The sequence below is a fragment of the Micromonospora sp. IBSANI012 genome, from assembly GCF_052814045.1.
Genome location: NZ_CP199933.1, coordinates 2,152,094 through 2,208,130 on the forward strand (window position 1 = coordinate 2,152,094; position 56,037 = coordinate 2,208,130).

53 protein-coding genes (2 of these 53 only partly in view) are annotated in these 56,037 nt (G+C 73.2%); 30 read left to right on the plus strand and 23 right to left on the minus strand.

The genetic code is table 11. From position 1 onward, the window contains the following. From ACTWM8_RS10105 to pdxY, 6 genes are all read left to right on the plus strand, one after another. A protein-coding gene (locus ACTWM8_RS10105) for a MaoC family dehydratase (RefSeq protein ID WP_358007233.1) crosses the window boundary here: on the plus strand, positions 1-64 show its end. It extends 389 nt beyond the left edge of the window; 64 of the gene's 453 nt are visible here — the last part of the coding sequence; its start codon lies beyond the left edge, outside the window; the stop codon is at positions 62-64. Beyond that, positions 61-1,089, plus strand: a complete 1,029-nt coding sequence (locus ACTWM8_RS10110; RefSeq protein WP_446213573.1) for a phosphotransferase family protein — start codon at positions 61-63, stop codon at positions 1,087-1,089. Before ACTWM8_RS10105 ends, ACTWM8_RS10110 begins: the two co-directional genes overlap by 4 nt. Next, positions 1,089-2,321, plus strand: a complete 1,233-nt coding sequence (locus ACTWM8_RS10115) for an acyl-CoA dehydrogenase family protein (protein WP_446213574.1) — start codon at positions 1,089-1,091, stop codon at positions 2,319-2,321. Before ACTWM8_RS10110 ends, ACTWM8_RS10115 begins: the two co-directional genes overlap by 1 nt. Before the next feature lie 169 nt (positions 2,322-2,490). After that, positions 2,491-3,768 (plus strand): multidrug effflux MFS transporter, encoded by a 1,278-nt coding sequence (locus ACTWM8_RS10120; protein ID WP_446213575.1) that lies wholly within the window; start codon positions 2,491-2,493, stop codon positions 3,766-3,768. 118 nt (positions 3,769-3,886) lie between these two features. Further along, positions 3,887-4,177 carry a GNAT family N-acetyltransferase gene (locus ACTWM8_RS10125; protein WP_446213576.1) on the plus strand — a complete coding sequence of 97 codons (291 nt, stop codon included), beginning with the start codon at positions 3,887-3,889 and terminating at the stop codon, positions 4,175-4,177. 149 nt (positions 4,178-4,326) lie between these two features. Beyond that, positions 4,327-5,178 (plus strand): pyridoxal kinase PdxY, encoded by an 852-nt coding sequence (gene pdxY / locus ACTWM8_RS10130; RefSeq protein ID WP_446213577.1) that lies wholly within the window; start codon positions 4,327-4,329, stop codon positions 5,176-5,178. A gap of 47 nt (positions 5,179-5,225) precedes the next feature. On the opposite strand, the gene ACTWM8_RS10135 is transcribed toward pdxY, so the two are convergent. Continuing rightward, entirely contained in the window at positions 5,226-5,885 is a 660-nt protein-coding gene (locus ACTWM8_RS10135) for a TOPRIM nucleotidyl transferase/hydrolase domain-containing protein (RefSeq protein WP_446213578.1), read from the minus strand. Between the two features lie 185 nt (positions 5,886-6,070). On the opposite strand from ACTWM8_RS10135, the gene ACTWM8_RS10140 reads away from it, so the two are divergent. The 4 genes from ACTWM8_RS10140 to ACTWM8_RS10155 all read left to right on the plus strand — a co-directional run bounded on the left by ACTWM8_RS10140 (position 6,071) and on the right by ACTWM8_RS10155 (position 10,893). Next, positions 6,071-7,699: a family 10 glycosylhydrolase gene (locus tag ACTWM8_RS10140; protein WP_446213579.1), complete on the plus strand. Its 1,629-nt coding sequence runs from the start codon at positions 6,071-6,073 to the stop codon at positions 7,697-7,699. A gap of 189 nt (positions 7,700-7,888) precedes the next feature. Then, complete coding sequence (locus ACTWM8_RS10145) at positions 7,889-9,217, plus strand: PP2C family protein-serine/threonine phosphatase (protein WP_446213580.1); 1,329 nt, start codon at positions 7,889-7,891, stop codon at positions 9,215-9,217. Between the two features lie 116 nt (positions 9,218-9,333). After that, on the plus strand, positions 9,334-10,275 hold the full coding sequence (locus ACTWM8_RS10150; RefSeq protein WP_446213581.1) for an anti-sigma factor RsbA family regulatory protein: 942 nt from the start codon (positions 9,334-9,336) through the stop codon (positions 10,273-10,275). Between the two features lie 147 nt (positions 10,276-10,422). Beyond that, positions 10,423-10,893 (plus strand): phage holin family protein, encoded by a 471-nt coding sequence (locus tag ACTWM8_RS10155; RefSeq protein WP_446213582.1) that lies wholly within the window; start codon positions 10,423-10,425, stop codon positions 10,891-10,893. Between the two features lie 45 nt (positions 10,894-10,938). Here ACTWM8_RS10155 and ACTWM8_RS10160 read toward each other — a convergent pair whose 3' ends face one another. The 4 genes from ACTWM8_RS10160 to ACTWM8_RS10175 all read right to left on the minus strand — a co-directional run bounded on the left by ACTWM8_RS10160 (position 10,939) and on the right by ACTWM8_RS10175 (position 14,903). After that, positions 10,939-12,282, minus strand: a complete 1,344-nt coding sequence (locus ACTWM8_RS10160; protein ID WP_446213583.1) for a glycoside hydrolase family 18 protein — start codon at positions 12,280-12,282, stop codon at positions 10,939-10,941. Between the two features lie 203 nt (positions 12,283-12,485). Next, positions 12,486-13,859 carry a permease prefix domain 1-containing protein gene (locus ACTWM8_RS10165; RefSeq protein ID WP_446213584.1) on the minus strand — a complete coding sequence of 458 codons (1,374 nt, stop codon included), beginning with the start codon at positions 13,857-13,859 and terminating at the stop codon, positions 12,486-12,488. Next, positions 13,856-14,230, minus strand: a complete 375-nt coding sequence (locus ACTWM8_RS10170; RefSeq protein WP_446213585.1) for a PadR family transcriptional regulator — start codon at positions 14,228-14,230, stop codon at positions 13,856-13,858. The genes ACTWM8_RS10165 and ACTWM8_RS10170 overlap by 4 nt, the downstream gene beginning before the upstream one ends. 121 nt (positions 14,231-14,351) lie before the next feature. Then, positions 14,352-14,903 (minus strand): DUF5872 domain-containing protein, encoded by a 552-nt coding sequence (locus tag ACTWM8_RS10175; protein WP_446213586.1) that lies wholly within the window; start codon positions 14,901-14,903, stop codon positions 14,352-14,354. A gap of 201 nt (positions 14,904-15,104) precedes the next feature. Between ACTWM8_RS10175 and ACTWM8_RS10180 the strand changes: the two genes are divergently transcribed. Then, positions 15,105-16,295: an MFS transporter gene (locus tag ACTWM8_RS10180; protein ID WP_446213587.1), complete on the plus strand. Its 1,191-nt coding sequence runs from the start codon at positions 15,105-15,107 to the stop codon at positions 16,293-16,295. Between the two features lie 50 nt (positions 16,296-16,345). Here ACTWM8_RS10180 and ACTWM8_RS10185 read toward each other — a convergent pair whose 3' ends face one another. The 3 genes from ACTWM8_RS10185 to ACTWM8_RS10195 all read right to left on the minus strand — a co-directional run bounded on the left by ACTWM8_RS10185 (position 16,346) and on the right by ACTWM8_RS10195 (position 21,620). Next, positions 16,346-17,119 (minus strand): DUF1223 domain-containing protein, encoded by a 774-nt coding sequence (locus tag ACTWM8_RS10185; protein ID WP_446213588.1) that lies wholly within the window; start codon positions 17,117-17,119, stop codon positions 16,346-16,348. A gap of 331 nt (positions 17,120-17,450) precedes the next feature. Continuing rightward, complete coding sequence (locus tag ACTWM8_RS10190; RefSeq protein WP_446213589.1) at positions 17,451-20,978, minus strand: glycosyltransferase; 3,528 nt, start codon at positions 20,976-20,978, stop codon at positions 17,451-17,453. Positions 20,979-21,155: 177 nt separating this feature from the next. Beyond that, positions 21,156-21,620 (minus strand): MarR family winged helix-turn-helix transcriptional regulator, encoded by a 465-nt coding sequence (locus ACTWM8_RS10195; protein ID WP_446213590.1) that lies wholly within the window; start codon positions 21,618-21,620, stop codon positions 21,156-21,158. A gap of 139 nt (positions 21,621-21,759) precedes the next feature. Here ACTWM8_RS10195 and ACTWM8_RS10200 point away from each other — a divergent pair, with 139 nt between their 5' ends. After that, positions 21,760-22,320, plus strand: coding sequence for an NADPH-dependent FMN reductase (locus ACTWM8_RS10200; RefSeq protein ID WP_446213591.1), 561 nt, complete (start codon positions 21,760-21,762; stop codon positions 22,318-22,320). A gap of 249 nt (positions 22,321-22,569) precedes the next feature. Continuing rightward, positions 22,570-23,496: an MBL fold metallo-hydrolase gene (locus ACTWM8_RS10205; RefSeq protein WP_446213592.1), complete on the plus strand. Its 927-nt coding sequence runs from the start codon at positions 22,570-22,572 to the stop codon at positions 23,494-23,496. Positions 23,497-23,662: 166 nt separating this feature from the next. Here ACTWM8_RS10205 and ACTWM8_RS10210 read toward each other — a convergent pair whose 3' ends face one another. Then, complete coding sequence (locus ACTWM8_RS10210; RefSeq protein ID WP_446214516.1) at positions 23,663-24,661, minus strand: hypothetical protein; 999 nt, start codon at positions 24,659-24,661, stop codon at positions 23,663-23,665. A gap of 183 nt (positions 24,662-24,844) precedes the next feature. Next, on the minus strand, positions 24,845-26,692 hold the full coding sequence (locus ACTWM8_RS10215) for a thiamine pyrophosphate-requiring protein (protein WP_446213593.1): 1,848 nt from the start codon (positions 26,690-26,692) through the stop codon (positions 24,845-24,847). Between the two features lie 243 nt (positions 26,693-26,935). Between ACTWM8_RS10215 and ACTWM8_RS10220 the strand changes: the two genes are divergently transcribed. Beyond that, the gene (locus ACTWM8_RS10220; protein WP_446213594.1) at positions 26,936-27,697 is read left to right on the plus strand and encodes an MBL fold metallo-hydrolase; all 762 of its coding nucleotides are present in this window, start codon (positions 26,936-26,938) and stop codon (positions 27,695-27,697) included. Continuing rightward, positions 27,694-28,275 (plus strand): DedA family protein, encoded by a 582-nt coding sequence (locus tag ACTWM8_RS10225; protein WP_346535322.1) that lies wholly within the window; start codon positions 27,694-27,696, stop codon positions 28,273-28,275. The genes ACTWM8_RS10220 and ACTWM8_RS10225 overlap by 4 nt, the downstream gene beginning before the upstream one ends. Before the next feature lie 16 nt (positions 28,276-28,291). On the opposite strand, the gene ACTWM8_RS10230 is transcribed toward ACTWM8_RS10225, so the two are convergent. The 4 genes from ACTWM8_RS10230 to ACTWM8_RS10245 form a co-directional block, all read right to left on the minus strand. After that, positions 28,292-30,562, minus strand: a complete 2,271-nt coding sequence (locus ACTWM8_RS10230; RefSeq protein WP_446213595.1) for an alkaline phosphatase family protein — start codon at positions 30,560-30,562, stop codon at positions 28,292-28,294. Between the two features lie 114 nt (positions 30,563-30,676). Further along, on the minus strand, positions 30,677-31,291 hold the full coding sequence (locus ACTWM8_RS10235) for a maleylpyruvate isomerase N-terminal domain-containing protein (RefSeq protein ID WP_446213596.1): 615 nt from the start codon (positions 31,289-31,291) through the stop codon (positions 30,677-30,679). 103 nt (positions 31,292-31,394) lie between these two features. Next, positions 31,395-31,817: an acyl-CoA thioesterase gene (locus tag ACTWM8_RS10240; RefSeq protein ID WP_446213597.1), complete on the minus strand. Its 423-nt coding sequence runs from the start codon at positions 31,815-31,817 to the stop codon at positions 31,395-31,397. Positions 31,818-31,862: 45 nt separating this feature from the next. Continuing rightward, on the minus strand, positions 31,863-33,674 hold the full coding sequence (locus ACTWM8_RS10245; RefSeq protein WP_446213598.1) for an FG-GAP and VCBS repeat-containing protein: 1,812 nt from the start codon (positions 33,672-33,674) through the stop codon (positions 31,863-31,865). Positions 33,675-33,905: 231 nt separating this feature from the next. Between ACTWM8_RS10245 and ACTWM8_RS10250 the strand changes: the two genes are divergently transcribed. The 6 genes from ACTWM8_RS10250 (at position 33,906) to ACTWM8_RS10275 (ending at position 39,508) form a co-directional block, all read left to right on the plus strand. Then, positions 33,906-34,406, plus strand: a complete 501-nt coding sequence (locus ACTWM8_RS10250; protein WP_446213599.1) for a hypothetical protein — start codon at positions 33,906-33,908, stop codon at positions 34,404-34,406. 183 nt (positions 34,407-34,589) lie between these two features. Further along, entirely contained in the window at positions 34,590-36,956 is a 2,367-nt protein-coding gene (locus ACTWM8_RS10255; protein ID WP_446213600.1) for a NucA/NucB deoxyribonuclease domain-containing protein, read from the plus strand. Between the two features lie 115 nt (positions 36,957-37,071). Next, a complete protein-coding gene (locus ACTWM8_RS10260) occupies positions 37,072-38,085 on the plus strand; it encodes a glycosyltransferase (RefSeq protein WP_446213601.1) in 1,014 nt (337 codons plus the stop codon). A gap of 188 nt (positions 38,086-38,273) precedes the next feature. Continuing rightward, a complete protein-coding gene (locus ACTWM8_RS10265) occupies positions 38,274-38,369 on the plus strand; it encodes a hypothetical protein (RefSeq protein WP_446213602.1) in 96 nt (31 codons plus the stop codon). Between the two features lie 104 nt (positions 38,370-38,473). Beyond that, complete coding sequence (locus ACTWM8_RS10270; protein WP_446213603.1) at positions 38,474-38,935, plus strand: deaminase; 462 nt, start codon at positions 38,474-38,476, stop codon at positions 38,933-38,935. A gap of 126 nt (positions 38,936-39,061) precedes the next feature. After that, the gene (locus ACTWM8_RS10275) at positions 39,062-39,508 is read left to right on the plus strand and encodes an SRPBCC family protein (protein WP_446213604.1); all 447 of its coding nucleotides are present in this window, start codon (positions 39,062-39,064) and stop codon (positions 39,506-39,508) included. A 3-nt stretch (positions 39,509-39,511) separates the two neighbouring features. On the opposite strand, the gene ACTWM8_RS10280 is transcribed toward ACTWM8_RS10275, so the two are convergent. Continuing rightward, positions 39,512-40,255: an N-acetyltransferase gene (locus tag ACTWM8_RS10280; protein WP_446213605.1), complete on the minus strand. Its 744-nt coding sequence runs from the start codon at positions 40,253-40,255 to the stop codon at positions 39,512-39,514. A 73-nt stretch (positions 40,256-40,328) separates the two neighbouring features. Then, positions 40,329-41,384, minus strand: coding sequence for a nitronate monooxygenase (locus ACTWM8_RS10285; RefSeq protein ID WP_446213606.1), 1,056 nt, complete (start codon positions 41,382-41,384; stop codon positions 40,329-40,331). 129 nt (positions 41,385-41,513) lie between these two features. Here ACTWM8_RS10285 and ACTWM8_RS10290 point away from each other — a divergent pair, with 129 nt between their 5' ends. Together ACTWM8_RS10290 and ACTWM8_RS10295 are read left to right on the plus strand one after the other, a co-directional pair. Then, positions 41,514-42,023, plus strand: coding sequence for a DinB family protein (locus ACTWM8_RS10290; protein ID WP_446213607.1), 510 nt, complete (start codon positions 41,514-41,516; stop codon positions 42,021-42,023). 64 nt (positions 42,024-42,087) lie between these two features. Then, positions 42,088-42,834, plus strand: coding sequence for an ABC transporter permease (locus tag ACTWM8_RS10295; protein ID WP_446213608.1), 747 nt, complete (start codon positions 42,088-42,090; stop codon positions 42,832-42,834). Between the two features lie 52 nt (positions 42,835-42,886). Here ACTWM8_RS10295 and ACTWM8_RS10300 read toward each other — a convergent pair whose 3' ends face one another. After that, positions 42,887-43,615 (minus strand): DUF4386 domain-containing protein, encoded by a 729-nt coding sequence (locus ACTWM8_RS10300; RefSeq protein WP_446213609.1) that lies wholly within the window; start codon positions 43,613-43,615, stop codon positions 42,887-42,889. A gap of 106 nt (positions 43,616-43,721) precedes the next feature. Here ACTWM8_RS10300 and ACTWM8_RS10305 point away from each other — a divergent pair, with 106 nt between their 5' ends. Together ACTWM8_RS10305 and ACTWM8_RS10310 are read left to right on the plus strand one after the other, a co-directional pair. Further along, a complete protein-coding gene (locus ACTWM8_RS10305; protein WP_446213610.1) occupies positions 43,722-44,435 on the plus strand; it encodes a TetR/AcrR family transcriptional regulator C-terminal domain-containing protein in 714 nt (237 codons plus the stop codon). Positions 44,436-44,645: 210 nt separating this feature from the next. Then, a complete protein-coding gene (locus ACTWM8_RS10310; RefSeq protein ID WP_091265774.1) occupies positions 44,646-44,768 on the plus strand; it encodes a 50S ribosomal protein L36 in 123 nt (40 codons plus the stop codon). A gap of 47 nt (positions 44,769-44,815) precedes the next feature. Here ACTWM8_RS10310 and ACTWM8_RS10315 read toward each other — a convergent pair whose 3' ends face one another. Together ACTWM8_RS10315 and ACTWM8_RS10320 are read right to left on the minus strand one after the other, a co-directional pair. Continuing rightward, on the minus strand, positions 44,816-45,916 hold the full coding sequence (locus ACTWM8_RS10315) for an L-dopachrome tautomerase-related protein (RefSeq protein WP_446213611.1): 1,101 nt from the start codon (positions 45,914-45,916) through the stop codon (positions 44,816-44,818). 212 nt (positions 45,917-46,128) lie between these two features. After that, complete coding sequence (locus ACTWM8_RS10320) at positions 46,129-46,986, minus strand: SDR family oxidoreductase (protein ID WP_446213612.1); 858 nt, start codon at positions 46,984-46,986, stop codon at positions 46,129-46,131. Positions 46,987-47,097: 111 nt separating this feature from the next. On the opposite strand from ACTWM8_RS10320, the gene ACTWM8_RS10325 reads away from it, so the two are divergent. From ACTWM8_RS10325 to ACTWM8_RS10335, 3 genes are all read left to right on the plus strand, one after another. Further along, entirely contained in the window at positions 47,098-47,532 is a 435-nt protein-coding gene (locus ACTWM8_RS10325; RefSeq protein WP_446213613.1) for a winged helix-turn-helix transcriptional regulator, read from the plus strand. Between the two features lie 249 nt (positions 47,533-47,781). Beyond that, positions 47,782-49,161, plus strand: coding sequence for an NAD(P)/FAD-dependent oxidoreductase (locus ACTWM8_RS10330; RefSeq protein WP_446213614.1), 1,380 nt, complete (start codon positions 47,782-47,784; stop codon positions 49,159-49,161). Between the two features lie 39 nt (positions 49,162-49,200). Continuing rightward, complete coding sequence (locus ACTWM8_RS10335; RefSeq protein WP_154943138.1) at positions 49,201-49,542, plus strand: MmcQ/YjbR family DNA-binding protein; 342 nt, start codon at positions 49,201-49,203, stop codon at positions 49,540-49,542. 6 nt (positions 49,543-49,548) lie between these two features. Here ACTWM8_RS10335 and ACTWM8_RS10340 read toward each other — a convergent pair whose 3' ends face one another. From ACTWM8_RS10340 to ACTWM8_RS10350, 3 genes are all read right to left on the minus strand, one after another. Continuing rightward, positions 49,549-50,460: a dienelactone hydrolase family protein gene (locus tag ACTWM8_RS10340; protein ID WP_446213615.1), complete on the minus strand. Its 912-nt coding sequence runs from the start codon at positions 50,458-50,460 to the stop codon at positions 49,549-49,551. 79 nt (positions 50,461-50,539) lie between these two features. Next, entirely contained in the window at positions 50,540-52,117 is a 1,578-nt protein-coding gene (locus ACTWM8_RS10345) for a Na+/H+ antiporter (RefSeq protein ID WP_446213616.1), read from the minus strand. A 248-nt stretch (positions 52,118-52,365) separates the two neighbouring features. After that, positions 52,366-53,169 (minus strand): hypothetical protein, encoded by an 804-nt coding sequence (locus ACTWM8_RS10350; protein ID WP_446213617.1) that lies wholly within the window; start codon positions 53,167-53,169, stop codon positions 52,366-52,368. Positions 53,170-53,438: 269 nt separating this feature from the next. Between ACTWM8_RS10350 and ACTWM8_RS10355 the strand changes: the two genes are divergently transcribed. Together ACTWM8_RS10355 and ACTWM8_RS10360 are read left to right on the plus strand one after the other, a co-directional pair. After that, positions 53,439-54,287 carry a mycofactocin-coupled SDR family oxidoreductase gene (locus ACTWM8_RS10355; protein WP_446213618.1) on the plus strand — a complete coding sequence of 283 codons (849 nt, stop codon included), beginning with the start codon at positions 53,439-53,441 and terminating at the stop codon, positions 54,285-54,287. A 154-nt stretch (positions 54,288-54,441) separates the two neighbouring features. Further along, on the plus strand, positions 54,442-55,188 hold the full coding sequence (locus ACTWM8_RS10360; protein ID WP_446213619.1) for a TylF/MycF/NovP-related O-methyltransferase: 747 nt from the start codon (positions 54,442-54,444) through the stop codon (positions 55,186-55,188). Between the two features lie 139 nt (positions 55,189-55,327). Here ACTWM8_RS10360 and ACTWM8_RS10365 read toward each other — a convergent pair whose 3' ends face one another. Continuing rightward, positions 55,328-56,037, minus strand: the 3' portion of a protein-coding gene (locus ACTWM8_RS10365; RefSeq protein WP_446213620.1) for an ABC transporter permease. The gene runs 82 nt beyond the window's last position; the window shows 710 of its 792 coding nt (coding positions 83-792); its start codon lies off the right edge, out of view; the stop codon is at positions 55,328-55,330.

A 56,037-nucleotide genomic window follows, 5' to 3' on the forward strand; every position in this document is an offset into this window, starting at 1 on the left:
CGAGCTGGCCGGCGCCGGGAAGCCGGCGTGCGTGGTCGAGACCGTCAGCATCCTGGTGCCGTGACCGCCGCCGACCGGCCCGACCCGCCGGGCCTCGACCTGGCCCGACTCTCCGACTGGTTCGCCACCTCGGTTCCCGAGGCGGCCGGGGAGCTGACCGCCCGGCTGGTCGCCGGCGGCAAGTCCAACCTCACCTACGAGGTCGGTGACGGGCGGAGGGCCTGGATCGTCCGGCGGCCGCCGCTGGGGCACGTGCTGGCCACGGCGCACGACATGAGCCGGGAGTACCGGGTCATGTCGGCGCTCTGGCCGACCGACGTGCCGGTGCCGAAGACGTACGCGCTCTGTTCCGACGCCGACGTGCTGGGCGCCCCGTTCTACGTGATGGAGCGGGTCGACGGTACGGCGTACCGGCACGCGGCCGAACTCGAGCGGCTCGGCCCGGAACGTACCCGGGTCATCTCGACCCGGCTGGTCGACACCCTGGCCGCGCTGCACGCGGTCGACCCGGTGGCCGTGGGGCTGGCCGACTTCGGCCGGCCGGAGGGCTTCCTGGCTCGGCAGGTGAGTCGCTGGAAGAAGCAGCTCGACGCGTCGTACTGCCGGGACCTGCCGGCCGCCGACGAGCTGCACGCCCGGCTGGCGTCCGGCGTGCCGAGCGAGTCCACGCCGGGCATCGTGCACGGCGACTACCGCCTCGACAACGTCCTCACCGACGACCGCGACCGCCTCGCGGCCGTCATCGACTGGGAGATGGCCACCCTCGGCGACCCGCTCACCGACCTGGCGCTGCTGGTGCTCTACCAGCGCCTCGGGCGGCTCGTCGGGGTGGCGGTCGCCGACGCCTCGTCCGCGCCCGGCTTCCTGACCGAGGACGAGATCCTCGACCGGTACGCGGCGAGCAGCACCCGCCCCCTCCCGCCCTTCGGCTTCCACCTCGGGCTGGCGGCCTTCAAGCTGGCCGCGATCCTCGAGGGCATCCACTACCGGCACCTGCGCGGCCAGACCGTCGGCTCCGGCTTCGAGCGCCTCGGCGAGGTCACCGAGCTGCTGCTCGACGCGGGCCTGACCTACCTCAAGGAGCACTGATGGACTTCGCCCTGGACCCGAGGACCGAGGGGCTGCGGGACAACCTCCTCGACTTCATGGACAGCCATGTCTACCCGGCGGAGCACGCCTTCCACGAGCAGCTCGGGCAGCTCGGCAACCGCTGGGCCTGGGACGCGGTGCCGGTGCTCGCGGAGCTGCGCGCCGCGGCGAGGAAGCGCGGGCTGTGGAACCTCTTCCTGCCGGGCACGCACGGAGCCGGCCTGACCAACCTGCAGTACGCCCCGCTGGCGGAGATCACCGGACGTAGCCACCTGGCGCCCGCCGCCCTGAACTGCGCCGCCCCGGACACCGGCAACATGGAGGTGCTGGCGATGTTCGGCACCGAGCAGCAGCGCAAGCAGTGGTTGGAGCCGCTGCTGGACGGTCGGATCCGGTCGTCGTTCGCCATGACCGAGCCAGACGTGGCGTCCTCCGATGCCACCAACATCTCGACCCGGATCGAGCGGGCCGGCGACCAGTACGTGATCAACGGCCGCAAGTGGTGGATCACCGGCGCGATGAACCCGAACGCCCGGATCCTCATTGTCATGGGCAAGACCGACCCGGACGCCGAGCGGCACCGTCAGCAGTCCATGGTGCTGGTCCCACGGGACACCCCGGGCCTGGTGATCAAGCGGGGCATGGAGGTGTTCGGGTACGACGACCACGACCACGGCGGGCACGCCGAGCTGGAGTTCCACGACGTACGCGTGCCGGTGGAGAACCTGATCGGCGGCGAAGGCGACGGCTTCGCTATCGCGCAGGCCCGGCTCGGCCCCGGCCGCATCCACCACTGCATGCGCTCCATCGGCGTCGCCGAGCAGGCCGTCGAGCTGATGTGCGCCCGCGCCGAGCAGCGGACCGCGTTCGGCAGGCCGCTGGCCGAGCAGGGGGTGATCCGCGACTGGATCGCCGAGTCCCGGGTGCGGATCGAGCAGCTGCGACTGCTGGTCCTCAAGACGGCCTGGCTGATGGACACCGTCGGCAACAAGGGCGCGCACACCGAGATCCAGGCGATCAAGATCGCCACCCCCGCGACCGTGCAGTGGATCCTGGACAAGGCGATCCAGGTGCACGGCGCCGCCGGCCTCTCCCAGGACTTCCCGCTGGCGGGCGCCTACGCCCGCATCCGCACCCTGCGCTTCGCCGACGGACCCGACGAGGTGCACAAGAACGCCCTGGCCCGCCACGAACTGCGGCGCCAGGCGGCGAGGCGGGCCAACCCCGCCTGACCCACCGGAATCCGCTGCCGGATCGCCGGCTGACCGCCGTCGCCCGGCTGTGACCTGCGTTACCTGTTCGGCGACGGGGAATCAGATCACCGGATCCGGATTTGGATTCAGGTGTGACTCCTGCCCTGCACCCGGCCCGGCTCCGTGACGGCCGATCGAAGACGACCCGATGACCGTCGACGCCCCGGAGGGGCGGGCGGTCCCGCTGACACCCGGCGACCTGATGACCCCCCGACAACGCCTGCGGCTCGTCCTGGTGCTCGGGTCGCTGATCGCGGTGGGTCCGCTGACCATCGACATGTACCTGCCCGCGCTTCCCGCCATCGTCGACGATTTCCGGACGACGCCGGCGGCGGTCCAACTGACCCTCACCGGCACGCTGGCGGGCCTCGCCGTCGGCCAGTTGCTGATCGGCCCGCTGTCCGACGCCGTCGGCCGGCGCGCGCCGCTGATCGCCGGCATCGCGCTGCACGTCGTGGCGTCGCTGCTCTGCGTGGTCGCACCGAACGTCACGGTTCTCGGCGGCCTGCGGGTGATGCAGGGCCTCGGCGTGGCGGCGGCCACGGTCGTCGCGATGGCCGTGGTCCGCGACCTGTTCGACGGCGCGGCCTTCGCCAGGCTGCTCTCCCGGCTGCTGCTGGTCATGGGGGCGGCGCCGATCCTCGCGCCGACCCTCGGTGGCGGATTGCTGCGCTGGACCGACTGGCGCGGCGTGTTCGTGGCCCTGGCCGCCTTCGGTGTGCTGCTCGTCGTGGTCGCCGCGCTCGGCCTCCGCGAGACGCTGCCGGCCGAGCGGCGCCGGCGCGGCGGGGTGGTCGCGACGGTCATCGTGTACGGCGCGCTGCTGCGGGACCGGACGTTCGTGGGCCTGGTGCTGGTCGCCGGGCTGGCCATGGCGGCGTTGTTCGCCTACGTCGCCGGGTCGTCGTTCGTCCTGCAACAGCAGTACGGGCTGGACGAGCAGCAGTTCGGGCTGGCCTTCGGCGCGGGCGCGGTCGGACTGATCGCGGCGACCCAGTTCAACGTACGGCTGCTGCGCCGCCACTCGCCGCAGCGGATCCTCGTCGTCGCCCTGGGCGTGGGAACCGTGGCCGGACTGGCCCTTCTCGCCTTCGCCGCGACCGGCCTCGGCGGGTTGCCGAGCCTGCTGGTGTCGTTGTGGGTGGTGCTCGCGGCGGCCGGTCTGGCGATGCCGAACGCGCCGGCCCTGGCCCTGTCCCGGCACGGGGAAGCGGCCGGTACGGCCTCCGCCCTGCTCGGCGCCGTGCAGTTCGGCGTCGGCGCGTTGGCCGCGCCCCTGGTGGGCGTGCTGGGCACCGGCGCGGTGGCCATGGCGCTCGTCGTCGCCGGTGGCATGGTGGCGGCGATGGCGGTGCTGCTCGTCGTGGTGCGGCCGGCCCGGCTCGCCGGCCTGGCGCCGGAAGCGGTGGTCGTGGCAGCGCACTGACGCCCGGTGAGCCGGCACCGACGACGCGGTTCGTCCGGGCCGCGGTGCCCGGGAGCGTTGCCGGCCTCACACCCGGTTCCGCAGGCGGGCGTGCTTCGATGGTGGGGTGGAGTTCACCGTGAATGACGCGCCGGAGCGGGAGCGGTTCGAGGCGCGGGACGAGTCGGGTGCGCTGGCCGGGGTGGTCACCTACCAGTTGACCGGCAACATCATCGCCTACACGCACACCGAGGTCGATCCGCAGTTCGAAGGCAGGGGCCTCGGCTCGACCCTCGCTCGCGCGGTGATGGACGACGCGCGGGCCAGGGGCCGGACGGTGGTGCCGATCTGCCCGTTCCTCGCCGAGTGGCTGGGCAAGCACCCCGGGTACGACGACATCGTGGTGCGATCCACTCGTAAGGTCCGATAGCCGCCGCCCGACCCTGGGCAGGGGTTGACGCTCGTCAGCGACGCGCCGAAGCGGGCCGGTACTCGCCGGCGAAGCGGCCGGGGTGGGCGAATCCGTGAGAAGCGGCGGGCCGTACGCGCGGCACCGGCGGGAACCGCCATGATGAGCCGGTGAAGATCCTGTCCATCCAGTCCTCGGTCGCCTACGGCCACGTCGGCAACTCCGCGGCCGCCTTCCCCCTTCAGCGCCTCGGGCACGAGGTCTGGCCGGTGGTGACGGTCCACTTCTCCAACCACACCGGGTACGGCGCGTGGCGCGGGCCGCTGCTGGCGCCGGCCGACGTGGCCGAGGTGATCGCGGGTATCGGCGACCGCGGGGTCCTTGGCAGCGCCGACGCGGTGCTGTCGGGCTACCAGGGTGACCCGGCGATGGGCGCGGTGATCCTCGACGCGGTCGACAAGGTCAAGGCCGCCAACCCGGACGCGGTGTACTGCTGCGATCCGGTGATGGGCGATGCCGGCCGCGGGATGTTCGTCCGGCCGGGCATCCCGGAGTACCTGCGGGACACCGTCGTCCCGCGCGCGGACATCATCACCCCGAACCACTTCGAGCTGGACTTCCTCGCCGGCCGGGCGACCAACTCCCTGCCCGAGCTGCTGGACGCGGTCGACGTGGTACGCGAGACGGGACCGCGGCACGTCCTGGTCACCAGCGTGCTCCACGGTGACGTGCCGGTGGGGTCGCTGGAAGTGGTGGCCGTCTCCGACGAGGGCGCCTGGGCGGTGACCACCCCGCTGCTGCCGATCAGCCCCAACGGCGGCGGCGACGTCACCGCGGCGCTGTACCTCGCGCACCTGTGGACGACGGGTTCGCCCGCCACGGCGCTGGAACGCACCATCGCCTCCGTCTTCGCCGTACTGGAGGCGACCCTCGCGGCGGGCACCCGGGAGATCCAGTTGATCGCGGCCCAGGACGCGATCGCCGCGCCGCCCGCCAGGTTCGCCGCCCGGCGGCTGCGCTGAGGGACGTCCCTCGGGGCGCTCACCGCGTGGGCGGACCGGATCGCGGGTCAGGAGTGGGACGGGAGCAGGTGAGCCAGCGGCCGGGGTACCTGGTTCGGGTCGAGGGCGTCGACGAGCGCGCGGGCGTACCGGGCCTTGCGACCGCTGGTCGTACCCATGAAGCGGCGCAGTTGCCGCTCGATCGCGCGTCCCCGCTGCGCGGGCTGGTTCTGGAAGACCCGGAAGCGGGCCAGATCCTGTTCGGCCGCCAGGACCCCCTCGACCCCGGCCGTGCCCAGCGCGCGAATCAGCTCGTCCTCGAGATCGGCGACGCACACGTAGAAGCCCAACGCCTCCATCCCGGAGCGGGTCAGGTCGCTACCGAGGCCGGCCTGCTCCAGCCCGCGCCGGAAGTAGCCCTCTTCGCCCTCGTCGCAGAGCCCCCGGATGGTCACGGCGAGCCCCTGCGCGCCGAAGAGCCGCAGGAACCGACCGACGCTCATCGCGCCGCCGATCGGCAGGACGCACACGCCCTCGCCGGCCAGATCCCGGTTGCGCCGGACGGCCAGCGCCTCCACCGCGCTCCGGTCGCTGACCCCTTCGACGAGGACGACCGTTGCCAGGCCATCCTCGGCCAGTTCGCGGGCCACCGCGGCCGCCGCCGCGGCGTCCGTGCCGCCGGCCGCCCACGTGCCGACGGCGGCGCGGAATCGGTCCGGCTCTCGCACAGATCAGAGTCTCGCAACGGCCGGTCCCGGACCGCCACCGGAATTGTGGCCGGGCAGCCGCGTGTCGAGGTGACACCGAATTCTCCGGGCCCGCCGCCTCCCGGCGGACCCACCGGCCTTAGCTGACCGTTAAGTAACCCTCCACCCGGTTCACCCGGCCGGGCAGCACTGGGCAGACTGGGGCAATGCCCGCCGCCGATCCGCCCGCTCACCGCCGTCGTACCCGCGCACTCATCGCCGTCGTCGCCGCGCTCGCCCTGGCGGTCGCGGTCGGCGCCTGGTCGGTGCGCGAGCGGGTCGTCGACGACGAACGCGGCGCCGTCGCCGCTCTCGGCCCGGCGCACGCCGCTCCCAACTGCGCCGGCCGGGCGGCGCTGGCACCCCGCGAGTTGCGCGGCATGTGGATCACGACGGTGAACAACATCGACTGGCCGAGCCGGCGCGGGTTGCCGGCCGAGACGGCGCGGGCGGAGTTCCGGGGCTGGCTCGACCTGGCCGTGCGGCGCAACCACAACGCCGTCTTCGTACACGTGCGGCCCAGCGGGGACGCCCTCTGGCCGTCAAAGTACGCGCCCTGGTCGGAGTGGCTGACCGGCCGCCGCGACGGCCGTGACCCGGGCTGGGACCCGATGGAGTTCATGATCAGCGAGGCACACGCCCGCAACCTGGAGTTCCACGCCTGGTTCAACCCGTACCGGGGCGGGCAGCCGGCCACCGTCGGGGGGCCCGGCCCCCGGCTGGACCAGCTGGCGCCGACACACCCGCTGCGGCGGCACCCCGACTGGGTGGTGACCTATCCCAGCGCCGACCGGCCCGGCAGTCGCCTCTACTTCAACCCGGGCATCCCGGAGGCGCGCGCGTTCGTCGAGGACTCGATGCTGGAGGCGGTCCAGCGCTACGACGTCGACGGCGTGCACTTCGACGACTTCTTCTACCCGTACCCCGAGGCCGGGCAGGACTTCCCGGACGACGTGGCGTTCGCCCGGTACGGCCGGCGGTTCCCGGACAAGCACGCCTGGCGCAGGGACAACGTGAACACGCTGGTCCGTGAGATGAGCGAGCGGATCAAAGCGATCAAGCCGTGGGTCAAGTTCGGCATCAGCCCGTTCGGTATCTGGCGCAACAAGCGCACCGACCCGGCCGGCTCACCGACAGCCGGTCTGCAGAGCTACGACGACATCTACGCCGACACCCGGCTCTGGGTCCGGCAGCAGTGGCTCGACTACGTGGTGCCGCAGCTCTACTGGCACATCGGATTCGACAAGGCCGACTACGCCAAGCTGCTGCCGTGGTGGGCGGCCACGGTGAAGGGCACCCGGGTGCAGCTCTACATCGGCCAGGCCGACTACCGGGTGGGGGAGCGCGGCGCCTGGCGCGACCCGGCCGAGCTGGACCGCCAGCTCGCCCTCAACCGCCGGCACGGGGTGAGCGGAAGCGTGCACTTCAGCGCCAGCCAGGTGCGCGCCGACAAGCTCGGCGCGGTCAGCCGGTACAGCGGAGCGCACTACGCCGGCCCGGCGTTGGTGCCCGCGATGGCGCAGCTACCGGCGGCGCCGCCCGCCGTACCCGCGGTCACCGGCGGGCGGCGCGACGCCGGCGGGGTGGCGCTGACCTGGCGCCCGGACGGTGCCGCGAGCTTCGCCGTCTACCGGGTGGACGGCGACGCGGCCCGGCTCGTCGGCACCGCCCGGGGTACCGGCTGGGTCGACCGCGCCGCCCCCGCCGACCGCCCGCTCTCCTACTGCGTGTCCGGCCTGGATCGCAGCGGGAACGAGGGCCGGCTCAGCGCGCCGATCTCCGTTGACGTGCGGTAGGAGCATGTTCTGCTCGGTGCGGCGGCGGAGCCGGCCCGGTCAGCCCGCACCACCTGCCGGGGGTGGACGAGCGACGGTCACCCCGATGACCGATTCGTCGGGATGAGCCACCCCGAGATCAGCAGGATGGCAGTGACGGTGGCGCTCCTGAGGGGCTGCTCCGGGCCCGGGGAGGGCTAGGCTTCTGCCGTGATTGGTGTGCAGGGTGGCGGGAGCGACGAGCGGCTCCGCCGTATCGAGGCGATCACCGATGCCGCGCTGTCCAAGCTTGACGTCGACGACCTTCTCGACGAACTCCTCGACCGGGTGCGAGAGGTGTTAGGGGTCGATACCGCCGCCGTCCTGCTGGTGGACGTGCACGCCCAGCAGTTCGTGGCCGCCGCGGCGAGAGGGTTGGCGGACGAGGTCCGGCAGGGCTCGCGGATCTCCGTCGGCCGCGGCTTCGCCGGCCGGATCGCCCGGGAGAAGCAGTCCATCGTGCTGGACGAGGTCACGGCCGCGGACGACCCGACGCTGTTCGACAGAGGGGTCTGCTCGCTGTTGGGTGTGCCCATGCTCGCCGGCGGCGAAGTGATCGGCGTACTGCACGTCGGCTGCCTCCAGCCGCACCGATTCACCGACGACGACGTGCAGGTGCTCCAACTCGCCGCCGATCGGGCGAGCCTGGCCAGCCGGAGCCGGGCCAGCAGCATCGACCGCACCGCCGCCCTCGCCCTGCAACGCAGCCTGCTGCCCACCCACCTGCCCGATGCGCCCGGCGTGGACATGGCCGCCCGCTATGTGCCCGGCCACGACGCCGGCGTGGGCGGCGACTGGTACGACGTGTTCACCCTCCCGTCCGGCTGGCTGGGCGTCGTCATCGGCGACGTGTCGGGACACGGGCTGCGCTCGGCGGTCGTGATGGGGCGCCTGCGCAGCGCGCTGCGCGCGTACGCATTGATCTGCGACGATCCGGCGAGCGCGCTGACCCTGCTGGACCGCAAGATCCACCATTTCGAGGCCGGGAACCTCGCCACGGTCCTGTACGCGATGATCTCCCCGGACCGCACCATCATCCGGATGTCCCTCGCCGGGCACCTGCCACCCGTGCTGGCCACCCCGGGACGGCCCGCCGAGACGCTGAACCTTCCAGTCGATCTTCCACTGGGTGTGCGCCCGGATCGACCGGCCCGCCGACACACCGAGGTCGCGTTCCCTGCCGAGGCGGTGCTGGTCTGCTACACCGACGGGCTCGTCGAACGCCGCGGCGAAGTGATCGACACCGGCATCGAGCGGCTCTGCGCGGCCGTCGAACCAGGTGCCGCCGAAGCGGTCTGCGCCCGCATCATGACCACGCTCGCCGGCGAACAGCCGACCGACGACATCGCCGTGCTCGCCATCCAGGCGACCGGCAAGTCGCGCGTGAGCCCGGGCGCCGACCGGCACCGCCGGGCCGCCGTCGGCGGGACTCGTCCGCTCCGGCAGCGGCGGCAGCCGGGGCCGGGCCCGCAGCGGCAGTCAGGGCCGGGTCGGGTCTGACCGGCCGTTACGTCGCCCCGCCCGTACACTTCACCTGACCGGTGCCAACCTGGTATCCGGACTGACGCTGCGATGGCCCGACGAGGCGGCTGGACCACGCACTCGGAGGCTGCCGCATGAGCATCTCGGTCGCCACCAGGACCGACGATTTCGTCCACCCCGCCCTCTTCTACGGCGACCGCGAGGAGTACCTGGCCGGCACGGTGCCGTTCATCCACGCCGGCCTCGCCGCCGACGAGCCGGTCATGGTGGCGGTACCCGGGGACAACCTCCACCAGATCCGTACCGCGCTCGGCGTCGACGCGGACCGGGTGCAGTTGCACGACATGAGCGAGGCCGGGCGCAACCCGGGGCGGATCATTCCCGGCGTCCTGCTCGCCTTCGCCGCCGCGCACCCGGGCAAGCGGGTACGCATCATCGGCGAACCCATCTGGGCCGGCCGTACCGCTGTCGAGTACCCCGCCTGCGCCCAGCACGAGGCCCTGATCAACGCGGCGTTCGCCGGCCGGCAGGCCACCATCCTCTGTCCCTACGACACCAGTCGCCTGGACCGGGACTGGCTCGACGACGCCTGCCGCACCCACCCCGTCCTGCAGAAGGACGGCGCGGAGTGGGCGAGCCCGTACTACGCGGACCCGGTCGCGGTTGCCGCCGGGTTCAACCTGCCGCTGCCGGATCCGCCTGCCCGGGCGAGCACCATCGCCATCGACGTGCACGCTCTCCCGGCCATCCGCCGGTTCGTGACCGCGCACGCCGTCGCCGCGGGGCTGCACCCGGACCGGGTCGCCGACCTGACCCTGGCGGTCAACGAACTGGCGGCGAACACGGTCAGACACACCACCGGGGGCGGTACCCTCGCGGTCTGGACCGACAGCACGCGGCTGATCTGCCAGCTCACCGACACCGGGCACATCACGAATCCGCTCGCCGGCCGGCTTCCGGTGCCGCCACGGCAGCCGGGCAGCCGAGGACTCGTCCTGGTCAACCAGCTCTGCGACCTCGTACGCGTCCACACCAGGCCCGGTGCCACCACGATCCGCCTGCACATGCACCGCTGAGCCGGATGACCGACCGCTTCCGGGCACAGCTCGACTCCCCCGGTCACCTTGTCACCTTTGTCCTAGCTTCCGCCCCGGGCGTCGGGACAGGTATGGCGGTGACGTTCATGGGTAAGCGGCTGCCCCCAACGGAGGAGGAGCGGGCCCATGAGTGACGCGGCAGCGGGACGGTCCGGCGGACTCGGACGGGCGGCCGGTCCGACCGACCGCTTGGCTGCCGAGGTGGCGGAGGTGGTGCGTGCGGAGGTCCGCGAGGTACGCACGCACGTCCTGAGGGCGGTTCGTCCGGCGGGGGTCGGTCTGGCGCTGCTCGCCACCGCCGGAGGGTGTGTGGTCCTGGGAGCCGGGGCCGCCTCGGCGACCGCGCTGCGCCTGCTGGAGACCTTCCTGCCCCGCAAACTGGCCACGGCGGGACTCACCGGGGGCTACCTCGTGGCCGCCCTGGTGCTGGGCCGGGCAGGCCTGACGCAGCTGCGGGCGGCCGGCGGTGGCCCGGCCTGGCTGGCGGACGAGATGCAGGACGCCGTCTCCGCCACCGCGAGTCAGGTGGTGCCGGCCGGTGCCGCCGCCGTTCGCGAAGAATTCGATCGGTGGGCGTCCGACCGGCAGGGCCACTGACGTCACCTCCCCATCTCCGCCACTGGCACCGGCTGCGGCGCGCGGCTACGGCGTCGCAAGCCCGAGGCCGATCGTCTTGGTCAACGTGGCGTTGTCGTCGTCGCCGTCCAACGACCAGACCATCGCTCCGGCCAGGCCGGCCCGCCGGATGTACAGCGTCTTCTGCAACACCACCGCCGGATCGTCGTACGTCCAGAAGGTCGTGCCGTCGAACAACCAGGCATGGCCGGCACGAAGGTCCCGGTGGACGGTGAAGCCGTTGCCGGCCAGGGTCTTGAGCCGCCGGTAGTCCTCGTACCCGGCCTCGAAGGTGGCCGGCGCGGGCCCGGTCGCGGGCTGGAAGAGACCGTTGCCGCTCCCGCCGACGCCGGTCCAGCCTCGGCCGTAGTAGGGGATGCCCAGGACCAGCTTCTCGCGCGGCGCACCGCGGGCGAGCCAGCCGTCGATCGCCACCTCTGCGGAGAAGTCCGGGTTGTCCGGCGCTCCCGACGGTACGCGCAGCGCCGACTGCTGGTTGGTCACCGGGTCCCACGCGCCGTGGAAGTCGTACCCCTGCACCGTGGCGAAGTCCAGGTGCCGGAAGATTTCGCGACCCTCGTATCCGGCGTCCATGGCCGCCGGGTTGGCCGGCAGGAAGGCCGTCAGCGGGTGGTGCCTGCGGGTCGTCCGGCCGTACGCGTCGAGTTGCCGGCGGAACTCGGCGAGCAGCTCGGTGAAGTTCTGCCGGTCCTCCGGGCGGACCACGTTGCCGGGCTCACCCGGCCAGTTCGGCCACTCCCAGTCGAGGTCGATGCCGTCGAAGACGCCGGCGGCGGCACCCGGGCCGCCACTGCCACCGTCGAGGACCGGGAGGTTGCCCTTGAGGTAGAGGTCGATGCAGGAGGCCACGAACGCCTTCCGGGAGGCGTCGGTGCGGGCGGCGTTCGAGAAGTACGTCGACCAGCTCCAGCCGCCCAGCGAGATCATCACCTGCAGGCCGGGATGCTTGGCCTTGAGCTTGGCCAACTGGCCGAAGTTGCCGTTGAGCGGTTCGCCCCAGGCGTCGGCGACGCCGTCGACGCTCTCCTCCGCCGGGACGGGACGCTGGTAGTCGGCCCAGGCGTCACCCTCGCCCGGCCCACCGTCCACGAAGCAGCGCCCGTCCTCGCTGACGTTGCCGAAGGCGTAGTTGACGTGGGTGAGGCGGCTTGCCGCCCCGGAGGTGTCGAGCTTCTTCACCGGGAAGGCCCGGCCGTAGATGCCCCACTGGGTGAAGTAGCCGACCCGGTGGTAACCGGCACGGCGGTTCCTGCTGTCGTCCGCGCTGGCGGCCGTCGGCGGGGCGGCGGTGACCAGCATGGTCGCCAGGGCGACGCCGGCGGTGATTCGGCGGTGACGGAATGGTCGCATCGGCACTCCCACGACGGTGGAGAGAATTAGTAAAGAGACCTTTCTGATTGATGAACCTAAGCGGATCGACATTCCGGGGTCAAGAGGGTCGCTGCGACCGACGGCCAGCTGGCTCCACCCGGCGGCCGACGCCGCGGTGTCCTGAGGGGACACCGCTCAACCCTGTCCGCTGTCCGGACAGGGTTGAGCGGGTCGGATTCGGCTCAGGCGAAGTCGAACACGAGCGGGAAGGCGAGGACGACCGTCCAGGCCCAGACCGCGTACACGATCACGTACCGGGTCTGCCACTGTTCCAAGCGGGCGAAGGGCATGCGGCCACGGACGAAGCCGAGGAACAGCCATGCCGACCACGCCAGGTTGGTGAGCAGGATGACGTTCTCGCCGAGGGCGGCGGTCTTGTTCGGACTGAAGCCCCATTCGGTGATCCGGCCGGTGATCGCCAGCAGCACCAGGGCGTCGATGATCAAGGCGCTGACGACGAGCGCGAGCTGCAGGCGGTCGAAGAGACCGGCCCGGGCCGTGAGGTCACGGGCGGAGATGGCGTACAGCAGCAGGCCCAGCACGACGACCAGCAGCAGGTCGAACAGGATGAGCGCATCCCGCTCGACGTCGATGCCGTTGTTGGTCCAGACGATCGCGACCAGGAAGGCCAGCAGGGCGGCCGCGAACAGCGGCGTGAAGACGCGGGTCAGCACGGGCGCCATGTTCTCGATGACGCTCTGCTTGGCCTCCACCAGCCAGGCCGCCACGATGACCGCGGCGGTGGCGCCGCACGGCACCAGCCACGATTGGATGAATCCCTCGGCGTCGAGGCCGATAGCGTTGAAGGTGCCCGCCGTGAAGGCGGTGAGCACGCCGCCACCGAGCGCGATGAGGGCGAAGTAGATCAGCCACTCCCCGGTGAACCGGATGAAGTCCATCCGCCGCCGGTCCGAACGCCAGTCGCCGCCCGCGTAGGCGACGCCGACCACCAGCCACAGCGCGAGCGGCAGGTGGATCGCCGTCAGCACCAGGGTCTGCGAGTCGTCCGCCAGCGGGTACGCGTTCGCGGCGACCGCGCCGAGTACGAACAGCGCCGCGAGCACCCCGATGACGCGCAGGCCGACCCGGCGTTGCCAGGCGAAGTAGGCGGCCAGCGCTGGCAGCGCGAACAGGCTGATGTTCCGCGCGTAGAAGGCGCCGTGGTCGCCCGAGGCCAGGTCGAGGCCGAACAGGGCCGGCACCTTGATCGAGAGCGCCGCGACGGCCGCGCAGAGCACCATGACGGGCAGTTCCCGTCGGGTACGGGCGGCGGCGGGGGTGTCCGGCTCCCCGGGCAGTACGAGCTGCTTCCACAGCCGCTCGGAATGCTCGCGAGCGAACTCCCGCGACAGCTCATCGAGGCTGCCCATCCGCTTCACGGCGATGAGGAAGGCCTCGTCGGCGTGCAGGCCCGCCTCGGTCAGCTCGGTGATCCGGCTGCGCAGGTGGTCTTCCAGCTCCTCGGCATCGGTGTGGTGCAGCTCCCGGCGGCGGTGCGTGTAGGCCCGCCACTCGGCGATCTGGCCTTCCAGATCGTTGTCGCTGTTGACGCTCATCGTCCCGCCTCCCAGGCCGGTGCCGCGATCGGCGTGATGGACTGGGCGGCGTTCCAGACGCCGCGCAGGGCGTCGACGACGGCGGCCCACTGGCGGCGCTGCTCGGCGAGCTCGGCCCGGCCCTGTTCGGTGATGCGGTAGTACTTGCGGCGGCGGCCCCCGGGTGGGGTCTCCCAGGCCGACTCGACGTGCCCCAGCCGCTCCAGGCGGTGCAGCAGCGGGTAGAGCAGACCGTCGGTCCACTCCAGCTGCCCGCCCGACAACTCGTTGACCTGTTTGAGGATCGCGTAGCCGTAGCTGTCGCCCTCGGCGAGGATCCCCAGCACGAGCGGGGTCGCCGAGGCCGCGACGAGATCCTTGGTGATGTGCATGTGACCACCTAACCCTAGAACTGCAATGCATAGTAGTTCTAGGTATGGCGGCCGCGCAACGGATCCCGGGCCGGCTCTCGCCGTACGCGATATCGCCGATCTGGTGCGGCGCCGCCCGGAGTCAGCGGCGCTTGAGTTCCGACTGCAGCCGTTGGACGAGCGTCTTGCGGTTCTTGCCGGCGCGTTCCTGCTTCAGCGCCGCCTTGACCTCGTCCGTGTCGAGACCACGGACCAGCCCGGCCGCCTCGGCGACCGTCACCTCCGACAGCCGGTCGACCGACGTGGCCTCCCTGCGCGCGCGTTTGGCGGGCGCGGTGTTGGCGACGAACTGCCTGCCGGACCTGGACGCCTCGCGCTTCTTGGTGTCCGTTGCGCGCTGCTCGTCCGCCGAGAGTCGTTCCCAGGCATGCTTGGGCAGGAAACGCTTGGTTTCGCCGCCCTTGCGGGCCCGGGTGGCGCCGTTCCTGGTCTGCCAGTCCTCGGCGCCCCACCGCTGCAGGGACTTCTGCCGCTCGTCCTTCGGGCCCTGATAGCCTCCGCCCCGCTTCTGGTACTCCTTGGTGAGCAGCTGCGACTTGCGCGCCGACCACTGCCCCGGCCTGCCGCCCTTGTCGGAAGCCTGCAACTCTTCCTTGATCTGGTTTCGCAGCTCGGGCTTCGTGTACCTGGCCATACGCAGCATTTTCCCGAGGTGACCTGGCCTATGCGACCACCGCCGGATGACCCGGGATGCCTGGGCCGAAGGCGAAGAAAGGCGTCATTCACGTCGCGTGCGACGCGGCGCAAGGGGTACTCCGCTGCGGCCTTTCAGCGGGGAGCGTCCGGATCGACCGCGCCGGACCGCCGCTCGCAGCTCACCTGAGGAGCACGTCTGATGCAGAACGCCGGACCGGGGCGGATCTCGCCGGGTGTCGCCCTGCTTCTGCTCGCCTCGATCCTGGTGTCGTTCCTGGCCGCGTCGGCGGCCCCGACCCCCCTCTACGGGATCTATCAGGAGCGCTGGCACTTCTCGCCGATCACCACCACGGTGGTGTTCGCCGCCTACGCCCTCGCGGTGCTGGCGTCCCTGCTCACGTTCGGCAAGCTCTCCGACCACGTCGGGCGGCGGCCCGTCCTGCTGGTCGCGATCGCGATCCAGATGATCGCGCTGGTCATCTTCGTCTTCGCCGGCGGCGTACCCGCGCTGGTGGCCGCCCGTGTCGTACAGGGGCTCGCGGCCGGCGCCGCCACCGGCGCCGTCGGGGCCGCCATGCTCGACATCAACCCCGCACGGGGGACGCTCGCGAACTCGATCGCCCCCGGCGTCGGAACCGGGATCGGCGCCCTGCTCTCGGCGGTGCTCATCCAGTTCTTCCCCGCGCCGACCCGGCTGGTGTACGTCGTCCTGCTCGTCGTCCTGCTGATCCAGGGCGTCGGGGTGGTGCTGATGGGGGAGACGGTCACGCCGATGAGGGGAGCGCTGCAGAGCCTTCGGCCGGAGATCACCCTGCCCCGTGCCGTACGCGCGCCGGTCCTCGTCGTCGCTCCGGTGGTCTTCTCCGTCTGGGCGCTGGCCGGCTTCTTCGGCGCGCTCGGTCCGGCGCTCACGCGCGCCCTCATGGAGAGCTCGATCGTGGCCGGCGGTCTGGTCGTCTTCGTCTTCGCCGTCTTCGGGACCATCGCCGTCCTGCTGCTGCGCAACGCCCCCGCGCGGACGGTGATGCTCACCGGAATCAGCGCACTCATCCTGGGCATGATCATCACCCTGGTGTCGGTCACCGCCGAGTCCGTCGCCGGATTCTTCGTCGGGCTCGCGTTCGGGGGCGTCGGCTTCGGTGCCGGATTCCAGGGCAGCCTCAAGACGGTCGTGCCGCTGGTCGAGGCGCACGAACGCGCCAGCGTGCTCTCCCTGCTCTACATCGTCTGCTACGTCGGCTTCGGCCTGCCCACCGTCATCGCCGGCTTCCTCGTGGTCCACGGCGGCCTGCTCCGGACGGCCAAGGAGTACGCCGTCGCCGTCATCCTGCTCGCCCTGGTCGCCCTGCTCGGGCTGCGCAAGGCCGAGAAGGCGCCGGCCGCCCGATGAGCCTGGGCGGGGGCGCTGGCGGCAACCCGCCGACCGCCGCCGGAGCGGGGCTAGGCGCCCTGCTTGATCGCGAGCTCGACGGCCCTGGCGCCGGCGATCGCCTTGTTGCCGTGGTGCTGCACATAGCCGACCACCGAGGCGTGTCCGGGATCGAGGTCCGGCGGCACCGCCAGTTCCACCCGCCCGCTCGGGGCGTCCAGGCCCACCGACGTGAAGGCGCGCACCACGTTGTCCTGCCGCAGCGTCCGCCCGGCGTTCTCGCCCCGGGGGACGTGGTTCTCCAGGCCGCGTTCCACGACCACCACGTTCAACACCGACCGCGGCGGCGGCCGTTCGGTCTGGTAGTCCACCACCACCCGGTGCCCGTCGCCCCCGGCGGTGTCCTCGACCGAGAGCGCGAGCGGCGTGGTGGCTGCCTCCGTCAGGGCGGCGGCGATCGCGGTCGCCGCCCGTCGGCGGTCGGAGCCGACGAACTCGACGGTGCCGTTCACGATCATCTGCGGCGTGTACAACCCCCCGGAGCCGAAGGCGTGCGCGTACGCCCGCTGCCGCGCGGTGTGCGCCGCGTCGGCGAACGGATCGGGCCAGCCCAGGTCGTCCCAGTAGTCGACGTGGAATCCGAGGGCGTAGACGGGCTGTCCCTCCTTCCGGGCCTCGCGTTCGATCTCGGTCAGCAGCTCCTCCGCCGGCGGACAGCTGTTGCAGCCCTGGGAGGTGAACATCTCCACGACGGCGAACCCACCGCCGGCCGGCCCGACGTCCCGCTCCTGCGGCGAGGACTGTGGCCCGGCGCTGTTCGACCCGGTGCGCGAGGGGTCCGTCATGGCGCGTCTCCTCCGTCGGTCCTGCTGGCGGCCCTGCGATTCCCGATCCGGCCGCGACCATGCCCGATCGCCCGTGGGTCCACGGCGGGTTCGGCGGGCGGGATTCTGGCCGCGACGGCTCGGGCCGGGACCGCCGATATGACCCTGGAGAGGGTGGCCGCCGCCACTCGAACACAACCTTGACTGATTCCAGAACCGGCGACACTGCGCTCGTGGCAGGACGCGCGTGGATCTTCCCGGGGTGATCCTGACCTCCGGGCCGGCCCTCCTGGGCCGGCCGGACGGCCGGTGCGGCCCAGCCCTCCGGACCCGGGGGTCCGGCTCATGGTGGTCAGGCTCGCGGTGCCGCCGGCCGTTCGTACGGCGACTCCTCGGGTGACCGGGGCGCCGGCGGCCTGGTGTCCGCCGTGTTCAGGACGCGGTCCAGCAGGGTGGCGGTCGCCGTGGACCAGGTCAGTTCCCGGGCCAGCCGGGCGCGAAGGTCGGCGATCCCGGGGAACTCCGCCTCCCGGTTGCGCAGCGCGCCGTCGATGGCGTTGCTCCAGCTCTCGACGTCGCGCTCGTCGTCACCCGTCGTCGGTACCACGATCCGGGCCGCCTCCTCCGGCCCGAGCCGCTCCTCCAGCAGTTCTCCCAGGCCGCTCTCGCTGCTCACCAGCACCGGCGTGCCCGCGAGGATGGCCTCCACCGCCACGAGGCCGAAGCCCTCCGCCCGGGAGGGCATCAGGAGCAGACTCGCCGCGCGAAGGTCGGCGGCCAGCCGCTCCGCCCTGGTCGAGTACGGGCGCACCCGCACCGGCAGCGACGCGTCTGCGGCCCAGCCCTTCATCTGGTCCTCGAGGGTGGAGCACGTCTCCGGAGGGGCGCCGCGGACGAGGAGTTCGACTCGGGGAGTGCCGGCACCACGCCGGCGGCGCGCCAGGTTGAAGGCGCGCGCCGCCAGGTCGAGCCCCTTGAGTCGGTCGTCCTCCGTCCGGCCGACGAGGAGCACCGTCCAGGGCCGGCCCTGTGGTGGCTGGCGGGGAGATCCGACGCCGAGGTCGAAGCCCGGATCGAAGCGGATCAACCGCGCCGGGTCGACGCCGCGAGCCTCCAGGTCCCGCAGGAACCAGTAGTACATCCGCGGCCCCACCGCCACGGCGTGGTCGGCCTCGGCGCTGAGCGCCAGCTCGACCTCCTGCCGTTCCTCGGCGAGCACCCCCGCGTCCACCCCGCGGTCCGCCTTGTGGCGCTCGATGTCGTCGGGAATGACGTGCAGGAAGTGCAGGCGCTTGGCGTGCGGGAAGTCGTCGCCCAGGTGGTGGGCGGCCGGGCCGGTCCACCGGCCGTGTCCGATGATCACGTCGGGAACCGTGCCCTCGGGAAGCGGCGGCCGGCGGGACAGCCGGTCGACGTCCGACGCTCCGGGCGCCTCCGGCGCCTCGACCAGCGTGACGCCCGCCGAGGTGGCGTCTCGGCGTTCCTCGTCGGTGGCCCGCAACACCACGCACGTCACCCGCGCGTGAGCGGTCAGCGAGCCGCACAGCTGCCGGTTGAAGGTGCTCAGGCCGCCGAGCGACGAGGACCACTCGGTGGCCAGTGCGAGGACGTGCGGCCGGCCGTCACGGGCCGCGGCGGCACCGTGCGGCTGCCTCCGGGGCAGGACAGGATCGCCGTACTGCGGCCTGATGGCGGTGGTCGACAGGCCGCTGAGGGCGGGCGGCAGGATCGGAAACACCAACGAGGGCGGCGAGGTGAAGTCCAGGCGGCCGACGCTGGTGTCCCAACTGTGCAGCAACAGCGCGCGGATCTCGTCCGGAGTCGAGACAGCGACGTCGCTGCCGAGATAGGTCCGGACCAGTTCCGACGCGTCCGAGGTCCGGCCGAGTTCTAGGGCGACGAAGGCCGCGCACCAGGTGGAGGCCGACGACGTGGAGAAGCTCTTCTGGGCGGGATAGTTGTCGACGGCCTCCTGTGCCCGTACGGCGTCGCCCAGCGCGAGGTGGCACAGCGCCTCGTGCACCGAGAAGTTGATGTATCTCGGGCTCAGCCGCCGGCCGTCGGCGAGAAGCGCGAGCGCCTGGTGCCAGCGCTGCCCGCGTTCCAGCAGGTACACCTGCGCCAACCGGTACTGGACCTCGAGTTCCGGCTTCTCCCGCAACCAGGCGACCACCTCTTCGAGCAGGTCGTCGGTGGGCGCGCCGGCCGCGTACTGGGCGGCCAGCGCGGCCAGTCGCTCGGTGTTGCCCCGGGCGCGGTCCACACCTTGGCGCAGCGCCGCGATGGCTTCCCCGGTACGCCGCCGTTCGTTGAGGTAACCGCCGAGTTGCTGGTACACCGAGAAGAGGCTCTTGGACGGTGCGACGTGGGCGGTGGCCTCGCGTGCCACCGCGATCGCCGCCTCAGCGCCGTCCACCGCCCAGACGAGCTTGGCCCACAACACCCAGGGGTCGGCGTGATCCTGGTCCAGGGTGGCGGACTGCGCCTGCGGAATCGCTCGGGAGAGGTCGTCCGGGCGGCCTCGATCACGCAGGAGCATGGCCAGGTGGTAGTGGGTGCCCGGGGTGCCCCACCGGCTGTTGTACAGCTGCAGCAGCGCGATGCGGGCGTCCCGTTCCCCGGCGGTGTTCACCCGCACGGACATCCACCCGTAGCGCTGACCGATGTAGCGCCTGGCCGGTTCGATCGCCGTCAGCAGGGCGTCTTCCGCGTCGGCCGCGGTGTAGTGGTACGCGGCGCCGTCCAGGCCGAGCAGGAGGGTCCGGTCGTGGACCGCGGTCCGGCCGGCGGCCTGCAGCTTCCGGGCGTACCAGTCGCCGGCGCGGGCGTGGGCGGCCCGCCAGGCGGCCGCGTCCCGGCGCAGCTGGACGCCGTCCGCCTCGCGGAGCAGCGGATGCACCTGGTATCGCCCGGCGGGACCGGCTCCCGGCCGGTCGGTCTGGGTGCGGGCCTGCAGGAGGTACCGCTCCTGGGCGCCGCGCACCAGCTCCCGGACCTCGCCCCGGCCGCCCCCCATCGCCTCGATGAGGGCCCAGTCGGCCCAGTCCCGGATCACCGACATGTCGCGCAGGAAGGCGCGGGCGGGCTCCGCCAGGCCCTCGGCGGCCTTGGCCAGCAGCGTCCGCTCGATCTCCTCGACGAGCTTCGAGTCGAAGGGTTCCTCGGGAGCACTCCCGCTCGGTGGCAACAGCCCTTCCAACAGGTGCGACTTGAGCAGGTAGCCGAGCAGCCGCAGCACTCTCGGGTTCCGTCCGAGGCGGCGTACGACCTCCGGCCGCCGGTGCTGCGGGAATCGGGCGTCGGCCTGCTGCGCGCCGAGATGGTCGAGGACGATCGTGATGGCGTCGGCGTCGTCGGGCGGCAGCAGTTCGGTGACGTGGAAATGCTCGGTCCAGGTCCAGTCGAGGTGCCGGTTCGACACCAGCAGCAGGCAACCCCGGTCCGTCGGGCGCCGGGCGAGCTGCTCCAGCATTCGCGCCACGGACGCCGAGGGCTTGCCCTGCGGGTCGAGCAGCCGCTGGAACTCGTCGATGACGATGAGCGCGCCCGCCGCCAGCAGCGAGCGGAGGATGTCGGCGAGGGTGGCGTCGGCCGACACCGTGGCGGCCACCCCCGCGTGACCTCCGTCCTTCAGTTCCTCCAGGATGCGGCCGCTGATCGTCGTCGCCACGTCGGCTGTCCCCACCGGCACGTCGACCCAGGCCGTCGGAATGGACTGGCTCGCCGCCCAGTTCCGCAGTGGTCGGACGACCTGGTCCGACTTGCCCACCCCGGCGAACCCGAAGAGCAGGGCGGCGCCGCGGCCCTCGAACCGCCACTTCTGCCAGAGTTCTTCCGCCACCGCCCGGCGTTCGGCGCCGACCAGATCGGAGATGGCCACGGGGCCCTGCTCGGCTGCCACTGGTCCTTGATACCCCATGACGACGCCGTGTTGTGTCTGCCACCCGAAGTATCGACCATTCTCCGGATGCGGCTCGATCCGGTCGAGAGACCGGGAGTGAGCCGGTGGCGGCTCGGTGTGCCACCTCGGCCCGGCGGATCGCGCCGTCGAGGCGGCTCAGTCGGCCGTGCCGACCCGCTGGAACGCGCTGGCCAACCGGGCGAGATCGAAGCCCTCGAGATGGTCCAGGAACCGCCGCCGCACGGCGGTCAGGTGGCTCGGCCAGGACTCCTCCAGGCGGGCGAAGCCGGCATCGGTGAGGACGGCGTTCCAGCCCCGCGCGTCCTCCCCGCTCCGGACCCGCTCGACCAGGCCCTGGGTCTCCAGGCGGCTGATCGTGCGGCTCATCCCGCTCAGGGAGAGCTGGCAGGCGGCGGCGAGTTCGTTCATCCGCAATCGCCGGTCCGGCGCCTCGGAGAGGATCCGCAGGGCGTTGTACTCGGTGAAGGGCAGCTGGTGTGCGCCGACCATGTCGGCGTCGATCGCCCGGGGCAGGACGTACATCAGTTGGCCCAGGGCGCGGACCAGCGCCTCCTCGTCGGGGTTGAGAGGCCGCAGAGGTGTGGCGGAGCTACCGGACATGCCGCCCATTCTAGTTGCTTGACCAAACAAATCGGCTCTGGTGCTGTGACCATCGGCACGGGCCCGATAATTGCTTGACCAAGCAAGCAGTGGCTAGCCTTCACCGAGCCAGGCAAGGACTTTCTGAAAGGCACCCGCCATGACCAGGATCGGAATCATCCTCGGTAGCACCCGCCCGGGGCGCAACGGAGAAGCCGTCGCCCGCTGGGTCCTCGAGGTCGCCAAGCAGCGCCCCGACGCGGAGTTCGAACTCGTCGATCTGCTCGACCACCAGCTGCCGCACCTCGACGAGGCGTACCCGCCGGCGATGGGCCAGTACACCCAGCCGCACACGATCCGCTGGGCCAACACCATCGCGTCGTTCGACGGGTTCGTGATGGTCACCCCCGAGTACAACCACTCCACCTCGGGTGCCCTCAAGAACGCCATCGACTTCCTCTACGCCGAGTGGAACAACAAGGCCGTCGGCTTCGTCAGCTACGGCTCCGCCGGCGGCACCCGGGCCGTGGAGCACCTCCGCCTGATCGCCGGCGAGCTCCAGATGGCCGACGTGCGCGCGCAGGTGGCGCTGTCGCTCTTCACCGACTTCGAGAACTTCAGCGTCTTCAAGCCGAGCCAGTTCCAGCAGGACGCGCTCACCACCACGCTCGACCAGGTCGTGGCCTGGAGCACCGCGCTCGCCCCGCTGCGCACCCGCTGACCGCATCGGCACCCTGCTCCGGCGATCGCCGCGGAATCTGCGCCGCGGCGAACCTGTCGGAACCGACGTCGTCCCGCCGGTCCGCCTCCGCTCGAGGCCGGATCGGCGGGACCACGTCGTCCCTCGTCGGCGACCGCCGAGGAGAAGGCCGCGCGGAGCCGGTCCGGGCCGCCCTCGCTCCGCGCCAGCGAACGAGCGCGCCGTGCCGAACGGCATCCGCCGCGAGCCCGGCGAGCTAGCATCCCGCCCATGCGCCTGAAGCTCGGCCGTCCCGACCTTGACCGCCACGCGGCCCGGTTCGACGTGCCGCCGGCCGCCGGGAGCTTCGCGGCCGTGTTCCTGGGCGTGTCCACCCTGCTGCTGGATGACGGCGAATCCGCCATCCTGACCGACGGGTTCTTCTCCCGGCCCTCGCTGCTCAAGGTCGCGTTCTCCAGGATCGCTCCCGACCAGGAGCGGATCGCCGGCGCGCTGGCCCGAGCCGGGCTCTCCGACCGCCGGTTGGACGCCGTCGTGCCGGTGCACACCCACTTCGACCATGTCCTGGACTCCGCCTTCGTCGCGGAGCGCACCAACGCCACGCTCCTCGGTGGCGAGTCGGCCGCCAACGTCGGACGCGGCCACGGCCTGCCGCCGGACCGGATCCGCGTCGTGACCCCCGGCGAGCAGGTCACGTCGGGTGCGTTCACCCTCGGGTTCGTGGCGTCGGAACACTGCCCTCCGGACCGCTTCCCCGGGGTCATCACCGAGCCCGTCGTGCCGCCGGTCAGGGCCCGTGCCTACCGGTGCGGTGAGGCGTGGTCGCTCCTGGTCCGGCACGACAGCGGTCGCACCGCCCTGGTGCAGGGCAGCGCGGGCTTCGTTCCCGGGGCGCTGGAGGGGCACCGCGCCGACGTCGCGTACCTCGGGGTCGGTCAGCTCGGCGTGCGGGACGAGGGGTATCTCACGAGCTACTGGGCGCAGACCGTGCGGACCGTCGGTGCCCGGCGGGTCGTGCTAACCCACTGGGACGACTTCTTCCGCCCACTGGACCGGCCACCGCGCGCGCTGCCGTACGCCGGTGACGACCTCGACACCACCATGCGCGTGCTCGGCCGCCTCGCCGACCGCGACGGCGTCGCCCTGCACCTGCCGACGATCTGGCGCCGCGAGGACCCCTGGAGCGGGCTGCCCTGAGGTCGGAAAAGGCCCGCCGTCCCGCTACCGGGGTGCGGGCCAGTGCTCCGCCCTTCGGGGCGGGGTCTGGATACCCGACCACACCCGGGCGTCCACGTTGTCGCGGGTCAGCTCACGCCAGTCCCGGTAGGTCAGCGGGGTGCACCGGCGGTCGGGGCCGGGGAGTTCAGCGGTCGGGCTCCGGGCCCAGCCGGCAGAGCCGTCGGTGTTCCGCGGTCACCACGCCGAGCAGGAAAAGGTCCACGGCGAGCGCGGTGAGCGCCCCGAACTGGTTGACGGTGAAGCTGAAGATCTGCCCGAACAGCAGGTCGACCAGGAGGGCGAGTTTGAACAGCCGGAAGGCCCGCGTCCGGTCGAGAGGCAGCAGCGACGCCCCCCGGATGCTGAGCACCGCGGTGATCAGCGCGGAGATCGAGACCCCGAGCACGGCACGCCACTCCCGCTGGTCGTGCAGCTGGCCGCTGATCGCGTCCAGCAGGACGCCCAGCACGACGACGAACGGCTCGCCGACCAGGTAGAGCACCACCAGCGCCACCACCCACCGGTGCGTGGTCACCCAGACCACGGCCCGGCGGGCCCGGCGCAGCCACGGCTGCCAGAACCGGGGGCCGGGTGCCTCGCGCCGGGGCACCGTGTCGAGCAGCCGGGTGATCGCGTCCTCGACGTCCGGGCCGCACCCGCGCACCAGTCGGGCCGCGGCCGCCCGCCGGTCGTCGGTGAGGCCGGTGCGCAGCCCGCCGACCACCGCGTACATCGCGTTCGCCGTCCGCTCCGGACCGGTGAGGCGGATCCGGCCCCGGATCGCCTGGGTGATCACCACGAGCAGGGCGAACGCGCCGTAGATCATGCCGGCCGCCGGGGCGTAGAAGTAGTCGGTGCCGGCGGTCACGAACTTGCCGATCTCGTCGATGAACAGCCCGAAGCCGATCCCGCCCAGGACCGCGCCCAGATTGCGCGCCGCGCTGCCCAGGAAGACCAGCGCGACACCCAGCCCGGTGGTCATCAGCAGGCCACCCCAGAGCACGTGCGCGATGTGCAGCCCACCGCCGCCGAGCTGCGGGTAGCCGGCCGCCTGGAGGAAGGCCCGGACGAGCAGCACGGTGACCACCCCGGACAGCACGAACGCCTGCAGGTACGACGGCGCCTCCAGTACCCGGAGCGGCATCGTCCAGCGGGACGGACGGGCGGGCATGCTCCCGACGCTAGCGGCGGTGGCCGGCACCCAGGGCCGGTTCCGTCCAACTGCGAACCGGCCGGCGGCCCGGTTCCGCCCGCGGCGTATCGAGCGTCAGGACGGACCTCGCTCCGGGCGCTGCCGGGCGCCGCTGGGCCCCGCCCCGCCCGTCGCTCACCTGCGACGTGATCGGTAGGCGGTGAGGGTGGCGGGCAGACCCCGGCGGATGATGCCGGCCCAGTCGGTGTCACCGCGCAGCAGCGCCCCGGCGGTGTTGCGGGCCTGCTCCAGCGTGAAGTGCGGGGGCAGCATCAGCTCCGCGGGGTCGACGAGAGCGTTGACGACCACCGGCCGGTCGGCGTTCAGCGCCCGCTCCCAGACGCCGGGGATCTGCTCCGGCGCGTCGACCAGCTCGCCGCCCAGCCCGAGCACCTCCGCCCACCGCTGGTAGCCGATGTCCGGCAGTTCCTGGCTGTCCGGGAACATCGGCGTCCCCTCGGTGGAGCGCTGTTCCCAGCTGACGAAGGCGAGGTCCCGGTTGTTCAGCACCAGCACCACGAACCGCGGATCGGACCAGCTGCGCCAGTACTTGGCCACGGTGATGAGTTCGTTCACGCCGTTCATCTGCATGGCGCCGTCGCCGATGAGCGCGACCAGCGGGCGGTCCGGGTGGGCGAACTTCGCCGCCAGCGCGTACGGCATCGCGCCGCCCATCGACAGCAGGGTGCCGGAGAGGCTGGCCAGCATGCCCGGGCGCACCTGGATGTGCCGGGCGTACCAGGCCGTCGCCGTGCCGCAGTCCACCGCGATCATCGCGTCGTCGGGCAGTCGGTCGTTGAGGGTGGCGAAGAGGAGCTGGGGGTTGACCGGATCGGCCGGTTGCTCGGCGAGATTCCGCTGCGTCTGGCGCCACGCCCGGGTCTCCGCGGAGATCGTCTCCCGCCAGCCGGTGGGCGCGGGGCCGGGCCCCAGCTCACGCAGCAGCGCGCGGAGGGTGGCCGCCGCGTCGCCGGTCAGGTTCACCTCGGTCGGGTACCGCAGCCCCAGCTGGGTGCCGTCCCGGTCGACCTGTACCGCCCGGGCCTGCCCCGGCGGCGGGTAGAACTCCGAGTAGGGCATGTTGCTGCCGACGATCAGCAGCCGGTCGCAGCCCTGCATCAGCTGCCAGCTCGGGCGGGTGCCGAGCAGCCCGATCGCGCCGGTCACCCAGGGCTCCCGGTGGTCGACCGCGGGGAAGCCCAGCAGCGCGGTGGCGACGCCCGCGCCCAACCGGTGGGCGACCTCGCGTACCTCGTTCTCGGCGCCGAGCGCGCCCTGCCCGACCAGCATGGCCACCCGCTCGCCGCCGCGCAGCACGTCGGCCGCCCGGCGCACCTCCGCCTCCGGCGGCACGGTCGGGCCGCTGCTCGGCACGCTGCTGGTGTGGTAGTACCCGTGGGCGTACGGCGGCTCCGGCACCGCCGGCTCGTCCTGCACGTCCAAGGGGAGCACCAGGGCGGTGACGGTGCGCCGGGCCAGCGCGGTCCGGCAGGCGCGGTCCACCAGGTGGCGCACCTGGGCGGGATGGTCGAGCTGGGCCAGGAACGCCGCGGCGACGTCCTTGTAGAGCGCCAGCAGGTCGACCTCCTGGTAGTACCCGCCACCCTCGGCGGTCAGGGCGGTGTGGCCGACCAGGGCCACCACCGGCTGGTGGTCCAGTTTGGCGTCGTACAGGCCGTTCAGCGCGTGGATGGCCCCCGGCCCACTGGTGACCAGGACGCAGCCCAGCGGGCCGCCCCCGTACTTCACGTGCGCCGACGCCGCGAAGCCCGCGGTCTCCTCGTGCCGGACCTGTACGAACTGCGCCCGCTCGTTGGTGCGTTGCAGCGCCGAGGTCATTCCGTTGATGCCGTCGCCCGGGTAGCCGAAGTAGCGGCGGACGCCCCAGCACGCCAACCGTTGCACGAGGTGATCCGCTACCTTGGCATCCTTGGGCAGCGGCCAGGGATCCGCCGGCACCCGCCCGTCGCCGTCCACGCTCACCTGACTGATCCCTCCCACTCGGTCCACGGCGCGGGCGCCGGCCTCCGCCACCCGGACCGTCCCGCCCGGCCGCCGCCGGACGGTATGAGTATGTGACAGCATTTCCGGCAGAATGGCCGATTCGACCCCTCCGCCGACCGTCAGGGGGAGGAAGCCCACCTCGGCCCGACGGCGGGCCACGGCAGGTTCGGGCCGCGCGGTGGCACCGCCGGATACGGTGGCAGGCGTGACCGAGGCGGTGTCGTGCGGCTGACGTGGTACGGGCACAGCACCGTGTGGGTCGAGGACTCCGACACCCGGCTGCTGACCGACCCGCTGCTACGTGACCGGCTCGCCCACCTGCGCCGACGTCGTGGGCCCACCCCGCGGCTGCCGGGCGCCCCGGACGCCGTACTCGTGTCGCACCTGCACGCCGACCACCTGGACTTCGCGTCGCTGCGCCGGCTGCCCCCGGACACCGCGCTGGTGGTGCCGGCGGGTGCGGGCCGCGTGGTCCGCCAGGCGCTGGGCGCGGCGGCCGCCCGCCGCTGCACGGAGCTCGCGGTCGGCGACCGCACCACGATCGGCCGGGTCACGGTCGCCGCCGTCCCCGCGGCCCACCACGCCGGCCGGGGTCCGTGGTCCCGGCACCGGGCGCCCGCCCTCGGCTACCTGATCGACGGCCGGCTGCGGACCTGGTTCGCCGGGGACACCGGTCTCTTCGACGAGATGGCCGGGCTGGGGCCGCTCGACCTGGCGCTCGTCCCGGTCGGTGGGTGGGGACCCACGCTCGGCCCCGGCCACCTCGATCCGGCGGGCGCCGCGGAGGCGGTCCGGCGGGTGGCGGCGGCGTGGGCCGTGCCGATCCACTTCGGCACCTTCTGGCCGGTCGGCTGCGAACGGGTCCGGCCGGACCGGTTCTTCGGCCCGGGGGACGACTTCGCCCGCCACGCCGAGGCGGTCTCGCCGGGCACCCGGGTGCGCGTGCTGCGGCCGGGCGAGTCCGTCGAGGTGCGCCGGCCGTGACGGCGACGCTCGGCGTGCTGGGCTCGCTGATCCTGGTGGTGCTCTTCGGGTCCGTCGTCCCGGTGGTGCCGACCGGTGCGGCGGTCAGCGGTGCCGCCGCGCTCGCCGCCCACCAGCATCCGGTGACCGTGGTCCTCGTCGTGATCGCCGGCGCGTTCGGGGCGTACGCGGGCGACCTGGCGACCTACGGCATGCTCGGCTGGGGTGGCGAGCGGCTCGCCCGGCGCCTGCACTGGCTGCGCGGCCGGCAGCGGGTCGGCCGGATGACGGCGCGGGTGCGCGAGGAGCTCGTCTCGACGCTGCTGGTGTCCCGGCTCATCCCGGGCGGCCGGATCCCGGTGCTGCTGGCGGCGGCCCTGTCCGGGCTGACCTGGCGGCGTTTCGCCCTCGCCGACGCGCCCGCCAGCCTGCTGTGGTCGGTGCTCTACGCCGCGATCGGCGTCCTCGGGCGGGCGATCTTCCCGGAGCCGTGGCAGAGCGTCGTCGCCGCGATCCTGCTCGTCGTGCTGGTCAGCCAGGGGCTGAGCTGGCTGGCCCGGCGCCGGGCCCTGCCGGGCGAGCCGCCGGTGGCGCCGTAGCCGACGGCTGCCCGCGCTAGGCGTCGCCCGGGTCGGGGTCCACTGTGCGGCCCGCCGGGTCGTCCCCCTCGTCGGGCCGGCGCAGCCCGAGCCGGCGCAGCCAGGCGAGCAACTGCCCGTGCACGGCTTCCGGGCCGACCAGCTCGCCCTCCTGCGGCCAGTCGGCGGGGTGGATGAGCAGGGCCTCCGTCTGCCAGCCGCCGAGTCCGCCGTGGCAGCCGACCAGCTCCTCGAAGGCCGCCACCTCCTCCAGACCCGGGTCCACCGCGCTGATCACCACGAGGTCACCGACGTGGTCCATCGCCTGGTGGCGCAGCAGGTCCTGACGCGCTCGCCGGCCGTACGGGGCCAGCGGGTCGTCGCCGTCGACCTGTCCGTGCCGCAGGTTGTGGCAGCCGCGCGCCCCGATGGCCAGCGGCCCGGCGGCCGAGTCGACGACGACCAGGCCGATGCCGGGATGCGCCGCCAGGCCGTCGATCAGCCCCGGTACGAGGGCGTCGACCCGCTCGCGGGTCAGCCGCCCCGGATGGCGGGGCAGATAGATCATCGCCAGGTTGCCCGACGCCACCACCACGGTCTCCGGATCGGTCCGGGTGGCCGCCGCCGCCTCCTCGTCGGCCGGGCCCAGGGTGACCTCGCCGCCCTCCGTGTGCGACCGCACCGCCACCCGGGTCGCCGTGCCGGTCGCCCCGCCCCGGCCCGCCACCTCGGTGAGCAGCGTGTTGACCCGTCCCCACTCCTCGACCGGGCCGGCGGCCTCGGCGGTCGCCGCCTCCCGCACCGGCGTCGGGGGCCCCGGCCGGCCGTCGGGGGCGGTCGGGCGCACCGTGGGCGCGGCGAGCCGGGCGACCACCTGTGCCAGCGACTCGCCGTACCGCTGGCGGAACGTGGCGCCCTGGCTCTGCCCGTGGTCGCTCAGCACCACGATGTGGTAGCGCCGCGCCGCCTCGGCCGCCAGCCGCTGAAGGATGCCGAGCGTCTGGTCGAGTGCTTCGAGGACCGCCAGCGCCTGCGGTCGGGCCGGCCCGGCGTGGTGGGCCACCTCGTCGTAGTCGAGGAAGTCGCAGAAGATCACCGGCGCCCCGCCGGCCATCTGCTCGGCGATCAGCGACACGTTGAGGTCGCTGAGCAGGCTCGCCATCGGGCGCAGCGCCAGGTAGGAGCCGCTGCGGCGGCCCCTGGGCTGTACGCCGCGCAGCCGCTGCCGCCGCGCCTCGTACAGCTCGCGCACCACCTGCCCGGCCCCGCGCACGATGGCCCGGGCGAACCCGTACGGGCTGGCCATGAACGCCGCGTAGCCCCGGGTGGACCGCCCGGGCAGCCCGGCGCGGCTCACCGTGAGCAGGCTGGTGGGGGCGTCGCCGGAGAAGACCGTGCTGATGCTGACCCCACCGTCCCGCAGCAGCCCGTGCCCGGTGGACAGCCGCCGCTCGACCTCGGCGGCGTCGCGGGGCCGGCTGGTCACCATGAGACGGCTGGCGGTGTCGTCCGCGGTCGCCTTCTCGTACCAGCGATAGGCCGGCACCCGCCGGACCTCGCCGTGCAGCAGGCCCGCCTGCGCCGCGGGCGTGGTGGCCGGCAGGCCGGTGTGCCACTGGGTCATCCGGTGACTGCGGGAGCGCAGCCACCCACCGATCGTGGGCAGGTTGCCGGCCCGGATGGCCCACTGCACCAGCGGCGCGGCCACGCCGTCGAGCTGGACGACGAGCAGGGCGTCAGTCGTCTGCCGCTCGGGTGGCACCCCGGCGGCGCCCCGGCGGTGCCACACCGGTCGTCGGTGGCGAGCCGGTCCACGGCGTACCCGGTTCATCACCCACAGCATCTCGCTGACGAACGCGTCGTCGGTGCCGGCGTCGGCGAGCCAGTTCAGGAGCGCGGCCAGCGCCACGGCGAGCCACGCGGCGGCCAAGGCGTCGGCGAACCCGCGGACGTGCGCCTCCGGATCCAGGCGCAACGCGACGTACATGACGACGGCCTGTACGCACACGCCGATGGCCAGCGCCCCGAGGCCGCCCAGCGCGGTGGAGAGGGCGAACAGCAGCGGGCGCAGCACCGCACCGAACCCGGCGATCAGCCCGACCAGCCACAGCATCGCGATCAGGCCGCTGGCGGTGACCCCCGGCAGCAGCCACAGCGTCAGGCTGAGCACCACGAACGAGGTCACCATGCTGCGCAGCAGCGCCCGCAGCCGCCCGAGCGTGGGCCGGTAGTCGCGCAGCACCCGCAGGCCCACCCGAAGCGGTTCGGGCAGCGTACGGCGGGCCTCGGCGTCACCGTCCGGCTCCATCCCCATTACGATGCCACACCCCGCCCACCAAGATCGGCGGCTGCGGAGCGGGTCATCCGGGCCGGTCCGCCACCCCGCCGCCGGATGCCGCCGAGGCTGGCGCTCGACGCGCTGTCAGAGCACCGAGAAGCCGGCCGGAAGGCTGCCCGTGCGGCCGGTGGCGGCCAGCAGGAGCGGCCCGGCGAGACCGTGGCCGACGGCCAGCTCGGCGACGATGCGCAGCGCCTGCGCCGCGGCGGTCGCCGGCACCTCGGGCGGTACGCCGAGCGCCGTGGCGAGGTCCGCGGTGTGCACGGCAAGCTCGAACGTCCGGGTCGGCAGGTAGTCCGCGAGCCGCATGCCACCCGCGACGGTCGTGACGAGCGCGCCGCCGTCCTGGGTGTCGACCAGCGCGAGGACGCGGGCGGCCAGCTCCGCCACGGCTGCCGCCGGATCGCTGCCCAGCGCCGCCCCGGCGTCGCGTCCGCGCGCGGCGACCGCCGCACCGGCCGCGGCGGCGCTCGTGGCGCGGAAGTAGTCGCCGGCGGAGGCGACCTCGACGCCGTTGGCGGGCCGGGCCAGGTACTCCTCGACCGTGAGAAGGGACCGGCTGGTGTGGCCGACCAGGGCCCGCACGTCCCACTCACCCAGGCCGGGCCGGCTCCACCGGTCATCGACCAGGGCGGTGGTGCGGACGAAGCAGAGCGCTGCGTCGGTGAACGCCCTACGCGAGTCGTCCCACGAGTTCATGCGTGCCAGCGTAGAAGCCCGGCCGCCCGGGACCGACCCGTGTCGGCGGCGGCCCGTCGTGCACCCCCAGCGTGTCGGTCGCCGCCCGGTCGGCGCGCCAGCCTCAGAGGCGGAGCGGTCCCGGGTCGGTGGCCAGCTCCCGGAACCGCTCCCGCGGGTCGGCCACGAGCCGCCGGGTCGACAGGTCGAGCAGACCGCCCACCCCGGTCACCGTCGCGACCTGGGTGCCGTCCAGGCGGCGGTAGTCCTGCTCGATCCGGAACGTCCGGCCCTCGCCCCAGTGGAACTCGCAGGACACGTCCACCTCGTCCCCGCCGCGCAGCTCCCTCAGGTATCTCAGGGTGACCTCCAGGGCGACCGGTCCCACGCCGGTGGCGATGAGCCGGTCCTGCGAGATGCCGGCGGCACGCAGGCACTCCCACCGGGCGTGCTCGGCGTACTGGAGGTAGACGGCCTGGTTGAGGTGGCCCTGGGTGTCGAGCTCGTAGCCCCGGACCGTGATGCGCACCGTGAACGGATCTCCCATGCACCGGGAGCCTAGGCGGTGGGTATGACGCCGCCTCCGGAACGGCTACCCGAGATGCATGCCGAAGCCCGCGAAAGCCTCGGGACCGACCGGCAGATCGGCCGCCGACCACATCCTGAGGCCGTTGACCGTCATCCCGCCGGGCGCCTCCGGCGTCGCCGGCGTGCTGCGGACGACCATCACCGCGCCCGCCCGCTGCAAGCCGTTGACCGTCGCGTTCCAGCAGCCCACGACGAGGCTTGCGGCGCCGTCGGGCTGGCGCACCGTACGGAGGACGTCGCCGAGGTAGAAGTACGGGCTTCCGGCGCTCGCCGGTACGCCCGGTGTCTTCCAGTCCAGCCTGCGCAGCCCGCTGGTGGTGAGCCCCTGTGCGCTGCCCCGGAAGACCGTGATCGCGCCCGCCCCGGCGACACCCCCGACGGTCTCCTGCGGGCTCGCGACGGCGAGGTCGCCCCGACCGTCGTTGTCGAAGTCGCCGAACGCGAGCTCCGTGCCGAAGAACGCCAGGGGATCGTCGCTACCCGGGACGCCCGGGCTCTGCTGCGTCCAGTACTGCACGCCGTTGACCGTCAGACCGGTGGCAGAGCCGCGGAGCACGGTGATCGAGGAGCCTCGGTTCGGGGTGCTGGAGCTAAAGCCCTCGGTCTGGGTGTTCACCACGAGGTCCGCGTACCCGTCCCCGGTGAGGTCGCCGGCGGCGAGGGCATGGCCGAAGCTGTCGCTGTACTCGGCGACGTCCGGCATGCCCGGGGTGTCCTGGTAGAACAACTGTGCCCCGGCGATGCTGAGACCGTCGCCCGCTCCGGGCAGGATGAGCACCGAACCGGCGAAGTACGCCGACCCGAAATGGTCGCGCGGGAAGCCGACCGCGAGGTCGTCGCGGCCGTCGTTGTCGAAGTCCGCCGCAGCCAGCACGGCACCGAAGCCGTCGGTCTCCGGGCGGACCGGCAGGCCGGCCGCGTTGCCGGGGACGTACTGGGCAGCGGCGGGACTGAGCCCGTCGGGCGTACCGCGGAACAGCGCGACGCCACCGACCCAGGGACGGCCGGCGCGGGGTGCCCCGGTCACGAGGTCGTCGGTGCCGTCACCGTTGAAGTCGCCCACGGTGAAGGCGGAGCCGAACAGGTTCTCGCCGCTGACGCCCTCGCCGGGGACGTCGGCCTCCGGGGCCACGTCGGCGAGCCGGATCATCCGGGCATCGGCGGTGGTCAGCCCGGACGGACCGCCGTAGAGGATGCGGAACCGGTCGTGCACGCTGCCGATCGCGAGGTCGGCGAAGCCGTCGTGGTCGAAGTCGCCGGAGCCGAGCGCGCGGCCGAAGTCGTTGATCTCGCCGTGCGGGTCGGACGAGCCCTCGTCGGTCGGCATGCCCGGCGTCGTGTGGTCGAAGTACTGGCTCCCCGCGTTGGTGAAACCACCCCTGGGATCGCCGAAGAGGACGTGGACGGCGCCGGTCTGCCCGCCGTTGACCACCTTGCGCAGCTCCGCCACGGCGAGATCCGGCCGGCCGTCACCGTTGAAGTCGCTGCGCACCTCGTTGAGCCCCGTGATCGGCCGGAAATGACGGCCGACCGGGCTCTCGGGCAGCGGCTTCACGAGCCCCGTCGCGGTCGGCGTCCGCGTCGCCGCACCGGACGCCGTGGCGCCCTGCGCGGTGCCGCGCTCCGCGGCCGTGTCCGCCGACGCGAGGCGTGCGCCGACCGGGCCCGGCCGGGCCAGCTGCGCGGCGCCCGCCACCGTCGGGTCGAGGTACGAGGTGGGTACGCCCGGACCCGGTGCAGGGGTGCTCGCCGTCATGCTCGCCGCGACGAGTCCACCCAGGACCGCGGCACTGCCCACCAACCGGTACGCGCGCACGAATTTCTCCCCCCGCGATACAGGCGTCATGATGACACGCCGCTCGGCCTGCCGGGGGGACCAGAAGTCCCGGCGGGCTGCTGTCAGGTGAACCGGTGTCCTGACCGGGCTCTCGGCCCCGGACCGTGGCCGGGCGGGGGCGGCCCGCCGGTCGGCCGATGCTGATCCATGCCCCGCCGTGACCCGTCGTGGTCGCCGCCGGTCGGGGCCCGGATGCCGCACACTGTGCCGGTGGCCGGAGCCGAACTCGTCGTCGCACACGACCTTGAGCTGGACATGTGGTACGGGCAGTTCGTCATCCGTGGGGGCAGTCCCGCCGACCCGCCCGACGACGCGCTGTTCCGGCGGGCGCAGCAGGGGGCCGGCATCGCCGGCGACGGCCAGAGCGTGTTGGTGCTCTCGCCCCACCAGGCCAACGTCGCCATGCCGATCCGGGTGGAGGTGACCGCCGCGGCACCGGCCGACGATCTCGTCGACTGGGAGGAGGCGTTCGAGGCCGGCCTCGCCGTCGACGCCGACGGGCTGCTGCTGTTCGACTCCCCGACGGCGGCGCGGCTGCACTGCCCGGTACCGCCCGGCCGGTACCGGATCCAGGTCGCGGGCCGGGGATTCGTGTCGCGTGGCTGGCCCGGCTCGACGCGGCCGGGCGACCGGTGGCGGGTGCGGCTGTGGCCGGCGGCCGGCCCGGTGGAACCCCGCCGGCTGAAGGCGTGGCCCGAGCCCATCGAATGATCTACCGGGATATGTCTTGAAGTGACTGTTCACGCTGGCAGCGCGTCGCGACGTGCCGGTGCCCCCCGTGATTACGCGAGTCGATCGAGACTGAGCGACAGCGATCGATTGCCGTGTTACGGGAGGCCACGCATGATTCGTTCGTTGCGCCATCCGGTCGTCGTGCTGGCGACCGTTGTCCTCATGGCGGTCACACCCACCCCGGGGCGAGCGGCCGAGCCGTCGCCGTCGGGCGGGCAGGCCACCATCACCGCCGGCACGCCGGACCTCGACGCCCTACGCGAGCAGCAGCCGAGCGAGATCGTCGCACCGGCGGACCCGGCGGCGGCGACGCGGGACAAGCCCGCCGCGCAGGGCCCGGCCGACTGCGCCGACGTGCTCGCCACGCCCGCCGAGGAGCCCGAGGTCGTCGGCTGCATCCGTCGGGCGCCGGCCGACCCGAGCCTGGCACCGCCCAGCCCGTCGACGGCCGGGACGACGGCGGGCGTCACGTCGCTGGCTGCCTCCGACTGGAACGTCGAGAACGGGCCGGTACCGCGCTGGTGCCAGTTGAACCAACTGGCCACCTACCAGCGGATGCGGGAGTGCCACGCCGACACGTTCCTGTTCACCGTGTACCGGCGGCCGGAGAACATCGTCCTGGGCGAGGTCTGGCTGTCGTACTGGGAGTGGCAGGAGCTGTCGAACAAGCGCCGCACGTGGACCCACAGCATCCAGATGTACGTGTCGCGGGTGACCGGCCTGGCCGTGCTCAGCACCTACCTCAACGCGCAGGGCTGGTGCGGCCTCAACTGTGACGTCAGCACGCCCGCCGAGACCCGCTACATCCGCCTGGCGGAAGGGCAGTGGCTGCGCGGCTCCTGGGACATGGGCCGCCCCGGCGGGGCGGACGAGCGGAAGTACGGCTCGGCCGACACCGACCTGACCTTCCTGCACCTGGAAACCGGCATCACCCGCACCTGGACCGCCCTCGAGTTCAAGAACCGCTGCGACTCGGAACTGCCGGAGACGCCGCTCGAAGGCGGCTGCGTGTACGACGACATCCAGCCGGAGCTGGTGCTGAGCAAGCACGCCGACTCGGACCACCGCCTGCACGCTGAGTTCGTGGAGGAGGCGCAGCACACCACCCCGGACCACTACGGCGCCCGGCACCTGTCCCAGCCGGGGGAGGACCCGAAGCCGTTGCAGCGCCTGACGGACAAGGACCGCAAGGCGGCGAACTACCAGGCGAGCTGTGGCGACTTCCGCAAGGACCCGGCCATTCCGAACGACTCCTGCGACGAGTACCCGTACCAGTCGACGTACCAGGGCTCGGCCGAGATCGGTCGGACCAGAACGAAGGTCGGCCACGTGCCGCTGGAGCACAACACCGCGGGTGGTCGCCGACTGCAGTCGTTCTACGTGGCCAACCGCGTGATCGACGGGGACAAGTTCTGGGTCGCCACGACCGACGGGCCGATCGAGGACGGTCCGGGCCGGGACATGCCGCCGGAGGTCTGGGCCGGCGAGGACCTGGTCGGCTTCGAGGGCGCCGACGTGCAGCTGAACGGCTCCGCCGAGGACGCGCAGGGGCCGCCGGACCTGCACTGGAGCTACACCCCGCGCGGGCCGGTCGATCCCGGCACCGTCTGCACCTTCAGCGACCCCGACGGCACCTCCACCACCTTCGTCTGCAACGACGACGGCTCGTTCACCGTCACCCTGACGGCGGACGACGGCGTCAACATGCCGGTCAGCGACGAACTGGTCGCGGAGATCCGCAACGTCGGGCCCCGGATCGGCCGGCAGTTGCCCGACTTCGCGCCCAGCGCCGCCGGCGAGGGCGGCAGCCTGCTGCGCCCCGAACCGTGGTCGACGCACCGCGCCGGTGAGCCGGTCCAGCTCACCGCGCCGTACGACGATCCGGGCGGCAACGACACCCAGACCTGCGTGGTGGTGTGGGACGACGGCAGCGAGGACCAGTACCCGGCGCGGGAGGACAACTGCGACCGTCCGCACACCTACCAGCACGCCGGAATGGACACGATCGCCGTGACCATCACCGACGACGACGGTGACAGCGAGCTGTCCCACACCATGATCGTCGTCTACGACCCGGAGGGCGGGTTCGCCACCACGGGTGCCTGGCTCGACTCGCCCGCCGGCGCGTTGACCTCGGCCCCGTCGGCCGCCGGCCGGCTGCACGTCACCCTCAACCCGATGTACAAGCCGGGCGAGAGCGGGCCGGTGCCCGGCGGCGGCAAGGTGAGCGCCAGCCTGGACGGGACCGGCTTCACCCTGGACTCGACGGCCCTGGAGTGGCTCGTGGTGACGCCCGACTCGAAGGTGGCGGTGAAGGGCACCGCCACCGTCGGCGGCGAGGCGGGGTACGGCTTCGTGGCGTACGGCTACGACGACCCGGACAAGCTGCGGCTCGTCGTCTGGCCGCTGTCGGCCGGCGACCACCCGGGTACGCAGACGCGGTACGACAACCGCGCCTCGGCCGGCTACGACCTGGACGTCGCCGATCCCCAGCCGTTGGGGGCCGGGTCGGTGCAGGTGCACGGGTAGCCGTACGCGCCGTTCCGGCAGGTCAGGCACTGGCGGGTCGCGTCCATGACGTGACCCGCCGGTGCCGACCCGGGGGCCACGAGGTGCCCGGGAGCGCGGGCGTACCTTCGTCGGAATGCGCGTACTGTTCGCCAGCCTCGCCTCGGTCGGTCACACCTATCCGCTGATCCCACTGGCGGTGGCCGTCCGGGACGCCGGACACGAGGTGCACTTCGCCGTCGGTGAGGAGGTGCACGCACCGCTCGCCGCGAACGGCCTGCGCCCCTTCCGTCCCGCGGACGCGTTCTACGAGATCTACGCCGAGGACCTGGCACCGGAACTCGCCCGGCTGGAGCCCGACCTCGTCGTACACGAATGGGGCGTGCCGGGAGCGGCCGTCGCCGCCCAGCGGGCCGGCATCCCGGGAATCTGGCACGGCTTCGGGCGGATGATCCCCGAGGGCATCGGCCTCGAACTGCCCACCCGGAACGCCGAAGCCTCCGAGCGGCCGCACGTCGACATCTGCCCACCGTCCTTGCAGGACGAGGGCTTCCTCGCCACCGCGGACCGGATCGAGTTGCGGCCCGTCGCATACTCGACGCCGGCGGCGCTGCCCGCCTGGGACAGCCACCGCGGGTCACTGCCGCTGATCTACCTGACGCTCGGCACCGCCTTCGGCACCCGGAAGCTGCTGAGCGCGGCCATCCAGGGGCTGGCCGCGTTGGACGCGCGCGTGGTGGTCGCCGCCGGCCGGGTGCCCCTGGACCAGCTCGGGGACGTGCCGGACAACGTCAGCGTGCAGCGCTGGGTGCCGCAGGCGCAGCTGCTGCCGCACGCCGATCTCGTCGTGCACCACGGCGGCAGCGGCACCACCCTCGGCGCGCTTGCCGCCGGCGTCCCACAGCTGATCCTGCCGCAGGGCGCCGACCAGTTCGCCAACGCCGAAGCGGTCAGCGCGGCCGGCGCCGCGCTGCGCCTGCTCGGCGACGAGGCGAGCGCCACGGCCATCGCCGAGCACGCCCGGCGGCTCCTGCCGCGCGCCGGGCGGACCGACCACCGGGACGCCGCCCGCGGGATCGCCGAGGAGATCGCTCGGATGCCCTCCCCGGCCGAGGTGGCCCGCCACCTGCCCGATCATTCGCGCGGGTGAGAAGAGCGGTCGCGCCGCCGGGAGGACCCACGGTTTGCTGGTGCGGGTCCGCGTCGCGCCGGGCCGCGCGGGCTGCCCTCGTCACCGGTCAGGGTCACCGTCACCGGGCCGGGCCGACCTGGGGCCGACGGCGCGGTCCCTCGTCCGAGCGGGTTGTGCGCCGGCCCATGGTCGAAGGCGGCGCGACGATGCACACTCGGTTCCTCGAGGCGGGTCCGGCCGACGAGCCGCACCTGGTGCTGGCCCCGTTCCTAGTGGGGACAGCCGGGCGCCCCGCTTCGTAGCCGGCGGCCCACGCCGGCACCCGGACCACCGGGCCGGCCGAGGTACGCGAGATGGGGGACGTGGTGCTGCTGCGGTATGCGTTGCCGGAACGGTTCGGCACCCCATGACCCCGCCGTCCGCCCTCGACCGCCGCTGGCTCCAGGACGCGATCGACCTCTCCCGGCGGTGCCCCCCGAAGGCCACCGCGTACGCGGTCGGCGCGATCGTGGTCGGCCGCGACGGGACCGAGCTGGCCCGGGGGTACTCGCGGGAGACCGATTCCCATGTGCACGCCGAGGAGTCCGCGCTGGGCAAGCTCCGCGGGGTCGACCTGTCCGGAGCGACCATCTACAGCTCCCTGGAACCGTGCAGCGCGCGTCAGCACCGGTCGCCCACCTGCACCGGGCTGATCCTGGCCGCGGGCATCCGTCGGGTCGTGCTGGCGATGCGGGAACCGCCGATCTTCGTGGACTGTCAGGGGGTCGAGCTGCTGGCGGCGGCGGGCGTCGAGGTGGTCGAGCTGCCGGACCTCGCGGACCAGGTACGCGCGATCAACGGGTACGTCCTGGATGTGCCGGGCGCCTGACGTCGCGGTGGCGGACGCGGCGGCGAACCGCCGGCCCGTCGACGGTCACATCCCCCGCTCCCGGTGTGTCATGAGTGGTGGGCGGGCCACCCTCGACCCGCCGCGTCAGCACGAGCAGGAGGAGCCATGACCGCCGCCGTCTCCACCATCGACATCGACCGGCCGCCGGACGAGGTGTTCGCGTACGTCACCGATCCCACGCGGTTCGCCGAGTGGCAGCACGACGTCGTGGGCGTGCGCCTGGAGTCGGGTGGCCCGGTCGGGTTGGGCACCCGGTTCACCACGACCCGCCGGATCGGCGGGGTCGAGCGCACCATGACGCAGGAGGTGACCGAGGACAGCCCGCCCGGCCGGTGGGCCGTGCACGGGGTCGACGGGCCGATCAGGCCGAGCGTGACCGTCACCGTCGAACCTCTCGACGAGGGCGCACGGTCGCGCGTGACGTTCGCCCTGGACTTCGTTGGACACGGGGTCGGCGTGGCGCTCGTGCCGATGGTCCGCCGGCTGGCGGCGAAGGGCGCGCCGGCGAGCTACCGGCACCTGAAGGAGCGACTCGAGGGAGGAGGCTCCTAGAGCCTAGAGCCGGTGCCGGACCCAGACGTTGGGCTCGACGTAGACGGCGTGGTCGTGCGCCACGTCGCAGTGCACCGGCACCAGAGCGCCCGGCACGTGCACCGGCCCGCTCGTGTCGAACGGCAGGCCGGTCCAGCGGCGCCAGTCCGCGAGACTGCCGCTGATCATCATCGACCGGGTGGCCACCCGCTCGATGCGTCCGCCCGCGCGCACGTGCACCCGCAGCCACGGGTCGACCGGCAGGCCGTCGTCGCGGAGCCGGGCCGCGTACTCGGTCATCGGCAGCTCGGGGTCGGTGTGCTTGCCGCTCGGGCGGACCGGGGCGACCAGGGTGTCGTACCCCCGTTCGGCGACGGCCTGCCGCATGGCGCCGAGCATCCGGGCGGACAGCCCGGCGCCGCGCCGGTCGGGTCGGACGCAGATTTCGATGGCCGACACGATGTTCGGGGTGGCCCCGGTGAGGCGGGTGACGGTGGCCCGCTGGATCGCCCGGTCCCAGCCGCCGTCGGGCAGCTCCGGCTCGGTCCAGCGGAGCGGCACGGCGTACGCCCGGGCGACGGCGCGCCCGGGCTCGGTGGAGTCGACGGCGGCGAACACGAACTCGGGATAGAGGTCGTGGGCGACGTTGTAGTAGATGCCACCCATCGGATCCCAGAGCATGAACTGCGGCCACGCCCCGTCGAAGTCCTCGTCGAGCAGGGCGGCGAGGTCCGGGCGGTCCGCCAGGCTCACGATGTCGATCGTCACGGAGGGACACCGTAGGGCGGCCACCGGGGCGGCGCATCCCAATTCACGGCCCGCCCGGGAAGGCCGTGGCTGCTCAGCCCCAGGCGCCGGACCTCTCGACGGCCGCCGTCAGCGCGGCCCTGGCACCGGCGGTCAGCTCGGCCACCAGATCACCCGCCGGCGTCTCCGTCGCCAGGGCATGCGCCTGACCGGCCCACTGGTTCGCCACCGAGGCGTCCCCGCTGCCCTTGGCGGCGGCCAGCAGTGGGCGGGTGAGGTGCAGCACCTGCGGGTAGCCGACGGGTGCCGACCCGTCGTGCCGGCGAAGAAAGTCGTTGGCCACCCCACGCGCCCGCTTCCCGGTGAACGCGCGGGTCAGCGCGGTCGGCGCGGTGCTGGCCACCGCCGCCCGGTGCATCGGGGAGGTGCCCGCCTCCGGGCAGCGCAGAAAGGCCGTACCGAGCTGGGCGGCGGCGGCACCGGCGGTCAGCACGGCCGCCACCCCGGCGCCGTCGGCGATGCCGCCGGCGGCCACCAGCGGCCGGTCGCAGCGGGCGGCGACCAGCCGGAGCAGGGGCAGCACCCCGTAGTCGTCGTCGTCCGGCAGGCCACCGCGGTGCCCGCCGGCCTCGGTGCCCTGCACGACGACGGCGCCCACGCCGAGTCCGACCGCCGCCGAGGCGGCGTCGGGGCTGGTGACCGTGGCCCAGACCTCGGTGCCCCGCTCCCGCAGGGCGGCCACCGCCGCCCGGTCGGGCAGCCCGAACACGAAGGACACCACCGGCACCGGGTCCGCGAGCAGGGCGGCCAGCTTCGCCGGGTACGCGTCGTCGCCCCCGACCGGTTCGCCGAGCGTCACCCCGTGCCGCCGGGCCTCCGGGGCGAGCCGTTCGGCGTACGCCCGGACGGCGGCCTGGTCGACCGCACCGCCGTTCGTGTCCGGCAGGAAGACGTTGACGCCGAATGGGCGGTCGGTGCGGGTACGGACCTCGGCCATGTCGGCGGCGAGCCGGTCCGCGCTGATCATCCCGGCGGCCAGGAAGCCCAGGCCACCCGCAGCCGAGACGGCCGCCGCGAGGGCCGGTGTCGACGGGCCGCCGGCCATCGGCGCGGCGACGATCGGGCGAGGCAACACGGACAGCACGGACATCCACCCATCCTGCCGGATCGCCGTCGCTCCGACGGCGACGCGGCCCGGGTTCCGCCCACGCGCGGGTGCTCCGTCGCCGCCGGCCGCCGTGGGGTCCCCTCCCCGCGCCGGTGCCGTTAGCCTCAGCGGGTGGATCGATGCGACGAGTGCGGCTTCGACTACGGCGACGTCTCCGCCGCCGACCTACCGCGGCTCCTGCGCGCGGTCGGTGAGCGGTACGCGACCGCGCTGGGCGGGGTGGCGGACCTACGGCGGCGACCGGCCGAAGGGGTGTGGTCGCCACTGGAGTACACCTGCCACGTCCGGGACGTGCTCCGGGTCCAGACCGATCGGCTGGTCCTGGCGCTCACCGTCGACCAGCCGGAGTTCACCCCGATGGGACGCGACGAACGCGCCGTCACCGAGGCCTACAACGAACAGGACCCGACGGTGGTGCTCGCCGCGTTGGCCACCGCCGCGACCGACCTGGCGGCCCGGTTCTCCGTACTCGGCCAAGCGGACCTCGCCCGCACCGGCGTCTACCCGTGGCCGGAACCCCGGGCCCGGACGCTGCTCTGGCTCGGCCAGCACACCATCCACGAAGCCGAACACCACCTGCTGGACATCACCCGCGCCCCCGGCGCCGAGCCCGCCCGCTGACCCGTCGCCGAGCCCACGTGGGCGGTGCCGCGCGGAGGGCGCGAGGTCGCGGGAGACTGACCCGATGTCGTCGACGATGCTGGTGGTCGGCCCGAAGCTGGCGGTGACCCTGGTCGTGCTGACCGCGGTGGCGGCGGCCGTGGCCACCGTCGGCCGGCTCGGGCACGGCCGCCAGATCGCGGTCGCCGCCGTCCGCGCGGCCATCCAGTTGGCGGCGGTGTCGCTGCTGATCGCCGCCATCGTGGCGTCGCTGTGGGCCACCGCCGCCTTCGTGGTCGTGATGTGCGCGGTCGCGGCGGGCACCTCCGGCCGGCGGATCACCGGCGGGGCGCGCGGGTGGTGGGCCGCCGTGCCGATCGTGGTCGGCAGCCTCACCGTCGTGCTGGGTCTGCTGCTGGTGGGCCTGGTGCCGGCGCGCGGGATCGCGGTCATCCCGGTCGCCGGGATCCTGATCGGCGGCGCGATGACCGCCACCTCGTTGGCCGGCCGGCGGGCCCTGGACGAGCTGACCGGCCGCTGGGGTGAGGTGGAGGCGGCCCTGGCGCTGGGGCTGCTGCCCCGCGACGCGGTGCTGCTGGTCTGCCGTCCGGCGGCCGGCCAGGCGTTGATCCCGGCGCTGGACCAGACCCGCACGGTGGGCCTGGTGACCCTGCCCGGCGCCTTCGTCGGGATGCTGCTCGGCGGGGCGGGTCCGCTCGCCGCCGGGATCACCCAGCTGGTCGTCCTGGTCGGGCTGCTGGCCGTGGAGGCGGTCGCGGTGGTGCTGACCGTCGAGCTGGTGGCCCGCGGGCGGCTGCGTCCGGCGCCGTGACCGGCCGGGCCGGTGCCCGCGGCTGCCGGCCGGCGATCCCCGGCCGGATCGCTCACACGGGCGACAGTTCGGCGCGTACCGGGTCCGTCGGGACGTCGCCGCCGGACGCGGCGGCCGGTGCGAAGCCCCGGAGGATGAGGTACCCGGCGAGGCTGACCTCCCACGCGAACACGGGCAGCGCGGCGAGCGAGCCCCAGGTGGAGACCTGCTCGTAGAGCTTGAACAGCACGGCGGTCGCCGAGGCGCAGATGAGCGGCCCGCCGACCAGCCCCAGCACGGCGATGGACCGGGGCACCAGCCGCGACCGGTACAGCAGGTGGGCCAGCAGCAGGCTGTTGGCCCCGAGCGCGACGTTGGGACCGAGCAGGAAGGCCCAGTCGTGGAGGGCGACGAGTGCTCGGGCGGCGGTGACGAGGGAGGCGTCGTCGGTGCCGGCCGTCCCGGCCACGTCCCGGCGCAGCGTCACCACCGACAGGACGCTGAGGATGCCCACGACGATGACGACCGCCTCCAGGAGGCGTACGCAGAGGTAGCCGAGAGCGGCGGCGTGGTGCTGCCGCCGGACGACCGGGTAGAGCGTGACCGCCGTGCCGACGACGGCGCCGACGAGGATCAGCTCGAAGAGCCCGCCGAGCAGCACCCGAGGGTCGGCGCCCGCCCCGAGGACGTAGTCGGCGTCGGTCAGCACGGGGCGGTAGAGCACCAGCCCCGCGATCGCGGCGATCTCGGTGATCAGGAAGAACACTCCCGCGGCCACCGCGGTCCTCCTCGTGGGGCTCATGTCGACTCCTGTCCGCGACCGGCAGGTGTACGCCGTACACCTGAGTACGCACGGACCCTAGGTGTACGCTGTACACCTGTCAAGCGGGAGCGGGGAGGGCGGGCCGGTGACCGAGCAGAGCGAGGCCGCGCGTCGCCCGCTGAACACCGAGCGGGTGCTGCGCGCCGCCGTCGCGCTCGCCGACGCCACCGGGATCGACTCGCTCAGCATGCGCCGGCTCGCGCAGGAGCTCGGCGTCGTCCCGATGGCGCTCTACAAGCACGTCGCGAACAAGGAAGAGCTGCTCGACGGCATGGCCGACGTGGTGGTCGGGGAGATCGACCCGCCGGACCCTGACGTCGACTGGAAGAGCGCCGTCCGGCAGCGGATTCTGTCCGCCCGACAGGCGCTCCTGCGTCACCCGTGGGCGTCGCGGGTGATCGAGTCACGGACCCGGCCGACGCCGGCCACCCTGGCGTACCTGGATTCGATGATCGGGATGTTCCGGGCCGGCGGTCTCTCGGTCGACCTCACGCACCACGTGATGCACGCGCTCGGCAGCCGCGTCCTCGGGTTCAGTCAGGAGCTGTTCGACGACGGCGCACCGGGCCCCGACCCGGGCACGCAGGCGGCCGCGCTGCGGGAGATGTCCCGCAGGTATCCCCAGATCGCGGAGATCGCGTCGCGGGCCGACCACGACGGGCGGTCCGTCGTCGGTCCCGGCTGTGACGACCAGTTCGAGTTCGAGTTCGCTCTCGACCTCCTGCTGGACGGGTTCGACCGACTCCGGCGGCAGGGGTGGAGCTCCACCACCACCGAGCGGAACCCCCACCGGTCGTAGCCCCGCACCGAGGTCGGCGCGCGGTCATCCCGGGCTGCCCGGTCACCGCCCGCACCCCACCGTGGGCGGTGAATGCCCGCTGCCGGGTCGGGTACACCAGCGGCGGTGTGCCGACGGCCCGGGTGACGACGTCCCGGCGCCGGGCCGCCCCGTGCCAGCCGACCGTCACCGGCCCCGGCTGCGCGTCACCCAAGGAAGGGATGGCTCGGGATGAAGGTCAGAAGCTCCCTGCGGGCGTTGAAGCGGAAGGCGAACTCGATCGTGGTCCGCCGCCGAGGAAAGGTGTTCGTGCTCAACAAGGCCGACCCGCGCCAGAAGGCGCGGCAGGGCTGAGCGGCGGCCCCGCGCGGCGCGCGGGGCCCGCCCGCGCGCCGCCGGCGTCAGCGCAGCAGCACCGGTCCGGCGTCGATCCGGGTCCGGAACAGTGCGTACGGCTTGCGCCGCAGGTCCTGGCCGCGCTGGTACGTCGGCTGGCGGTGCAGTTGGTTGGCGGTCACGTAGAGGTACCCGTCGCTGGCGACCGACATCGTGTCGGGCCAGAGCAGTCGGGGATCGTGGACCAGCGTCTCGTACTCGCCGTCGGCTCCGCGGCGCAGCACCGCGTTGTGCTCGTACGAGGTGAGGTAGAGCCGGCCGGCGTCGTCGGACTCCAGCCCGTCGGAGCCGCCGCCCTTGTCGCCCTCGTGGGCCACCGACGCGGCGACCACGCCGTCGTCGACCGCCGGGTCGGCGAGCGCGTCGGTGGACACGCTGTACCAGTGCCGCGAGGCGAGGGGGCAGTAGTACAGCCGGGCGCCGTCGTGCGAGATGGCGATGCCGTCCGAGCCCATCGCGATCGGCTTCGGCGGGCCGTCGGCGGGGCGTTCCAGCAGCGGCCGACCCTCGACCACCGGCCGGAACGTCGCCAGCGGCTCGGCCTTGGTGGACGGGTGGTCGTGCAGCCGCCGCCAGGACGATCCGGAGGCCAGGTCCACCACGACGATCCCGTTCGGGCCGGAGTTGGACGAGTCGGTGATGTAGGCGGTGCCGGCCTCGCCGCGCCGCAGGTCGAAGCGCACGTCGTTGAGGTACGTCGTCGGCAGCGCCACGTCGGTCGGGAAGGTGATGACCTGGCCGACGCTGTCGGTGGCCAGGTCCACCCGGACCAGCTTCGGCCCCCCGGGGGCGGTGGGTCGGAACATCGGGCTGCCGGTATCGAGCACCCAGAGCCGGTCGGCGGGGTCGACCACGACGCTCTGCACCGACACGAACGCCGTCGCGTCGTCGTCCCCGGACGGGCTGTTCCACCGCTGGTCCGGGAAGGGCACCTCCGCGCCGTCGCGCAGTTCGACCACCGTCGCCGGCACTTCGTCGCCCCACTTCGGGAAGTTGACGAAGACGCGGCCGGTGTGCGAGACGCTGACCCCGGTCGGCATCGGTCCGGTGAAGCTGTGCACGAGTTCCAGCTCACCGAGCGGCTCGTCGCCCACCGGCCCGGTCACGACGCGCTCCGTCGCGTCCGCCCGCTGACTCGCGCCCTGAGGGTGCGCGGGCACCGGTGGACCAGGTCCTCCATCGAGGTCATAGGTCATCTCCGTTCGGCAGGTGGAGGTCGGTCCTTCCCGCCGCCCACCGCCGCAAACGCCCGAATCACGACGTCCTCGGCGCGGGCGCCGGTGGCCCGGGCCCCCCCGGGCCACCAGCGCCGAGGGCGTCAGCCCTTGAGCGCCACCGCGATCGCGTCGGCGAGGGTGGTGGTGGGGCGGCCGGCGAGGCGGCGCAGGTCACCGCTGTCGGTGGTCAGCTCGCCCCGGGCGATGCCCCGGTCGCACTCGGCCAGCGTGGCCGCGTACGGCTCCGGCAGGCCGGCGGCGACCAGCGCCGTCGCGTACTCCTCGGCCGGCAGGTCGCGGTAGACCACCTCGGTGCCGCTCTGCCGGGAGATCTCGGCGGCGAGTTCGGCCATGGTGAACGGCTCGTCGCCGCCCAGCTCGTAGACGGCGTTCTCGTGGCCGTCGCCGGCCAGCACGGCGGCGGCAGCGGCGGCGTAGTCGGCGCGGGTGGCGGCGGCGACCCGGCCGGCACCGGCGCTGCCGAGGACCGCGCCGTGCTGGAGCGTGGCGGCCAGGTTGCCGGTGTAGTTCTCGGTGTACCAGCCGTTGCGCAGCAGCACGTACGGCAGGCCGGAGGCCCGGATCAGCTCCTCGGTCGCCTGGTGCTCGGCGGCGAGCGGGAAGGTGGCGGTGTCGGCCTTCAGAACACTGGTGTACGCGATCAGGCGTACCCCGGCGGCCACGGCGGCGTCGACGACGGCGCGGTGCTGCGCCACCCGCCGCCCGACCTCGTTGGCCGAGACGAGCAGCAGGCGGTCGGCGCCGGCGAGGGCGGCGGCCAGGGTCTCGGGGCGGTCGTAGTCGGCCTCCCGCACGAGCACGCCCCGGGCGGCCAGGTCGGCGGCCTTCTCCGGGGTGCGGACCGCGGCGACGATCTGCTGGGCGGGGACGCCCCGGTCGAGCAGTTCGGTGACGACGAGGCGGCCGAGCGGGCCGGTGGCTCCGGTTACGACGATCATGGTTGCTCCTCGGGATGTCGGGTGCCTTGAAGCATGCACTAACTTTTGGAAAGTGCCAACCCGAAGGTAAGTGCGGTGGATCGGGGGGTGTCCGCCGGGTACCGTCGAGCCATGACTGCTCCCCTCACCAACCTCGGCGGAGCGGACGCCCGGGACGCCGACGACCAGCTCGTCGCGGACGTCTTCGCCCGCGGCTGCGGCTCGCGTCGCACGCTGGAGAACATCGCCGGCAAGTGGGGGATCCTGGCCCTCTCCGCGCTGCACGAGGGCGCGTACCGGTTCAACGCGCTGCGCCGCCGCGTTGACGGGGTCAGCGAGAAGATGCTGTCCCAGACGCTCCAGGCGCTGGAGCGGGACGGCCTGGTCCGGCGCGACGTGCAGACGACCATCCCGCCGCACGTCGAGTACAGCCTCACCCCGCTCGGCGCCCGGGTGGCCGAGCGGCTGATCGGGCTGATCGAGCTGGTCGAGAGCGAGCTGGGCACCGTGCTGGCGGCCCAGGCCGAGTACGACCGAGCAGCAGCGGACCGGAACCGGCGGAAGTAGGCCCGGTCGGCGGAAGCGCCGGATGGGGCATCCGCGTTACGCGGCGACAGCGTCGGAATGGCGACAGTGGCGACGGAGACCGGCGGGCCGCCGGACGGTTAGATTCGCCGGCGAGGCTCACCGTAGAGCCAATCCGCTCGGCCTGCCCCGTCGATGTCCGCAGCCCGGTCTCCCCTCGCACACTCGGGGACGCCCGGACGCGCGCGCCACGACGCCGGCACCCGGACCGCCGCCCCCCGGGAGGTCGTGATGTACCAGTCGCCCGCGCGCGTCTTCGCCCGGCTCGGCGCCACCGGGCCGGCGCCCGCGCCATCGGTGATCATGGGCCGGGCCGTGGTGCTCGGCGCGAGCGTGGCCGGGCTGCTGGCGGCCCGGGCGCTCGCCGAGCACGCCGAGAGCGTGCTCGTGGTGGACCGGGACGAGCTGGGCGCGGGCACCGGACACCGGGCCGGTGTGCCGCAGGGCACCCAGATGCACGTCCTGCTGCCGGCCGGCCGGGACCAGATCGACCGGTGGTTCCCCGGCTTCTCCCGCCAAGCCGTGGCCGAGGGTGCCGTCCTGCTTCCCGCCGCCGCCCGCCGCAGCTACCTCGACGGCCGGCGCAAGGTCCCGGGCTCGGACGTCGACATGATCGCGGCGAGCCGGCCCTTCCTGGAGGAACTGCTCCGCCGCCGCACATTGGCGCTGCCCAACGTGACCCTGCTGCCCGGGCGCGTCACCGGCCTGGACTTCGCCGGCACCGCCGTCACCGGGGTACGGCACGCGAGCGCCACCGGCCCGGTCGTCACGCCCGCCGATTTCGTGGTGGACGCCACCGGCCGGTCGAGCCGCCTCGGCGACTGGCTGGAGCAGGGCGGGTGGGAACGCCCCCCGATGCGCCGGATGGCGATCAACCTGCACTACGCGACCGCCACGTTCCGGCGTACCGACGAGCACCCGGTGCCGGTCGCGGTGCTGGCCGGCTGCACCGCCGCGGCCGGCGGCGACATCGCCGGCGCCGCCTTCTCCGCCATCGAGGGCGACCGGTGGATCGTGATGCTCGGCAGCTACGGCGACGAGCGGCCCGGCCGCGACGCGGACGACCTCGTCCGCCGGTGCCGGGAGGACTTTCCCCCCGAGTTCGCCCGGGTGGTGGCCAACGAGATGCTCGGGACGGTCCGCACCTACCGGCAGGCCGACAGCCGGCGCCGGGACTTCCACCTCCTCCGCCGGCTGCCGGCCGGGCTGGTCGCGGTCGGTGACGCGGTCTCCTCGTTCAACCCGATCTACGGGCAGGGCATGTCGTCGGCGGCCCTGCACGCCTCCTGCCTCTCGGAGTACCTCCGCTCCGGCGCTGACCTGCGCCGCCCGGCCCGGGAGTTCCTCGCGTTGCAGCGGGTCGTGGTCGACGCGGCCTGGGGGATGTCCACCTCCGCCGACCTGGCCCGCCCGTCGGTGCCCGGCCCCCGCCCGCCGGGATACCGGATCTCCCGATGGGTGGCCGACCAGATCACCGCGGCGTCGGTGACCGACCCGGTGACCGCCCGGCGTTTCGACGCCGTCGTCGAGATGCGCCGCCACCCGAACTCGCTCGCCGCTCCCCGCACCCTGCTGCGGGCGGTGCGGGTCAACCAGGCCCGGCGGCGCTGAGCGTCCGGAGATGTCGGCCCCCGCCGCTACGGTCGGCGCATGGTCACCGTCGCCGACGTACGGTCGCTGGCACTGACGTTGCCGCGCACCACCGAGCACCTGATCCGCGACCGGGTGAAGTTCCGGGTGGGCGCCATCGTCTACGTCGCGTTCTCCCGCGACGAGACGACGATGGGCTTCGGCTACCCGAAGGAGGAACGCGACGGGCTCGTCGCCGCCGAGCCGGACGTGTTCTTCCTGCCCGGCGCGTCCGACCTGCGCTTCCACTGGGTCTGCTGCCGACTCGACCGGCTCGACCACGACCAGATGACCGAGCTGGTGACCGAGGCGTGGCGGATGGTCGTGCCGAAGTTCCTGGCGCGCCAGCGGCTGGGCGCCTGACGCCGGTCAGCACCGCTGCCGCAGGAAGGCGTAGGCGCGCTCGCGCATCGGCGCGGTGAACACGTGCCCCGCCTCGTACATCGCCAGCTCGACCCGGTCGCCGAGCAACCGGCGGGCGCCGGCGAACAGCTCCGCCGCGCCCCGGCTCCACCGGTCGTCGGAGGTGGCCGAGATGAGCAGCGACGCCGGCCCGTACCGGGCGAGCACGTCCTCCAGGTCGTGCGCGGCGGCGAATCCGGGCAGGACGAACTCGGCCTGCACCCCGGTGTCGTGGGTGAGCGAGTACCGGTACGGGATGCAGCCGCAGTGCGACACCGAGGCGGTGATGCGGTGGTCGAAGGCCGGGGCCCACAGGGCCGTCCGCCCACCGTACGAATGGCCGATGAAGCCCAGGCGGGTCGGGTCCACCTCGGGGCGGGACACCAGGTGATCCAGCGCCACGGACACCTCGTGCAGGCAGCTGGCGAGCAGCGTCCGTCCCCGCACCAGCCGGCTGGACAGCTCGAACCAGCACACGTTCGACCGGCCGTCCGGGCTCCAGTTGCGCTCCTCGAACCCGATGGCGTCCGGCGCGATCGTGACGAAGCCCCGCTCGGCCAGCTCCCGCGCGTACGCCTGGTCGGGATGGCCGGCCAGGCCCACCACCTCGCTCTTGCCCAGGTGGAACTGCCCGGCGTGCTGGTGGTGGCAGAACACGGCCGGCAGTGGACCGTCCGCGCCCTTGGGGACGCAGACGTACGCCGATACCCGCTGGTCGGCGGTGACGGCGTAGCTCACCTTCTCCCGTACGTAGCTGCCGCAGTCCACCGACTCCAGCCGTTCGACGTCGAGCGGAACGCGCTCGGGGCGGGGGCCGAGGGCGGCGTCCAGCAGCGGGTCGAGCGGGCGCGACGGGCCGGTCTGCGGATACTCGATCATGACGGGATGATGCCAGCCGGGCCGGGCGGACCCGGCGGCGCGAGTGCGGCGCCGGGCGGTGCGCGCGCCGCCCGGCGCATCACTCGCTGGTGCTCGGCCCCAGTAGCCGGATCTCCTCGATGTCCAGCGCGGCCTGCACCTCCCGCTGCACGGCGTCGTCGATCTCGTTGTTGTCGCGCAGCCGGTTGACCTCGCGGCGCTTGCGGTCGAGCAGGCTGAGCCGCAGTTGCCGGTCCAGTTCCCGGGCCTGGGCGGCCTCGTCGCCCGTCTCGGCGGCGAGCGTCTCCTCCAGGTGCCGCTGGTAGTCGGCGCGGAGCCGGTCGACCGCGTCCTCGCCCATGCCGAGCCCGGCGGCGACCTCGGGCAGCGCGGCCAGGCCCGCCCTGGTGGCCGCCGTCCGGGCCCGCCGGACCTCGTCCTCCCGCTCCACGTCACCCTTGAGCTGCGCCCAGTTCACCACTGCGGGCAGCGTGGTGCCCTGGATCACCATTGTCAGCACGATGACCATCGCGGTGCAGAAGATGATCAGGTCACGCTCGGCGATCGGCTCTCCCGCTTTCGTTGTCATCGGCACCGCGAGCGCTGCCGCGAGGGACACCGCGCCACGGAAGCCGGCCCATCCGGCCGCGGTGCGCACCCGGTAGCCGGTCGGGCCCGCGAGTCGCGACCTGCGTCGGGCGACGACCTCCACGCCGTAGCCGGAGACCTGCACCATGATCATCCGGGTCACCATCACCACCGCGGCCGCCACCGCCCCGATGGTCAGCGCCTGCACCGTCGAGGTGCTGGTGATGCTCCTCGCCGCGCGGGGGATCTGCATGCCGAGGAGGACGAACAACGAACCGTTGATCAGGAAGGTGGAGAGATCCCAGAAGGCGTACGCCAGCACCCGGGACCGGGCCCGGATCACCCGCGGCCCGAAGTAGGACAGGATGAGGCCGGCGACCACCACCGCCAGCACCCCGCTGGCGTGGACGAGCTCCGCCAGCAGGAAGGCGAGGAACGGGGTCAGCACGCTCAGCGCGCCCTCGCGCAGCGGGTCGTCGAGGCGTCGACGGATCGCGATCACGAGCCCGCCGGCCAGCAGGCCGGCGGCGACCCCGCCCGCCGCCGAGCCGGCGAACTGGCCGAGCAGCACCGGCGCGGCCGGCCAGGCGCCCCCGGCGATCAGGCCGACCGTGACGGAGAAGAGCACCAGCGCGGTGCCGTCGTTGATCAGGCTCTCCGCGCGCAGCGTGGTCAGCAGCCGGCGAGGCATCCGCTTGGCGAGGCCGGCGACCGCCGCGGCGTCGGTCGGCGCGAGGACCGCGCCCAACACCCAGGCCGCGGCGGGTTCGACGCCGAACTGCTGCACGGTCAGGGAGACCACGATCATCGTGACCACGACCAGCACCACGGCGAGCAACGTGATCGCCGGCAGGTTGGCCCGGATCTCCCGGATGCTGATCACCAGGCTCTCCCGGTAGAGGATCGCCGGCAGGAAGAGCAGCAGCACCACCTCCGGCTCCAGCACCACCTCGGACAGCGGCGGGAGCAGCGCGAGCAGCGCACCCATGGTGATCAGCAGGACCGGCGGGGCCACGCTGTACCGGCCACCGAGCGTGGTGCCGACCAGCACGGTGGTGCCCAGGACCACGATCAGCACCAGCGCGCTCACGTCACCCCTTCCGCCGGCCGGCGGTCGGCACGCCACCGCCGCGGGGCGTCGTCCCGACCGGTTCCGTGCCGACGGCCGCCGCCGCCCGCCCCGCGCGGCCGGGGGCGGGCCCGCCGGTCGCCGGCCACCCCGAACATCGTGATACGGCCGGTGGCCGGCGCGGGCCGGAACGATCGATCCGGCCCGCGCCCGACGCGACGGCGGGGGAGCGGATCAGCGACCTGCGCTCGGGCCGCTCGGGTTGATCGTCACGGTGCGTCCGGCGCCGGGAGGTCGCTGGGCGACGGAGGCGCGGGCGGGGCATCCAGCAGCCGTCGGACGGCCTCGCCGATCACCGGGTTCACCGGGAACCGCTCCGCCAGCCAGCCGAACACCGCCCGCGCCGCCTCGCGGTTGCGCGCGTACCCCGGGACCATCGCGGCCAGCGGCAGGACCTCCGGCGGGTACGCCTGCTCGACGCGCCGGCTGGCGTCGAACGGGTCGCGGCGGTGTCCCGCCCCGGCCCCGGTGAGGCGCAGCAGCGCGATCACCCGGTCCACCGCGTACGACTGGATGAAGCGGGCCGCGGTGAGCCGTTCGCCGCGCAGCTCCCGGTGCAGGCCGACGTAGAGGTTGGTCAGCGCCTCGTTCAGGTGGAACTCCACGGTGTCGTACGGCGGCCCGCCCGGTGGCCGGCCGCGCTCGGCCAGGGTGGCGGGCGCGTCGTCCCGCTGCCAGACGACGCGGGCGCCGGTGAACGGCAACCGCGCCAGCTCCCCGACGGTGAACACCGCGTACTCGACGAAGATCCCGTCGGCGTAGAGCGCCTTGCGGCCGTTGCGCTCGTTGGCGAAGCTGTACGCCACCGGGCACGGCGCTGCCAGCCAGCCGATCTCCTCGACGTAGCTCGCCACCGCGCCGTCGGCGACCACGACGAAGAAGTCCAGGTCGGAGTGCTCGTCCAGGAGGTCGTACGCCACGCCGGCCGAGCCGAGGCCGAGCAGCGCCACGGCGTCGGGGCGGGTGCGCAGGTGGGCGGCGAGGTCGTCGAGCCGCCGCAGCATCGGGTGCATGCCGTCGTCCCTTCGGCGAAGAGTCGACGTTTCAGCCCGTACGGCCCTGATCGCCGCCGGGGTCGCGACACCGGTGCCGCCCATTCTGTGCCCCGCCGGCCGCGTCCTTCAAGGGACCAGTAGGGGTCGGAAGGGGTTCAGACCCGTCCCGTACCTGGTTAGCGTCGGCCCCGAGCGGGCCACCGTACGCGAGAATGACCGCCGCACGCGGCGCTGCTCCCGGTCGGTCTGGACTCACCTTTCACGCGATCCGGCAGAGGGAGACCCACATGGGGCGGGCGGAGAACAAGGTCGTCGTCATCACGGGCGCGGCCCGTGGTCAGGGGCGCAGCCACGCGGTCCGGCTGGCCGAGGAGGGCGCCGACATCATCGCGATCGACATCTGCAGGGACATCGACTCGGCCGGCTACGGCATGGCCGGCAACGAGGACCTGGAGGAGACGGCGCGCCTGGTCAAGGAGGCCGGCCGCCGGGTGGTCGTCCGGCACGCGGACGTCCGCGACTACGGCGCGCTGCGGGCGGCCATCGAGGAGGGCGTCGCCGAGCTGGGGAAGATCGACGTCCTGATCCCGAACGCCGGCATCCTGCCGATGGGGCCGGACCAGCCGATCACCGCCTTCACCGGCACCATCGACGTCAACCTCGCCGGGGTGCTGAACACGGTGCACGCCGCGCTGCCGCACTTCAACGAGGGCGTGTCGGTCATCATCGTCGGCTCGATCGCGAGCTTCCTGCCGCCGATGCCCTCCGACGTGATGGCCGGCGCCGGGTACGCCGGGTACCGGTTCGCCAAGCACGTCCTGGTCGACTACGTGAAGGCGCTGGCTCTCCAGCTCGCGCCGACCAGCGGGCGGGTCAACTCGGTCCACCCGACCACCGTGGACACCGACATGGCGTTCAACAAGTCGATGTTCCAGACCTACCGGCCGGACCTCGACGACCCCACCGTCGAGGACATCGCGCCGATCCTGAGCGCCATCCACGCCATGCCGATCTCGCACGTGACCCAGGCCGACGTGACGCACGCCGTGGTCTACCTGGCCTCCGACGAGTCGCGCTACGTCACCGGCAGCCAGATCAAGATCGACGGCGGCGCGCTGGCCATGCAGCACCTCTGACGTCGTCCCGCCGTACCCGTACGGCGGGGTGGTGGACAGCCGGCGGTCGGGCCGTGCCGGATGCGGCGCGGCCCGACCGGCGTCCGGCAGGGCAACCAAGGACCGATCGACAGCGGCGTCGGCACGCGCGCCGGCCGCGGAAGAGGACGGACAGATGACCGACACGGGAGTCACGCTCTACCTTGAGCTGATCAAGAAGGTGATCGCCAACGAGATCTACACCGACAACGCCGCTCCCTGGTGGACGGGGGCCGAGGGCGCCGCGGTGCCCGAGGGGGGCCTTCCGGGCACCTCCGCCGCGCACACGCTGGTCGGTCTCGAGGGTCTGGACAACGTGCAGGAGTGCGTCGAGCGGGTGCTGGCCGACGGGATCCCCGGGGATCTGGTCGAGACCGGGGTGTGGCGCGGCGGCGTGACCATCCTGATGCGCGCCATCCTCAAGGCGCACGGCGTCACCGACCGGCGCGTCTGGGCCGCCGACTCCTTCGAGGGCGTGCCCGAGGCGGGGGAGGGCAGCCACCCGCTGGACCAGGAGATGGCCCTGCACAACCTGAACAGCATGCTCAGCGTCTCGGCGGACGCGGTCCGGGCCAACTTCAAGGCGTACGACCTGCTCGACGAGCAGGTGGAGTTCCTGGAGGGGTGGTTCAAGGACACCCTGCCGGCGGCGCCGATCTCCTCGATCGCCGTGCTCCGCCTCGACGGCGACCTGTACGAGTCGACCCGGGAGGCGCTGATCCCGCTCTACCCCAAGCTCTCCGCGGGCGGGTTCATCATCATCGACGACTACAACATGGAGCCCTGCCGGGCGGCGGTGCACGAGTACCGCGACGAGCACGGGATCACCGACGAGATCCGGCCGGTGGACAACGGCGGGGTGTTCTGGCGCAGGACGGCCTGAGCCGCGTACGCCGAGAAGGGCGCCGCCTCCCGACGGAGGCGGCGCCCTTCTCGTGTCGGCCCTGCCGGTGCACGCGCGAAGGCCCTTCTCCAACGGGGGGAGGAGAAGGGCCTTCGCTGTCGGTGACCGACGCCCGCGCTCAGTCCGTCTTCTTCTGGAAGAAGACCGCGGCGAGGGTGACGGAGACGACGAGGATGCCGACCGACCAGGCGAGGGCGATCCAGGGGTTGTCGCCGACCGGCCGGTCGAGCAGGAACCCGCGGACGCTCTCGATGATCGGCGTGGACGGCTGGTGCTTGGCCACGCCCTGCAGCCAGCCGGGCAGCGTGTGGATCGGAACGAACGCGCTGCTGACGTAGGGCAGGAACATCATGATGAAGGCGAAGCTGGCGGCCGCGTCGGTGGACTTGGTGAGCAGCCCGACCACCGCGGAGAGCCAGGACATCGCCAGGATGAAGGTGACCAGGATGCCGCCGGCGGCGAGCCACTGGAGCAGGCTGGCCCCGGGCCGGAACCCGATGAGCAGGGCCACCGCGATCACCACGACCGTGGAGACGATGTTCTTGATGACGCTGGCGGTGACGTGGCCGCCGAGCAGCACCGCGCCGCTGACGTCCATCGACCGGAACCGGTCGATGATGCCGGTGCTCATGTCGTTGGCGACGCCCACGCCGGTCTGGGCGGCGCCCCACACGGTGCAGAGCAGCAGCACGCCGGGGGAGACGTAGGTGACGTAGTCGCCGCCGGTCTGGATCGCCCCGCCGAAGAGGTAGACGAAGAGCACCATCATCATGATGGGCAGCATCAGCGCCATCATCAGGGCGTCCAGGTCCCGGCTGGTCAGCCGGG

Bases quoted from the DNA above. Each gene is read 5' to 3' on its own strand.
- ACTWM8_RS10325 (WP_446213613.1), top strand. From the start codon at position 47,098: ATGACTGCTCCCCTCACCAACCTCGGCGGAGCGGACGCCCGGGACGCC.
- ACTWM8_RS10255 (WP_446213600.1), top strand. From the start codon at position 34,590: ATGGCGGTCACACCCACCCCGGGGCGAGCGGCCGAGCCGTCGCCGTCG.
- ACTWM8_RS10235 (WP_446213596.1), bottom strand. From the start codon at position 31,291: ATGAACTCGTGGGACGACTCGCGTAGGGCGTTCACCGACGCAGCGCTC.
- ACTWM8_RS10230 (WP_446213595.1), bottom strand. From the start codon at position 30,562: ATGGAGCCGGACGGTGACGCCGAGGCCCGCCGTACGCTGCCCGAACCG.
- ACTWM8_RS10360 (WP_446213619.1), top strand. From the start codon at position 54,442: ATGACCGACACGGGAGTCACGCTCTACCTTGAGCTGATCAAGAAGGTG.
- ACTWM8_RS10185 (WP_446213588.1), bottom strand. From the start codon at position 17,119: ATGACGGACCCCTCGCGCACCGGGTCGAACAGCGCCGGGCCACAGTCC.
- ACTWM8_RS10195 (WP_446213590.1), bottom strand. From the start codon at position 21,620: ATGTCCGGTAGCTCCGCCACACCTCTGCGGCCTCTCAACCCCGACGAG.
- ACTWM8_RS10175 (WP_446213586.1), bottom strand. From the start codon at position 14,903: ATGGCCAGGTACACGAAGCCCGAGCTGCGAAACCAGATCAAGGAAGAG.
- ACTWM8_RS10160 (WP_446213583.1), bottom strand. From the start codon at position 12,282: ATGCGACCATTCCGTCACCGCCGAATCACCGCCGGCGTCGCCCTGGCG.
- ACTWM8_RS10335 (WP_154943138.1), top strand. From the start codon at position 49,201: ATGGTCACCGTCGCCGACGTACGGTCGCTGGCACTGACGTTGCCGCGC.
- ACTWM8_RS10330 (WP_446213614.1), top strand. From the start codon at position 47,782: ATGTACCAGTCGCCCGCGCGCGTCTTCGCCCGGCTCGGCGCCACCGGG.
- ACTWM8_RS10120 (WP_446213575.1), top strand. From the start codon at position 2,491: ATGACCGTCGACGCCCCGGAGGGGCGGGCGGTCCCGCTGACACCCGGC.
- ACTWM8_RS10210 (WP_446214516.1), bottom strand. From the start codon at position 24,661: ATGCCGCTCCGGGTACTGGAGGCGCCGTCGTACCTGCAGGCGTTCGTG.
- ACTWM8_RS10355 (WP_446213618.1), top strand. From the start codon at position 53,439: ATGGGGCGGGCGGAGAACAAGGTCGTCGTCATCACGGGCGCGGCCCGT.
- ACTWM8_RS10240 (WP_446213597.1), bottom strand. From the start codon at position 31,817: ATGGGAGATCCGTTCACGGTGCGCATCACGGTCCGGGGCTACGAGCTC.
- ACTWM8_RS10340 (WP_446213615.1), bottom strand. From the start codon at position 50,460: ATGATCGAGTATCCGCAGACCGGCCCGTCGCGCCCGCTCGACCCGCTG.
- ACTWM8_RS10300 (WP_446213609.1), bottom strand. From the start codon at position 43,615: ATGAGCCCCACGAGGAGGACCGCGGTGGCCGCGGGAGTGTTCTTCCTG.
- ACTWM8_RS10165 (WP_446213584.1), bottom strand. From the start codon at position 13,859: ATGAGCGTCAACAGCGACAACGATCTGGAAGGCCAGATCGCCGAGTGG.
- ACTWM8_RS10270 (WP_446213603.1), top strand. From the start codon at position 38,474: ATGACCCCGCCGTCCGCCCTCGACCGCCGCTGGCTCCAGGACGCGATC.
- ACTWM8_RS10180 (WP_446213587.1), top strand. From the start codon at position 15,105: ATGCAGAACGCCGGACCGGGGCGGATCTCGCCGGGTGTCGCCCTGCTT.
- ACTWM8_RS10115 (WP_446213574.1), top strand. From the start codon at position 1,089: ATGGACTTCGCCCTGGACCCGAGGACCGAGGGGCTGCGGGACAACCTC.
- ACTWM8_RS10320 (WP_446213612.1), bottom strand. From the start codon at position 46,986: ATGATCGTCGTAACCGGAGCCACCGGCCCGCTCGGCCGCCTCGTCGTC.
- ACTWM8_RS10350 (WP_446213617.1), bottom strand. From the start codon at position 53,169: ATGCACCCGATGCTGCGGCGGCTCGACGACCTCGCCGCCCACCTGCGC.
- ACTWM8_RS10285 (WP_446213606.1), bottom strand. From the start codon at position 41,384: ATGTCCGTGCTGTCCGTGTTGCCTCGCCCGATCGTCGCCGCGCCGATG.
- ACTWM8_RS10295 (WP_446213608.1), top strand. From the start codon at position 42,088: ATGTCGTCGACGATGCTGGTGGTCGGCCCGAAGCTGGCGGTGACCCTG.
- ACTWM8_RS10260 (WP_446213601.1), top strand. From the start codon at position 37,072: ATGCGCGTACTGTTCGCCAGCCTCGCCTCGGTCGGTCACACCTATCCG.
- ACTWM8_RS10155 (WP_446213582.1), top strand. From the start codon at position 10,423: ATGAGTGACGCGGCAGCGGGACGGTCCGGCGGACTCGGACGGGCGGCC.
- ACTWM8_RS10205 (WP_446213592.1), top strand. From the start codon at position 22,570: ATGCGCCTGAAGCTCGGCCGTCCCGACCTTGACCGCCACGCGGCCCGG.
- ACTWM8_RS10150 (WP_446213581.1), top strand. From the start codon at position 9,334: ATGAGCATCTCGGTCGCCACCAGGACCGACGATTTCGTCCACCCCGCC.
- ACTWM8_RS10200 (WP_446213591.1), top strand. From the start codon at position 21,760: ATGACCAGGATCGGAATCATCCTCGGTAGCACCCGCCCGGGGCGCAAC.
- ACTWM8_RS10170 (WP_446213585.1), bottom strand. From the start codon at position 14,230: ATGCACATCACCAAGGATCTCGTCGCGGCCTCGGCGACCCCGCTCGTG.
- ACTWM8_RS10265 (WP_446213602.1), top strand. From the start codon at position 38,274: ATGCACACTCGGTTCCTCGAGGCGGGTCCGGCCGACGAGCCGCACCTG.
- ACTWM8_RS10310 (WP_091265774.1), top strand. From the start codon at position 44,646: ATGAAGGTCAGAAGCTCCCTGCGGGCGTTGAAGCGGAAGGCGAACTCG.
- ACTWM8_RS10275 (WP_446213604.1), top strand. From the start codon at position 39,062: ATGACCGCCGCCGTCTCCACCATCGACATCGACCGGCCGCCGGACGAG.
- ACTWM8_RS10140 (WP_446213579.1), top strand. From the start codon at position 6,071: ATGCCCGCCGCCGATCCGCCCGCTCACCGCCGTCGTACCCGCGCACTC.